Source organism: Stenotrophomonas sp. Steno-Z2 (genome assembly GCF_056393235.1).
The window spans coordinates 1-57,671 of sequence record NZ_JBWJOY010000007.1 but is presented as its reverse complement, the minus strand read 5'-3'; the positions used below and the strand labels follow the sequence as shown (position 1 = coordinate 57,671).

Below are 57,671 nucleotides of genomic sequence, written 5' to 3'. Positions count from 1 at the left end.
TCTGAACACCAGTGGCACCAGCCTGGCGACCAGCATCCAGCGCCTGTCCTCGGGCCTGCGCATCAACAGCGCCAAGGACGACGCCGCCGGCCTGGCGATTTCCGAGCGCTTCACCACCCAGATCCGCGGCCTGGACGTGGCCACCCGCAACGCCAACGACGGCATCTCGCTGGCGCAGACCGCCGAAGGCGCGATGGTCGAGATCAGCAGCAACCTGCAGCGCATCCGTGAGCTGGCGGTGCAGTCGGCCAACGCCACCAACTCCAGCAGCGACCGCGAAGCGCTGAACGCCGAAGTGCAGCAGCTGCTGAGCGAGATCGACCGCGTCGCCAACCAGACCAGCTTCAACGGCACCAAGCTGCTGGACGGCAGCTTCACCGGCGCCCTGTTCCAGGTCGGCGCCGACGCCGGCCAGACCATCGCCGTCAACAGCATCGTCGACGCCAACATCGACCAGCTCGGCCGGGCCGGTTTCGCCGACACCGTCAGTGGCGCCGGCGTCGGCGGCACCGCGGCCACCGCCTCGGGAACGATCAGCGGCATCTCCGTCTCGATCCGCGCGGCCGGCGCGCCGGCCGGTGCGGCAGGCATCACCCAGATCACCCTGGACAACGTGAAGATCGAGGTCGGCGACGATGCCGCGGCCGTGCAGAAGAAGATCGCCCAGGCCTTCAACAACAAGCTCGACCAGACCGGCCTGTATGCCGAAGTGAGCGGCGGCAACATCAAGCTCACCTCGCTCAAGGCCGGCCAGGACTTCGAGGGCGTGAGCAACGGCACCCTCAGCGGCGGCACCGGTGTCACGCTGTCGCTGGCGGCCGACCTGCCCGCGACCGCGGCCTCGGCGGGCACCGCCGCGGCCGGCGGCGGCATCAATCACCTGGAGAACCTGGACATCTCCAATTTCGCCGGCGCCCAGCGCGCTCTGGAGATCGTGGACAAGTCGCTGACCGCGGTGAGCGGCTCGCGCGCGGAAATGGGCGCCATCCAGAACCGCTTCACCTCCACCATCGCCAACCTGTCCACCACCTCGGAAAACCTGTCCGCCTCGCGCAGCCGCATCCGCGACGCCGACTACGCCAAGGAAACGGCCGAGCTGACCCGCACGCAGATCCTGCAGCAGGCCGGCACCGCCATGCTGGCCCAGGCCAACCAGGTCCCGCAGAACGTGCTCAACCTGCTCAAGTAAACACAACACCGCGCACGGCAAAGGCCCCGGTACGCACCGGGGCCTTTGCTTTTCGGGGAATGTCGTGGCCGCCACGGCGGTGGCAACAAAAAACACTGACCGATGACAGCAGGATCGTGTGCTGCCGGGCAGATCAGCCGATGGCGGCCATGTGCCCGATGTAGCCGGAACGCGTCTCGCCGGCTTCCTTCGCCTTGGCATCCAGCCGCATCAGGACGCGACGCGGGAGCGTGATGTTCACCCGCTCGATGGTGTCGTCCAGCAATGCCGGATCGACATTGACGTAACCCACCATCCATCCAGCGAAATCCCCATTCCCCAACGCTGCCTGGGCAGAAGAAGGCGGGGGAATCACGCGCCCGGCATCCAGGGCAGCATCGATCCATGCCGCCGCTGCCTCTTCCGCAGCGGCCATCGCCTCGTCCAGCGTATCGCCTGCCGAGAAACAGCCCGGAAGATCAGGAACGACGACGCTCCACGCAGTGTTCTCGTCACCGGCTTCGATCATGACGGGATAACGAAACATATGACCTCCTACTTCAGCCCCGCCAGCTTGCGCAGATTGCTCACCAGCCCCTTGCCGAGATCCTTTTTCGGGTGTGGGACGGTAATGATGCTGGGCTTGCCTGGGTGCACATAGACATGGTGGGAGCCGCGGACCCGGTCCAACGTCCATCCGTTGGCTTCCAGCTCCTTGATGAGGTCCGCGCTCTTCATGGCGCGAATGATACACACGACACACACTGGGTGCAAACACCTGCTTTTCTCGTACCAGGCGTTTGATCAGCCATCAGGTTCACTGCCACAGGCAGAGGATGTCCGCCAGCCGCTTGCGCCTCTTCTGTGCCTGCACAGCCGGAAGCGGGCCATCGACACCCTCCTGTGTAAAGCGAAGGCAATGCTGGAACACCCCGGAAGAACCGGGCTCGACAACACCACTACGGATCGCGCAAAAAACAACGGCGCTGGAACCACCGGTTCCAGCGCCGTTTCCTCATGGCGTACCGCTTCCGGAAAGCACCCGGGACTCTGCGATCGGTTTTGCAGGCCAGCCCTAAAGCTGCCGGGGATGCTGCCGTTATTGGTATCAGCAGCGGTACTGCGGCGCCCTACGCCACTCCACTGCACTCAGTACCGGTCAGGTTGAGCTGCCGGATCAAACGCCAAACAGGGAATCCGAATCATGGCACAAGTCATCAACACCAACATCATGTCGCTGAACGCCCAGCGCAACCTGAACACCAGCGGCACCAGCCTGGCGACCAGCATCCAGCGCCTGTCCTCGGGCATGCGCATCAACAGCGCCAAGGACGACGCGGCGGGCCTGGCGATCTCCGAGCGCTTCACCACCCAGATCCGCGGCCTGGACGTAGCCACCCGCAACGCCAACGACGGCATCTCGCTGGCGCAGACCGCCGAAGGCGCGATGGTCGAGATCGGCAACAACCTGCAGCGCATCCGTGAGCTGGCGGTGCAGTCGTCCAACGCCACCAACTCCGGCACCGACCGCGACGCGCTGAACGCCGAAGTCAACCAGTTGCTGAAGGAAATCGACCGCGTCGCCAACCAGACCAGCTTCAACGGCACCAAGCTGCTGGACGGCAGCTTCTCCGGCGCGCTGTTCCAGGTCGGCGCCGACGCCGGCCAGACCATTGGCATCAACAGCATCGTCGACGCCAACGTCGACACGCTGGGCAAGATGAACTTCGCGACCGACGTCGCCGCCGGCGCCATCGCCTCCGGTGCCGCGACCGCGGCCGGCTCGATCACCGGCATGACCATCAGCGTCACCGGTACCGCCGCCGGCGCCACCGCGAAGACCATCAACATCGACGAGGTCAAGTACAACAGCGGCGACGACGCGCTGGCCATCAACAAGAAGATCGCCGCGGCGGTCAACGACAAGATGGACCAGACCGGCGTCTACGCCAAGGTCGACGCTGCCAGCGGCGCGCTGACCTTCCAGTCGGTGAAGGGCGACCAGTTCGTCAGCGGCTTCACCGCCGGCACCCCGACCGCCGCCAGCGGCGTCACCACCAGCGCCGCGGGTTTCACCGCCCAGACCGCCGCCGCTGTCAGCGATTCGCAGGTGACCGGCAAGCTGAACATCTCCACGTTCAAGGGCGCGCAGCAGGCCCTGGAGATCGTCGACCGGGCCCTGACCGCGGTGAACAGCTCGCGCGCCGACATGGGTGCGATCCAGAACCGCTTCAGCTCCACCATCTCCAACCTGGCCACCACCTCGGAAAACCTGTCGGCTTCGCGCGGCCGCATCCGCGACACTGACTACGCCAAGGAAACGGCCGAACTGACCCGCACGCAGATCCTGCAGCAGGCCGGTACCGCCATGCTGGCCCAGGCCAACAGCGCGACCCAGAACGTGCTCAGCCTGCTGCGCTGATCCGTCGCGACTATCCAACCTGGTCGTAATCCGGAGCCCCCGCCAGCAATGGCGGGGGCTTCGTCCGTCTGGAGACGGGAACGCCTTCCTTGTCCAGCCCGCCCGCGGAATCCGGCCGCGGCCATCGGCACGGGACTTGCACACCTGGCCTGACCCATGCCGTCCCGGGGCTAAAGAAGCCCCGGCGCGTGCCGATATCCGGGATGCCTGCAAGGGTGTCCCTTTGCGCAAAAGGAATCCAAATGGCCACGTCTTCCCTCTCCGTTGTCGGCTCCGGCCTGGACATCCCCACCCTCGTCTCGCAGCTGGTCGCCAACGAGCGCAAGCCGGCCGCGGACCGCATCAACACCCAGGGATCGGCGGCTACCGCCAAACTTTCGGCGCTGGGCAGCATCAAGAGCTCGCTGAGCAGCCTGCAGTCGTCGCTGGATGCGCTGATCAAGGGCGCCAGCAACCAGGCCTACAAGACCACGGTTCCGGAAGGCGCCGGGTTCGGCGCGACCGTGGTGACCGATGCCTCGACCGGCGCTACCCAGGCGGTGGCGGGCACCTACAACGTCGAGGTGCTGAGCCTGGCGCAGCCGCAGAAGCTCAGTTCCGGCGCGTTCGCGGCCGATGCCGCGGTCGGCGACGGAAACCTGAAGATCGCCTGGGGCGACACCTCGATCGACGTCGAGATCAAGCCCGGCAGCACCCTGTCCGACGTCGCCGCGGCCATCAACAAGGCGGCCAACGGCAAGGGCGTCAACGCCACCGTCATCACCGCCAGCGACGGCCAGCACCTGGTGCTCAATGCGGTCGACGCCGGCACCAAAGGGGCGCTGACCGTCTCGGCCAGCGGCGGCAACGGCGGGCTTTCCGCCCTGACCTGGGATGGCAGCAGCGGTGGATTGAGCCAGACCGTGGCCGCCAGCAATGCCAGGGTGCGGGTGGACGGATTCGAGCGCGAATCCAGCAGCAACACCATCAGCGACCTGATCCCGGGCATCACCCTGAACCTGAGCAAGGCCGAGGAAGGCACCACCAAGACCCTGACGGTCAGCCAGGACAACGCACCGCTGAAGATCAACCTGCAGGCCTTCGTCAGCGCCTACAACGCCTCGATCAACCTGCTGAAGAATTCCAGCGCCTACGACGCGACCAACAAGAAGGCGTCCACCCTGACCGGCGATTCGCTGGTGCGCGGCCTGCAGCAGCAGCTGCGCGGCCAGCTCAGCGCCAACGTGGTGGACATGAAGGCGCTGGGGCTGACGATCAACACCGACGGCACGCTGGCGCTGAACGCCAGCACCTTCGACAAGACCCTGGCAGAGAACCCGAACGCGGCGGCCAGGCTGCTGGGCAAGGACGGCGCGCTGTCCGGCGGCCTGTCCACGCTGCTCAAGAGCAACCTGGACAGCGGCACCGGCACGCTGACCCTGCGTACCGACGCCCTCAACAAGCAGATCAAGAAGCTGGAGAAGGACCTGGACGACCTGGACGCGCGCATGGAAAAGGTGTCCGAGCGCTACACCCGGCAGTTCACCGCGATGGATTCACTGGTGGCGCAGATGCAGGGCACCAGCAACTACCTGGCCCAGCAGCTTGCCGCATTGCAGAAATAAGCTTCCGCCATTCAAGTAAACGGCCATGACGGCCGATACACGGATATCCCCCCATCATTCCCGACGCCGCCCGGACCGCGCGCCGGACAGGTCCCAGGAGACTCACCCCATGTACGGTTCCAGCCGCAACTACGCCGAGCAGTACCGCAAGGTCGGCGTGTCCACCAAGGTTGTGGATGCCGATCCGCACAAGCTGGTGGCCCTGCTGTTCGAAGGGGCCGGCGAACGCATCCGCCGTGCCGAGGCCTTCCTTGCCCAGGGCGACCAGGCGATGAAGGGCAAGGCCATCGGCGAGGCCTGCGCCATCATCGGCCACCTCAACGGCTCGCTCGACCACGAAGCCGGCGGCGAGATCGCCGGCAACCTCTCGGCGCTGTACGACTATGTCATCCAGCGCCTGACCGAGGCCAACCTCAACAACGACGTGGCCGCGCTGCAGGAATCGCTGTCGCTCATGGGCGAGATCGAATCGGCCTGGAACGCGATCCCGTCCGACCAGCGGCAACGCGCCGCCGCCGCCGGAGCCTGAGAACCATGATGGATGCCGATCACACCCTGCAGGCGCTGCACGACGACCTGGAGGCGCTGCGCGCCGCGGTGGAACAGGAAGACCACGCCGAGGCCGAGCGCATCGCCAACGGCCACGACCGCCGCCTGCGCGAATTCGTCGAGGCCTGCGGCGTCCAGGCCGCGGCCAACGGCCTGCGCAACCTGCTCGCCCTGCAGCAGTCGCTGATGGCCGACATGCTGGTGCGGCGCGACCTGGCCTCGGCGCGGCTGCGCGCCGGCCGCCAGTCGGTGCGCGCCGTGCACGCCTACCAGCAGGCCGAATCGCTGGCATGAACGAACCCGGCGCCAACGTCGTGCACCACCCGGCCGAGACCGAGCTGTTCGAGGACACGCTGACCTGCGACGTCTCGCTGCCGGCGGCGTTCGAGCCCGGCAGCAGCGCGATCCGCGCCGGCGCGGCGGAGATGCTGTTGCGCAGCGTGGCGCTGGTGGAAGACTCGCGCGGCGGCGACGATGCCGACGAGCGCGGCGAAGGCAGCCAGCAGCTGCAGCGGCTGGAAGCGCGCATGGACCTGGCCCTGGTGCTGCTGGGGCGCCTGCTGCGCCAGTCCAGCCAAGCCCTGCCGCTGCGCCCGGTGCGCTGGTCGCGGCGCGGCCTGCGGCTGGAGCTGGGCCAGCGCACCGGCGCGGTCCAGGGCAGCGCCGGCATCGTACGCCTGCAGCCGGCCGACTGGCTGCCCGACCACATCGAACTGCCGGTGCAGGTACTGGGCGAAGCCACCTCCGGCAACGGCAGCCTCTACCTGTGGCTGCGCCTGCAGAGCACCGGCGACGCGCTGGAAACCGCGCTGGAGCGGCATCTGTTCCGCCTGCACCGGCGCCAGATCGCCGACAGCCGGCGCCCGCGTTGAACCCGCGCGTCCCTGCCCCTGGCCGCTTGGCGCGCAGGCGCGCGCTCGGCTAAGGTGCGGCATTCCCAAGCGATGCCCGTTCCCGTGCGTGTCCTGATTGTCGATGACCATACGCTGGTCCGTGCCGGCCTGTGCCGCCTGCTGCAGACGTTCGGCGGCGTGCTGGTCACCGGCGAGGCCAGCACCGCCGAACAGGCGCTGGAACTGGCCCTGCAGCAGCAGCCCGACGTGGTGCTGATGGATCTCTCCCTGCCCGGCCGCAGCGGCCTGGAAGCCCTGTCCGACATCCGCCGCAGGCTGCCGCAGGCGCGCGTGGTGATGATGTCGATGCACGACGACACCGCGCACGTGCGCGACGCGCTGGACCGTGGCGCGGTGGGCTTCGTGGTCAAGGACGCCGCGCCGCAGGAGCTGGAAATCGCCCTGCGCGCGGCCCATTCCGGGCAGGTGTTCCTGAGCCCGCAGATTTCCGCGCGCATGCTCGCGCCCATGCTCGGGCGCGAGCGCCCCACCGGCATCGCCGCGCTGTCGCCGCGCCAGCGGCAGATCCTGCGCCAGCTCGGCAGCGGCCAGACCACCAAGGAGATCGCCGCGGAACTGGGAATCAGCGTCAAGACGGTGGAAACCCACCGCGCGCGCATGATGGAGGCCCTGGGCTGCCGCCGCGCCAACGACCTGCTGCTGCTTGCGGTACGCCACCAGCAGGAGCTCACCTGAGCGGTCGGGACGGGCCATCGGCCTGGAACCGCGTCACAGATTCGGAAATCCGTCGCATGCGGCGTCAGAATTCCGTAAGTCGTTGATGGGCAAATCCCGCGCCGGGCCTCCGCGACGGATTAATGACGCAAAGTAGGGAAAACCCCTACATGATGTCGGAACAAACCAGGGTGCCTGCAGGTTTTCTCCGATTCATTCCCTGACACCCCCTACGCAAGATGCGTTCCATTGACGGTCGCTTCACATGGCGCCCACGGGGATCAGACGAATGAAGACCACGCTCGCCACCCAGCTCGGCCAGCAGCTCCACCTCACGCCCGCGCTGCTGCAGTCCATCCGCCTGCTGCAGCTCAATGGCCTGCAGCTGGAGCAGGAAATCCGCCAGGCGCTTGAAAACAACCCGCTGCTCGAACTCGAGGAAGAGGCCGCTGCGCCGGCCGACACCGCCGCGGCCGACGCGCAGGTGGAAACCGCCGCGTTCGACGAACTGCCCGAAAGCTCGATGTGGGACGTGGCCGGCGCCAGCTGGAACGACGCCGACGAGGACCGCACCGCGCGGCTGGCCATGGGCGAATCCAGCGATCCGCACCTGCGCATCCTGCAGGCGCTGTCGCTGGACCTGGACGAAGGCGACCTGGCCATCGCCGCCTTCTGGCTGGAGCACTGCGACGACGCCGGCTACCTGCAGGCGCCGCTGCCGCAGTTGGCCCTGCTGGCCAGCGCACGCTTCGACCGCGACGGCGCGCACGTGGAGAACATCCGCCAGCGCCTGCTGCAGGGCGAGCCGGCCGGCATGGCCGCCCGCGACCTGCGCGAATGCCTGCAGGCGCAGCTGGCCGCTCTGCCCGGCGCCGTGCCCGCCCGCCACCTGGCGGCCCGGCTGCTGGCCGGGGACCTGCAGCTGCTCGCCAGCCACGACTACGCTGCGATCGCCCGCCAGCTGGATGCCGAGCAGGCCGACGTGCACGAGGCGGTCCGCCTGGTGCTGTCGCTGCAGCCGCGCCCCGGCGACACCCTGCAGGCGCAGGACGACAGCGCGGTCATCCCGGAGGTGGTGGCCTGGCGCGCCGATGGCCAGTGGCGGGTGGCGCTGAACCCGGCCACGGCGCCGCGCATCACCCTCAACCCGGCCTACGAGCGCGCCCTGGCCGCCAGCGAAGGCACCGCCGCGCAGCCGATGCGCGAGATGCTGCAGGAAGCGCGCTGGTTCACCCGCGGCCTGTCCATGCGCTACGACACCCTGCTGCGCACCGCGCGGGTCATCGTCGAGCGCCAGGCCGCGTTCCTGGCCGAGGGCGAGGAAGCCATGGCGCCGCTGACCCTGAAGGAGGTGGCCGACGCCATCGGCATGCACGAATCCACCGTCTCGCGCATCACCTCCGGCAAGTTCATGCAGACCCCGCGCGGCACCTTCGAGCTGAAGCATTTCTTCGCCGTGCGGCTGGAAGGCGCCAGCATCTCCGGGCAGGCGGTCAAGGCCATGGTGCGGCGCCTGATCGAATCCGAGCCGCCGGCGCGCCCGCTGGCCGACGAGGCCATCGCCCTGCTGCTCTCCCGCCAGGGCGTCAACATCGCCCGCCGCACCGTGGCCAAGTACCGCGAACAGCTGGACATCGCCCCGGCGCGCGAGCGGAAGCGGCACAATGCGCGTCCGTTGCTGGCCCGCGCAGGCTGATCCGAGGAATCCCATGAGCAAGCTCACCGTTCTGCTGGTCGACGACCACGAAGGCTTCATCAACGCGGCCATGCGCCATTTCCGCAAGGTGGACTGGCTGCAGATCGTCGGCAGCGCCGCCAACGGCCTGGAGGCCATCGAACGCTCCGAGGCGCTGCGCCCGCGGGTGGTGCTGATGGACCTGGCCATGCCGGAAATGGGCGGGCTGCAGGCCACGCGCCTGATCAAGACCCAGGACGAGCCGCCCTATATCGTGATCGCCAGCCATTTCGACGACGCCGAGCACCGCGAGCACGCCCAGCGCGCCGGTGCGGACAACTTCGTCAGCAAGCTGTCCTACATCCAGGAGGTGATGCCGATCCTGGAAAGCGTCAGGCAGGAACAGGGCCATGAGTGAGTCGCGGATCCTCGTGATCGACAGCGAGGGCGTGCGTGCCGAACGCACGGTGGCCCTGCTGGAGTTCATGGACCTCAACCCGCGCTGGGTCACCGACGTGGGCGACATCGACACCGCCCGCCACCGTTGCAACGACTGGATGGCGCTGGTGGTGGGCACCATCGAGGACCCGGCGCGCGCCGCGCCGTTCTTCAACTGGCTGGCCGGCACCGGCATGCCGCCGCCGGTGCTGCTGGCCGAGGGCGACCCGCTGGCCTTCGCGCGCCATTACGGCCTGCACGAAGCCAATGTCTGGCCGCTCGAACAGCCCATGCGCCATGCGCAGATGGAGGCGCTGCTGCGCCGCGCCAGCCTCAAGCGGCTGGACGCCGAGCACCATTCCGGCGGCGGCGAGGACAACGGCCCCACCGGCGCCAGCCCGGCGGTGACCGAACTGCGCCAGCTGATCGAGCAGGTGGCCGGCTTCGACACCACCGTGCTGGTGCTGGGCGAATCGGGTACCGGCAAGGAAGTGGTGTCGCGCGCCATCCACCAGCGCTCGCCGCGCCGCGACGGCCCGTTCGTGGCCATCAACTGCGGCGCGATCCCGCCGGACCTGCTGGAAAGCGAACTGTTCGGCCACGAGAAGGGCGCCTTCACCGGCGCGCTGACCGCGCGCAAGGGCCGCTTCGAGATGGCCGAGGGCGGCACCCTGCTGCTGGACGAGATCGGCGACATGAGCCTGCCGATGCAGGTCAAGCTGCTGCGCGTGCTGCAGGAGCGCAGCTTCGAGCGCGTCGGCGGCAACCAGACCATCCGCTGCAACGTGCGGGTGATCGCCGCCACCCACCGCAACCTGGAAACGCGCATCGCCGAAGGCAAGTTCCGCGAGGACCTGTTCTACCGCCTGAACGTGTTCCCGATCGACGTGCCGGCCCTGCGCGAGCGCATCGCCGACATCCCGGCGCTGGTGGAAACCATCGCCGCGCAGCTGGCGCGCACCGGCCGTGGCGAGGTGCGCTTCGCCGCCGAGGCGCTGCAGGCGCTGGCCGCCTACCGCTGGCCGGGCAACGTGCGCGAGCTGACCAACCTGGTCGAACGCCTGGCGGTGCTGCACCCGGGCGGACTGGTGCGGGTGCAGGACCTGCCCGCGCGCTACCGCAGCGAAGCCGCGCCGGCGCCGGCCGTGGCGCTGGACGACGAGCGGCCGCTGGCCGGCCTGTCTGCGGCCACGCCACCGCCCTCCCCGGCCCCCGTCGCCGCCGCGCCCGTGCCGGCGCACCTGCCCGACGACGGCCTGGACCTGCGCGACCACATGGCCGGCATCGAGCTGAAGCTGATCAACGAAGCCCTGGAGCGCACCCAGGGCGTGGTCGCCCATGCCGCGCAGCTGCTCGGCCTGCGCCGCACCACCCTGGTGGAGAAGCTGCGCAAGTACGGGATCGACCGCGAGCAGGGCGACACGCCCTGATGCGCGCGGCCGGCGGGCGTCCCACGCCTTCCGGTCGTCTCGGGCACGTCGCTTGCAGGACATCGAGCGGCGCGCGCGCGGGGTACCAGACAGGGTCCTGCGGCGTGCGCCTCCACGATCGCAGGAGACAGTGAACAATGGCCATTGCCATGGACCTCGATGCCGACGACGCGGCGCATGCCGACCTGGCGTCGGCCAGATTCGTGCACCTGCGGCATCCCGGGGACAGCAACTTGATCCAGCTGTCGCGGCGGGACGAGAAACTGCGCGGACTCCTGCTCCACCTGGTCGGCCAGGGCTTTCTCGTCTACAAGTTCTCCGGCGACGGCGGGGCGGTGACATCGTTCGTCCATGCGGCGGCCGCGCCCCGCTTCTGGGCAAAACACACCCATTTCGGCCTGCTCGAGCACGACGGCGCCTGCTACCGGCTGGAGCTGCCCGCGCACGGCCGCGCGCGGCGCCTGCTGGTGATCTTTTCCAGCATGTCGCAGGTCGACCAGATGTATGAGGCCGGTTTCTCGGCGCGCTATTTCGCCCGCAACCTGAGCCAGGCGCCGAAATACATGCCATGGGATACCGCGATCCTGCGCATCGCCGACCTGGGCGGGGTGGTGGGCGCCTTCTACACCGATACGCTGGCGCAGCCGGACAACGAGGCCCGCATCTCCGCGCTAATCGCCAAGGTGATCGCCGACCTGGGCATCGCCATGGACCACGTCGTCCTGTACGGCGCCTCCAAGGGCGCGTCCGGCGCCCTGCTGCATTCGCTGCGGACCGGGTTGAACGCGGTCTGCGTCGAGCCGATCCTGGCCGACGACTACTACGTGCGCCGCTACCGCGATTCGCACTTCACCCGCGGCGTGTTTCCGCGCGACAAGCGCGAGCTGTTCACCGGCCTGCTGGCCGCCGATTGCCCCGCGGCGAGGCGGGTGGTGATCCACTCCCGCCAGTCGCCGCAGCTGCCCTATATCCAGCAGATCGCCATGGCGTCGCGGCAGGGCCGGGACATCGCCTTCATCGACGTGCAGAACCCGGCGATCAAGGACCACCCCGACGTCGCGCCGGCATCGCTGGGCCTGCAGGTGACCCTGCTGAACCAGCTGCTGTGCGGCATGGACATCGCCGATGCCCAGATCGACGCGCTGCGCGCGTCGAACCGGTGCTGAGCGACGCCGCGATGCCCGCCGATCCGCGCCTGGCCGACCGCTTCCTGCACGTCCGCTCGCGCCTGCCCGGCGTGCCCGAGCTGCGCACCCGCCGCTTCGGTCCGGACGAGGACCGCTGGTACAGCTACAAGTTCACCGCGCTGGACGAGGCGGTGCGCGAGGTCCGTCTGCCGGGCGATTTTCTCGAACTGGGCGTGTTCAAGGGCCAATGCGCCCGCTTCCTGCACGCCCGCATGCCGGCCGACCGGACGCTGTACCTGCTCGACAGCTTCGAGGGGCTGCCCGAGGACTGGCTGGGGACGTGGAACAAGGGCGCGTTCGCGCTGGCGCCGGAGGACATCCCGGTGTTCGAGGCGGCCAACGTGGAGGTGGTGCGCGGCTGGTTCAGCGATACCGTCGAGGACGTGGCCGCGCGGCTGCAGGCGCCGCTGGCGCTGATCCATGCCGACGCCGACCTCTACAGTTCCACGCTGGAGGCGCTGGCCGGCCTGGACACGAGGATCGCGCCGGGCACGGTGATCCTGTTCGACGAGTACTTCATGCAGGCCGGGAACGAATTCCGCGACGACGAACACCGCGCCCTGCTCGACTGGTGCGAGCGCTGCGACCGCGACTTCGAGTACCTGTGGAAGTCCGAGTGGGTCCAGGTCGCGGTCCGCGTGACCCGCTGACGCTGCGCCCCGCCGGCGGGCCGCGGCACGCGCCTTGCATGGCTCCGGCATCCAACGTCCGCACGGAATCCGGCATGACCATCGTCCTGACCTATGGCACCTTCGACCTGCTCCATATCGGTCATGTGAACCTGCTGCGCCGCGCGCGGGAACTGGGGAGCACGCTGGTCGTCGGCCTGTCGTCGGACCGCTTCAATGCGGTCAAGCACAAGCGCGCGACGCAGAGCTACAGCGAGCGGGAAGCCGTGCTGCGGGCCATCCGCTATGTCGACGATGTCTTTCCCGAGGACAGCTGGGAGCAGAAGGCCGACGACATCCGCCGCCTCGGCGCCGACGTGCTGGTGATGGGCTCGGACTGGCGGGGCCATTTCGACGACCTGTCGCGCTACTGCCAGGTCCGCTACCTGCCGCGCACGGAGAACATCTCCAGTTCCTCGATCAAGGCCAGCATCCGCTCGATGCAGTGAGCGGCCGCCTCCCGATGAACGACGCCATCGCCCTCCCGCCCCCTGCCACGGCAACCGCCGACGCCGGTCAGGCGACCGTGCCGGAATGGTTCGACGCGGATTTCTACCGTGCCCGGAACCCGGACGTCGCCGCCACCGGCGATGCCGCGTGGCGCCACTTCCGCGACCAGGGCTGGCGCGAATACCGCAATCCCTCGGCCGGGTTCGACCTGTGGTGGTACCAGGCGATGCACCTGGACGGCGACCATCGGCGCGACCCGGCGGCGCACTATCGCGCCGTCGGACAGGCGCGGGGCCTGCAGACCCGGCTGGCGCCCGGCGAACGGCTCGAGGTGGCCTGCAAGACCCGCTTCAACCTGCGCACGCTCGCGCTCCTGCAGGCCCTGGACGCGCCGGGCGACGTGTTCGCCCGCATCGCCGGCAACCTTGCCGGGATGCAGTTGTGGGACGTGGCCGACATGTTCGCCGTGCGCGCCTGCGACCTGCAGCCCGATGTCGCCGCCCATCACGCCCTGCTCGGTTCGATCGTGGCCCGGCGCAACGGCTGGCGGCGTGTGGTCACCGCGATGCGGACCGCCACCGGGCTGCAGGACGACCGTGCCGACTGGTTCCATCACCTGGGCCTGGCCTGCGAGCGCCTGGGCTGGCTGGACGATGCCGCCCTCGCCTATGCCCGCGCACTGGCGCTGGACGCCGGCAACGCCGACACCCATTACCGGCTCGGGCGCATCGAGGAACGGCGCGGCCGCAACGATGCGGCCGATGCCTGCTATGCGCAGGCCATCGCCTCCGACCCGGAGGCGGCGGCGCTGGGCATCGGCGCATGGCACGAGCGCGAGAAGGACTGGTGCGGCGCCGAACGCGCCTACCACCAGCGGCTGGAGCAGCCGGCGCACGCCACGAATGCCCGCCTGCGCTTCGCCCATGGCCGCCTGCTGGAAATGCTGCACCGCTGGGAAGAGGCGGTGGATACCTATGCCGCCGCCCTGGCCCTGGACCCGGCGCATGCCGAGGGGCACTACCGCTGCGGCTGGATGCTGGAACGGCTGGAACGCCCGGCCGAAGCGGCGGCGGCGTACGCGCGCGCGCTCGCGCTGCGCGAGGACGGCGATTGGCGTTACCGGCTGGGCGTGTGCCTGCATGCCAGCGGGCAGACCGGCGCGGCCATCGCCGCATGGCTGCGCTGCCTGCCGGACGAGCCGCAGACGCTGCCCGCCGCGGACGTGGACACCGCCGGGCGGCGCCGCGCCTGCCTGGACCAGTTGCACCTGCGCCCGCACGAGGCGCAGCCGCATTTCGAACTGGGGCTGGCCTGCGAGCGCCTTGGACTGGACGCCGAGGCCGCCGCGGCCTACCGCAGGGCCGCCGACCGCCACGACGCGCACTGCCCGCACCTGCATTACCGCCTGGGCGTGGTCCTGCACCGCGCCGGGCGCGATGCGGACGCCTGCCAGGCCTTTCTCGATACGCGCCTGTTCCGGCGCGACTTCGACATCGTGCCCGAGGAGGCCGCCGCCGAGGGCCAGCCCGCGCGCGACATCAAGCTCGAGTACGCGGAGTTCCTGGAGACGCTGCCGGTCCGCGACGACGTGGTCCTCTACGAGAGCTTCCACGGCGATTCGGTGAGCTGCAATCCGCTGGCGGTGTTCCGCGCCGCGCGGGCGCATCTGGCCGGGCGCGGCATGCTGCATGTCTGGGCGGTCAAGCCGCATGCCACCGTGCCGGCGGAGCTGGCCGCGCTGCCGGACGTGGTCTTCGTCCGCCATGGCAGCCCGCTGTACGCCCGCTACCTGGCCACCGCCGGCTGGCTGGTGAACAACAACACCTTCATGCCGTACTTCGTGCGGCGCCCGCAACAGCGCTACCTCAACACCTGGCACGGCACGCCGCTGAAGAAACTCGGCGTCGACATTCCCGGCGCCCTTTTCGACCACAAGAACGCGGTGCGCAACCTGCTCCAGGCCACCCACCTGGCGATGCCCAATGCCTTCACCCGGCAGGCGCTGCTCGCCTCGATGCAGGTCCAGGAGGTGATCGGCTGCCGCATCGCCGATACCGGCCAGCCGCGGATCGACCTGATGCTCGGCGCGGACGCGCGCGCAAGGTCGCAGACCCGGCAACGCCTCGGGCTGGAGGCCGATGCGCGGATCGTCCTCTATGCGCCCACCTGGCGCGGCAGCCTCGATGGCGCGTCGCTGGACGCGGACCTGGTATCCAGCGCGATCGAACGCCTGACCGGGCACGGCGCCACCGTGCTGTTCAGCGGCCACCACATGGTGGCCCGCAAACTGGGCCGGCTGCCGGAAGGGGCGATGCCGGTACCGGCCGGCATGGACATCACCGAACTGATGTCGGTGGTGGACGTGCTGGTCACCGACTACTCCTCGATCCTGTTCGACTTCCTCCCGACGGGCCGCCCGGTCCTGCTGTACGTCCCGGACCTGCAGCAGTACCGCAGCGAACGCGGGCTCTATCTGGACCTCGACGCCCTGCCGGTCCAGGCCTGCGCCACCGCCGACACGCTGGGGCGGGCGCTGTCGCGCGCACTGGCCGGTGATCCGGTTGATGCCGCCGGCGGCGAGGCCCGGCGCGAAGCGGCGCGCCAGGCCTACTGGCCGCTGGAAGATGGCGGATCGGCGGCGCGGACGGTCCGGTTCTTCTTCGACGGCGACACCCGCCACGAGGTCGCCCGGCCGCCGCGGAGCAGGCGCACCCTGCTGTTCCAGGTGGGCAACTTCAGCCCCAACGGCGTGACCGCTTCGTTCAACCGCCTCGCCGGTTCGATCGACCCGGACAGGATGTCGATGACCGTGGTCGTCGACCCCTGGACCCTGGAGAGCTACCCGCAGCGCATGGAACGCCTGGCCGAACTGCCCGCGCACGTGGCGCGCTGGGGGCGCATCAGCTTCCCGGTGGCCAACCGCGAACAGCTGTGGCTCAGCACCCGCCAGGCCAGCCGCGAGGTGCTCAACGCGCGCCAGCTGCGCCTGCTCGACGTCTACTACCGGCGCGAGTACGCACGCCAGTTCGGCAGCGCCGACTTCGACGTGGTGGTGGATTTTTCCGGCTATGCCGCGTTCTGGACCGCGCTGTTCGCGCGCGGCCGGCCGCCCGGCACGCGCTGCGTGGCCTACCTGCACAACGACATGGAGCAGGAACACCGCAGCCGCCACCCGCAGCTGGCCAAGGTGTTCGAACAGTACCCGCTGTGCGACGCGCTGATCTCGGTCTCCGACAGCCTCGATGCGGTCAACCGGCGCCGCTTTGCCGGGGTGCCGGGCCAGCACGCCGACCGCTTCCACAGCGTCGACAACTGCATCGACCCCGGCTTCATCCGCCGCCGCGCGGAACACGCGCTCCCGCCGGGCCTCGCCCGCTGGCGCGAAGGCCACGTGCTGCTGGGCACGGTGGGCCGGCTGTCGCCGGAAAAGGGCCACCGCAGGCTGCTGGAGGCCTTCGCGCAGGTACGCAGCCGCCATCCACGGGCGCGCCTGGTGATCGTCGGCGAAGGCCCGGAACGGGCGGTGCTGCAGCAGCGCATCGCCGAACTCGGGCTGGAGGACGACGTGCTGCTCACCGGCGCGCTGGCCAACCCCTACCCGGTGATGCGCGAACTGGACCTGTTCGTGCTGTCCTCGCATTACGAAGGCCAGGGCATCGTGCTGCTCGAGGCGCTGACGCTCGGCCGGCCGGTGCTGTCCACCGACATTCCCGGCCCGCAGAGCGTACTGGCCGATGGCGCCGGACGGCTGGTGCCCGACTCGACCGAGGGGCTGGCCGCAGGCATGTGCGACTGGCTGGCGCATCCCTGCCCGGGCGCGGCCTGGGACGCGGAAGCGTATTCGCGGCGGGCGCTGGCCCAGTTCGAACGCGCCGTGGCGGGCGTGCGCTGACATGAGCGGGCGCGTCAACGTCCTGGTCTTTCCCTGCGGTTCGGAAATCGGGCTGGAGATCCATGCCGCCCTGCGCCATGCCAAGGACATCGGCCTGCATGGCGCCTCCTCGGTGGAGGACCACGGCGAGTTCGCCTACCGCCGCCATCGCCGGATCGACGCCGACACCGGCAACGGCGATCTGGTCGCCGAACTCAACGCCCTGATCGACGCGTGGGACATCGACCTGGTGGTGCCCGCGCACGACAGCGTGATTCCGCTGCTCGCCGCGCAGCGTGGCCGGCTGCATGCCGCCGCCGCGGTGCCGGACGCCGCCACGGCGATGCTGTGCCGGGACAAGCGCGCGACCTATGCGCGCCTGCGCCCGCTGGGCATCGTGCCCGATGACGCCGGTCCCGTCGGCGGCGCCTACCCGGTGTTCGCCAAGCCGGCCATCGGCCAGGGCAGCCAGGGCGCCGAGCGCGTCGACGAAGCCCGGCGCCACCGCCAGTTGCTGGACAGCGGCGAGCCCTACCTGTTCAGCGAATACCTGCCCGGCGAGGAATACACGGTGGACTGCCTGTCGGCCAGCGACGGCCAGCTGCTGCATGCCGCGCCGCGGCGGCGCACGCGGACCAGGAACGGCATCAGCGTGCGCACCGAGCCGGCCGATGTCCCGGCCCTGGTCGCCATGGCCGAAGCCATCGCCGGCGAACTGCGCCTGCGCGGCGCCTGGTTCTTCCAGGCCCGCCGCGACGCCGACGGCGTACCGAAACTGCTGGAGGTCGCACCGCGCATCGCCGGGTCCATGGCGCTGTCGCGGATGCGTGGCGTCAACTTTCCCCTGCTGCACGTCTATGCGCACCTGGACCGCCCGTTCTCGGTGCTGCCGCTGGGCCATGCGGTGCAGCTGGACCGCGCGCTCGGCAACCGCTACCGCACCGGGCTCGACTACCGCCGCGTCTACCTGGACCTGGACGACACCCTGATACTCGACGGCAAGGTCAACCCGGTCCTGGCCGCCCTGCTCTACCAGTGGACCGGCGCGGGCATCGAGGTGGTGCTGCTGACCCGCCACCGCCAGTGTCCCCGCCAGACCCTGGAGCGGCACCGGCTGTGCCCCGCGCTGTTCCAGCGGATCGTGCACCTGCGCGACGGCTCGCCCAAGAGCGCCGCGATCGCCACCGACCTGCCGGCGATCTTCATCGACGATGCTTTCCGCGAACGCCGCGATGTGCTGCAGAACACCGGCGTGCCGGTGTTCGACCTGGATGCCGTCGAGCAGCTGCTGGACCTGCGCGCCTGACCCGCCGGCGGCTGGAACGGCGCTTGCATCCGCACAGGGGCGCCCTACTCAGAGCCCTGGATGAAAACCAAGCCCGTCCACGTCACCAGCCCCCTTCTGCCGCCGCTGGAAGAGTTCATCCCCTACCTGGAACGGATCTGGGAGAGCCGCATCCTGACCAATGCCGGCAGCATGCACCAGGCGCTGGAGAAGGCGCTGTGCAGTTATCTGGGGGTCAAGCACATCGCCCTGTTCGCCAACGGCACGCTGGCGCTGGTCACCGCCCTGCAGGCGCTGCGCATCACCGGCGAGGTCATCACCACGCCCTACTCCTTCGTGGCCACCGCGCACTCGCTGCTGTGGAACGGAGTCAAGCCGGTGTTCGTGGACATCGACCCGGAAACGCTCAACCTCGACCCGGCGAAGATCGAGGCGGCCATCACCCCGCAGACGACGGCGATCATGCCGGTGCACTGCTACGGCACCCCGTGCGACGTGGCGGCCATCGCCCGCATCGCCGACACCTACAACCTGAAGGTGATCTACGACGCGGCCCACGCCTTCGCCGTCCGCGACGCGCGCGGCAGCGTGCTCCGGCATGGCGACCTGTCGATACTCAGCTTCCACGCCACCAAGGTGTTCAATACCTTCGAGGGCGGCGCCATCGTCTGCCCCGACGCGCGCACCAAGCAGCGCATCGACCACCTCAAGAACTTCGGCTTCGTCAACGAGACCACCGTGGTGGCCCCCGGCATCAACGGCAAGATGCACGAGGTCAGCGCCGCCTTCGGGCTGCTGCAGCTCAAGCACATCGACCGCGCCCTGGCGCGGCGCGCCGAGATCGACGCCCACTACCGCCAGCGGCTGGCGGGCATCCGCGGCCTGCACTGCCTGCCGAAGGCGAGCCGGGAGACGGGCAACCACGCTTATTTCCCGGTGATGATCGACGAGGATTTCCCCATCGGCCGCGACGCGCTCTACCAGGTGATGCGCGGGCAGGACATCCTGGTGAGGCGCTATTTCCACCCATTGATCAGCGAGTTCCCGATGTATCGCGGCCTGCCCTCGGCGGCCCCCGGCAACCTGCCCGTGGCCCACGCGGCCGCGCGCCGCGTGCTGTGCCTGCCGATCCATCCGGAGCTGCCCGCCGCCGAGGTCGACCGGGTCTGCGACCTGATCGTTTCGCAGCTGCGCGCCCATGCGGCATGACCTGGACGAGGATGCGCGCCCCGCTGCACCAGCGCAGGATCGTGGACGCCTGGCTGGGCGTGCCGTTGCTGGCGCTGTGGCGGGTGCTGGACCGGGTGCTGCCCAAGCGCGCTGACCGCTGGGCGTTCTTCGACCATCCGCTCAAACGCGGTCAGTTCATCGAGAACGCCCGCGCGGTGTTCGAGCAGGTGCGCCACGACCCGCGGGTGCAGGTCCGGATATTCGTGCGTGGCGGCCTTCGCCCGGGCGACATCGAGGAATCCGGGCGGATCCGGATCGTGCCGCTGGATACGCTGGCGGGGCTGCTGGAACTGGCCCGTTGCGGCGTGCTGCTGCTCACCAATTCGACCGCGCTGGACATGTCGCTGGCCTGGCGCAACGGCGGCTACGGCGCGCCGCGGCCCGCGCTCCGGCGCCGGGTCGTGGTCAACCTCTGGCACGGCATCCCGCTCAAGCGCCTGTTCGCCCTGGCCAACCCCGGCCAGCGGCGGCACGGCGACCGGGATGGCTTCCGTCGCCGCGAGCGCGGCTTCTACGCCGGCCTGGTCGCCTCCTCGGACGTGGATGCCCACGCCATGGCCGCCATCTTCCATCCGATACCGCCGGCCAATGTCTGGGTGACGGGCCTGCCCCGCACCGATTTCCTGCGCATGCCCGAGTCCGCGCTGCCCACCGCGCTGGGCGCGCAGCTGGCCAGGGTGCGCGACCTGCGCCGCGGGCGCCGCCTGGTGCTCTACGCGCCGACCTACCGCGATGCCAGCGCATCGGGCCAGCGCGACTATCCCTTCAGCACCGCCGAAGCGGCGCGCCTGAAGGAGCTGCTGCGGCGCCACGGCGCGGTGCTGGGCTTCCGCGGACACTACGTGACCGCGGCCAGGGCTCCGTCCGGCCTGGCCTGCCACATCGACGGCGAGACCATCCTCGACCTGGGGCATGCCGGTTTCCAGGAGATCGCGCCGCTGCTGCGCGAGAGCAGCGTGGTGCTGACCGACTACTCGTCCGTCTATATCGATGCGCTCTGCCTGGATCTTCCGGTCATCGGCTTCGCCCATGACCTGGACGACTACCGCCAGCGCCAGAACGGCCTGCTGTACGACATGGAGCTGGCCTTCCCCGGGCCGGTGACCACCACGTTCGACGCCCTGCTGGCCGCGCTGGACGCCCGCCTGGCCGCCCCCCGCTTCCAGCCCGACGAACGTTACCGCAACGCCCGCCGCCTGTTCTTCCGCCACGACGACGCGGACAACGCGCGCCGGGTGGTGCAGCGGATACACGACACCCTTGCCGGAAAAACCGCCCGATGAATGCTCCTCCCGCCAACGCCCTGGTCAGCGTGGTGATGCCCGCCTACAAGGCGGCGTGGCTGCCGCACGCGCTGGAGAGCGTGCGCCGGCAGACCTATCGGCCGCTGGAACTGGTGGTCTGCGACGACTCCAGCGGCGGGCGCGTCAGGGAGGTCGTCGAGGCCTTCGCCGCGCGCGCGGATTTCCCGGTGTATTACTCGCGCAATCCCGCGCACTTGGGCGAAACCGGCAGTACCGCACGCGGAATCGCCCTGGCGGGCGGCGAGTTCGTCAAGTTCCTGCACGACGACGACATGCTGTACGACGACTGCATCGCCACCCTGGTCGACGCCTTCGCGCGGGTGCCCGGGCTGGCGCTGGCCTGCGCCCGGCGGCACCTGATCGACGAACGTTCCGGCCTGATCCGGGACGAACTGGCCACCGCCTTCCCGGCAGCCGAGGACGTGCTGATCGAGGGCCAGGACCTGATCGACTTCCTGGCCGACCACACCCTCAATTTCCTCGGCGAGCCGAGCTCGGCGATGTGCCGCCGCGCGCAGCTGCTGGAATTCGGCGACAGGCTGCCGTTCCTGGGCGATACGCGCATCGCCTGGGTGGCCGACCTGGCGCTGTACGTGAAGCTGATGCGCCACGGCCCCGTCGCGCTGACCTGCCGCCCGCTGCTGGGCTTCCGCATCTCCCGGCACCAGTTCAGCCAGCATGGGCGCGACACGCCCGGCATCGGCGAGAAGAACCACGAAGCCTTCCGGCAGGCGATCCGCGAACTGGGCTGGTACCGCGGCGGAGACACCCGCCAGGTCGCGCTCGCGCCCCTGGACGGCTCCCGGCCGGCGACGCGGATCGATCTGCTCGAAGCGCTGCAACAGGCCCTGGACACCGCGCACAGGACGCACCCGCTGCGCGCATGGCACAGCCGCCGGCGTCCCAATGCCGCGCAACAGCAGGCCATCGGCGCCTGGATCGGTTCGCAGGACCCGCAGCCCCGCCTTGGGGTGCTGGTCCGCGGATGCGCCGATCCAGCGGCGGTGCGCCGCCTCCTTGCCAGCCTGGCGTCCCTGCCTGCGGAACTGGCCGGGCGGATACGGGTCAGGGCGATGAGCGCGCCGCTGCCCCGGCACGCGCCGCCTGCCAGCCTGGGCTCGCTGGAATGGCTGGGCGACGCCCCGGCCGGTTCGCTCGATGCCCTGGTCGCGGACTGGGACGTGGACTGGCTGCTGGCCGTCGGCGCGGAGGCCACCTTCACCCCCGGCGGAATGACCCGCCTGCTGCTGCGGCTTGCGGCCGCGGACGGCGGCATGCGCGCGCTCTTCGCCGACGAATGGCACCGCGCCGATCCCGCCCAACTGGCGCCGTCGCTGCGCCCGGACCTCAACCTCGACCTGCTGCTCGGCAACCCGGCGATGCTGGCCGGGCACTGGGTGTTCCGCCGCGACGCGGTGCGCGACGCCGGCGGTTTCGATCCGGAGGCGGGCGATGCGGCCGAACTGGACCTGATCCTGCGCCTGGTCCAGCACGGCGGCTTCGACGGCATCGTCCACCTGCCCGAGCCGCTGCTGACCTGCGCGCCGCCGCGCGTCGACGCGCAGGCGCAGCAGCGCGTCATCCTGCGCCACCTGCAGGCGCGCGGCTATGCCGCGGCGAGGGTGGAAAGCGCCGGCGCCGGCCTGTACCGGATCGGCTACGGCCACGACCGGCAGCCCGCGGTGTCGCTGGTCGTGGTCGTCGCACCGGACACGATGCTGGTCTCGCTGGAACGCTGCGTGGTCTCGCTGCTGGAAAAGACCGCCTATCCGAACTACGAACTGCTGTTGATCGACAACGGCGCCACGGACCAAACCCGCCAGTGGATGCAGCAGGTGGAGGCGCTGGCAGCCGGGCGCGTGCGCGCCTTCGCCTTCGATCCGCCGCTGGCGCATGCGGCCGCCTGCAACCTCGCCGCCACCCAGGCCGCGGGCGAATTCCTGCTGTTCCTGCGCCCGGAGGTGGCGGCGCTGCAGCCGCAGTGGCTGGACGAACTGCTCAACCATGGCCTGCGTCCCGAGGTCGGCATCGTCGGCGGCAAGACCATCTCCGCCGACGGCAAGGTCACCCACGCCGGACTGGTGCCCGGCCTGTTGTCCAGCGGCGGCCGCGCCTTCGCCGGCTCGCCGATGGACGCGCCCGGCTACATGAACCGCCTGCAGGTGGCGCAGAACTACTCGGCCGTGGCCGACAGCTGCCTGCTGATCGGCAAGGCGTTGTTCATGGAACTGGAGGGGTTCGACCACGCCGCCTTCGCCGACGAAGGTGCCGACGTGGACCTGTGCCTGCGCGCGCGCCAGCGCGGTTATCTGACGGTTTGGACGCCGCACGCGCTGCTGCTGCATTCGGTGGAGGCGGCGCCGCTGCCGCCGGCCGCCGGCGATGCGCTGCTGGAACGCTGGCTGCCCGCCCTCGCCCACGATCCGGCCTACAACCCCAGCCTGCGCCTGGACCTGCCCGGCGGTTTCCGCCTGGGCGAATCGGACTTCTCCTGGCAGCCGCTGCCGTGGCGGCCGATCCCGCGCGTGCTCGCGCACCCGGCCGATCCCTGGGGCAGCGGCCAGTACCGGGTGATCCAGCCGTTCGAGGCGCTCCGGGCCGCCGGCCACGCCGAAGGCGCGCTCTACGCCACCGTGCTGGACACCGTCGAACAGGCGCGCATCGATCCGGACGTGGTGGTGCTGCAGCGCCGGGTTTCCGACGAGGACCTGGAGCGCATGCGGCGCATGCCGCGCTTCTCGCGGGCGCTGAAGATCTACGAGCTGGACGACTACCTGCCCAACCTGCCGGCCAAGAGCGCGCACCGCGAACACATGCCGCGCGACATCCTGCGCACCCTGCGGCAGGCGTTCGCGCGGGTGGACCGGGTGGTGGTCTCCACCCCCGACCTGGCCGAAGCCTTCGCCGGCCTGCACCCGGACATCCGCGTCGCCCGCAACCGCCTGCCGCCGCGCTGGTGGAAGGGCCTGCCGGCACCGCGCCGCACCGCCGGCCGCCGGCCGCGCGTGGGCTGGGCCGGCGGCGTCGGCCATACCGGCGATCTGGAAATGGTGGCCGACGTGGTGGCCGAACTGGCCAGTGAAGTGGACTGGGTGTTCCTGGGCATGTGCCCGGAACGGCTGCGCCCGCACGTGGCCGAGTTCCATCCCGGCGTCGACATCGAGGCCTACCCGCGCTTCCTGGCCCGCCTGGACCTGGACCTGGCCATCGCGCCGCTGGAGCAGAACCGCTTCAACGAATGCAAAAGCAATCTGCGCCTGCTGGAATACGGCGCCTGCGCGGTGCCGGTGGTATGCAGCGACGTCGGTCCCTACCGCGACGACGGGCTGCCGGTGACGCGGGTGCGCAACCGCCACCGCGACTGGGTCGGCGCGATCCGCGCGCACCTGGCCGACGCGGCCGCGCGCGCCGCCGCCGGCGACGCGCTGCGCGCGGTGGTGCACCGCGACTGGATGCTGGCCGACGCCGGCCTGGCGGAGTGGCAGGCGGCCTGGCTGCCCTGAGCCGTCACCGTGGCGCCCCGGCGGCTGCGCCGGCCCAGCGGCCGGCGCCAGCCGCCATCACTTGACGAACGCCGGCATCCCGCCGGCGGATGACGTCGTTCCGGCACCTGTTCCCGCTTCCGGCGGCGGGCGCCACGGTTCCCCGGCGTCGCCGACGGAAAACCGGCGCCGGCATGCCGGCTGTGCCACGCCGCCGCTGCACCCCCGCGGTTTTCCCGCCGCTCCGCTTCCGGCACGCGACTTGCACATGAACGGGCAGTACTCCCCTGTCCCGGAACCTTGTCGATGTCCCACTCCGTCAATTCCATCCTGTCCCAGATCCGCAGCTTCCAGACCCAGGTGAGCCAGCCGTTGCCGGCCGCCGACGTCGCGCGCAGCAACGCCATCGACGGATTGGCCGGAATCCGGCCCGCCACCGCGCCGGTGGCCAGCTTCACCGACACGCTGCAGGGCGCCCTGGCCGACGTCAACCGCGCCCAGCAGGTCTCCGGCGCGCTGGCCGCGGCCTTCGAGCGCGGCGAATCCGGCGCCGACCTGGCCAAGGTCATGGTCGCCTCCCAGCAGTCCCAGTTGGCGTTCCGCGCCACCGTGGAAGTCCGCAACCGTCTCGTCCAGGCCTACCAGGACGTGATGAACATGCCGCTGTAAGGAACCGCTCGCCATGGCACTCGCGCTGTCCAAGGATTCATTCAATTCGGAAAAGGCCGGCGCCTGGTTCGACCGGCTGCAGAGCCTGCAGATCACCCGGCGGCTGGGGCTGATGGCGATGATCACGATCGCCGTCGCGGCCGGCCTGTTCGTGTTCTTCTGGGCGCAGAAGGCGCCGATGGCGCCGCTGTACACCGGCCTGGACCAGAAGGCGACCGCCGAGGCCGCCGACCTGCTGCGCGCCGCGCAGATTCCCTTCGAACTGGATGCGGCCACCGGCGCGATCAGCGTGCCGGAGAAGAACATCCACGACGCCCGCCTCAAGCTGGCCGGTTCCGGCCTGACCGACAGCGGCCGGCTCGGTTTCGAGCTGATGGAGCGCGACCCCGGCTTCGGCGTCAGCCAGTTCATGGAAAACGCGCGCTACCAGCACGCGCTGGAAACCGAGCTGGTGCGCACCATCACCACCCTGCGCCCGGTGCGCGACGCGCGCGTGCACCTGGCCATTCCCAAGCCCAGCGCCTTCACCCGCCAGCGCGACGTCGCCAGCGCCTCGGTGGTGCTGGAACTGCGCTCGGGCCAGCAGCTGGAACGCAACCAGGTCGACGCGATCGTGCACATGGTCGCCTCCAGCATCCCGGACCTGGCGCCGGAGCGGGTCACCGTGGTCGACCAGAGCGGGCGCATGCTGACCATCTCCGACCCGGACAGCGAGGCGGCGATGAACGCCGCGCAGTTCGACCAGGTGCGCCGCCTGGAGACCTCCTACAACCAACGCATCCGCGAGCTCCTCGAGCCGATGACCGGCCCCGGCCGGGTCAACCCGGAAGTCAGCGTGGACATGGATTTCTCCATCACCGAGGAAGCGCGCGAGCTGTACAACGGCGAGCCGCAGAAGGTGCGCAGCGAGCAGATCAGCGAGAACACCACCACCACGCAGGGCCCGCAGGGCGTGCCCGGCGCGGCCAGCAACACCCCGCCCGGCCCGGCGGCCGCGCCGGCCACCGCCGCCGCCCCGACCGAGAGCAGCAAGAACGCCACCCGCAACTACGAGCTGGACCGCACCCTGCAGCACACCCGGCAGCCGGCCGGGCGCGTCAAGCGGGTGTCGGTGGCGGTGCTGGTCGACCACGTCCCGCGCCCCGGCAGCAACGGCAAGGTCAGCGACCAGGCGCTCAGCGCCGCCGAACTGACCCGGGTCGAGGCGCTGGTCAAGCAGGCGGTCGGCTTCGACGCCGCGCGCGGCGACACCGTGTCGGTGATGAACGCGCCGTTCGTGCGCGACACCACGCCGGTCGAACCGCCCCGGTGGTGGGAAATCCCGCAGGTCCGCGACGGCCTGCGGCTGGTGCTCGGCGCCATCGTGGTGCTGGCCCTGCTGTTCGGCGTGCTGCGCCCGGCGCTGCGCCAGATCGCCAGCCCGCCGAAGGCATTGGCCGGCCCGGGCGAGGACCCGCTGCGCGCCGACGTGCACCTGGTCGAGGATGGCGATGGCCTGCCCGGCCTGGCCAACGACCAGCTGCAGCTGGGCGGCGCCGCGCCGCTGGCGCTGCCGCTGGATGCCTACGAGGAACGCCTGCGCATGGCGCGCGAGGCGGTCCGCGCCGATTCCAAGCGCGTGGCCCAGGTGGTGAAGGGATGGGTGGCCAATGACTGATTCCGTGGTCCAGATGACCGGCGTGCAGCGCGCCGCCGTGCTGCTGCTCTCGCTGGGCGAAGCCGACGCGGCCGAGGTGCTGCGCCACATGGAGCCCAAGGAGGTGCAGAAGATCGGCATCGCCATGGCCACCCTGACCGACGTCAGCCGCGAACAGGTGCAGCAGGTCATGGACGAGTTCGGCAGCGAGCTCGGCAACAAGACCTCGCTCAGCGTCGGCTCGGACGACTACATCCGCAACATGCTGGTGCAGGCGCTGGGCAACGAGAAGGCCAACAACCTGATCGACCGCATCCTGCTGGGCCGCAATACCACCGGCCTGGACACGCTGAAGTGGATGGACCCGCGCGCGGTCGCCGACCTGGTGCGCAACGAGCACCCGCAGATCATCGCCATCGTCATGTCGCACCTGGAGAACGACCAGGCCGCCGACGCGCTGAAGCTGCTGCCCGAACGCACCCGCGTGGACGTGCTGCTGCGCATCGCCACGCTCGACGGCATCCCGCCCAACGCGCTGAACGAACTCAACGAGATCATGGAGCGCCAGTTCGCCGGCAACCAGAACCTGAAGTCGTCCAACATCGGCGGCGTGCAGTGCGCGGCCAACATCCTCAACTTCATGGACGGCGGCCAGGACCAGGCCATCCTCAGCGCGATCGCGCAGGTCGACGCGCCGCTGGGCAGCCGCATCCAGGACCTGATGTTCGTGTTCGACGACCTGGTGGACCTGGACGACCGCGAAATGCAGCTGGTGCTGCGCGAAGTCAGCGGCGAGCGCCTGGGCCTGGCCCTGCGCGGCGCCGACATCAAGGTGCGCGACAAGATCACCCGCAACATGTCCCAGCGCGCCGCCGAGATCCTGCTCGAGGACATGGAAGCCCGCGGCCCGGTCAAGCTGTCCGACGTGGAGGCCGCGCAGCGCGAGATCCTGGCCATCGTCAAGCGCATGGCCGATGAGGGCACGGTCACCATCGGCGGCAACGCGGAGACCATGCTGTGAGCCCGGTGGTGCGCTGGATGGCCCCCGACCTCACCGCGCTGCGCGAGCCGGCGCCGGATGCGCTGGACGGCAATGCGGCTGATGCCGCCGAGCTGTCGACCGAGCCGCTGCCGCAGCCGCCGACGCTGGAGGAAATCCAGGCCATCCAGGACGCCGCCCGCCAGGAAGGGCGGGAACAGGGGCATGCCGAAGGCTATGCCGACGGCCAGGCGCAGGGCCAGGCCGAGGTGCGCCGGCTGGTCGCGCAGATCGAGGGCATCCTGGACAACTTCAGCCGCCCGCTGCTGCGCCTGGAGGACGAAGTGGTGGCCGCGCTGGGCGAACTGGCGGTGCGCGTGGCCGGGCAGCTGCTCGGCCGCGCCTATGAAGCCGAGCCGGTGCTGCTGCAGGAGCTGGTCAACGAGGCGCTGGAAGCGGTCGGCGGCAGCAGCCGCGAGGTCGAGGTGCGCCTGCACCCGGACGACATCGCCGCGCTGGCGCCGCTGCTGAAGCTGGCGCCCGGCCAGCGCCTGAGCCCGGACCCGGGCCTGAGCCGCGGCGACCTGCGCGTGCACGCCGAGAGCGTGCGCATCGACGCCACGCTCGAGGCGCGCCTGCGCGCGGCCCTGTCCACGGTGATGCGCAGGGCCGGAGCCACGCAATGAGCCCGCCGGTCGCCGACATGCCGCTGCCCGACACTCCGCCGCCGGCACCGGCCGGCTGGTCGGCCGCGCGCAACCTGCGCCTGGCCGCGCGGCTGGACGCCATCCACATCGAACCGGGCCACGGCCGCGGCCTGATCCGCGAAGGCGTGCTGCGCCGCGCGGTCGGGCTGACCCTGGAAGCGGTCGGCTGCGAGGCGCCGATGGGCGCCACCTGCAAGGTCGAGGTCGACGGCGGCTGGGTCGATGCCGAAGTGGTCGGCTTCGCCGGCGAGCGCACCTACCTGATGCCCAGCGCCGAACTGCACGGCCTGCTGCCGAACGCGCGCGTGGTGCCGTCGTACCGGCGCGGCGGCGTCGAGGTCGGCGAAGGCCTGCTCGGCCGGGTCATCGACAGCGACGGCGTGCCGCTGGACGGCAAGGGCCCGATCCGCGCCGAGGGCAGCGCCGGCATGGCCGGCGTGTCGATCAACCCGCTGGCGCGCGAACCCATCACCCAGCCGCTGGACGTGGGCGTGCGCGCGATCAACGCGCTGCTGCCGATCGGCCGCGGCCAGCGCGTGGGCCTGTTCGCCGGCTCCGGCGTCGGCAAATCGACGCTGCTGGGCATGATGACCCGCTTCACCTCGGCCGACGTCATTGTCGTCGGCCTGATCGGCGAGCGCGGCCGCGAAGTGCGCGACTTCGTCGAGACCACCCTCGGCGAGGAAGGCCTGCGCCGCGCGGTGGTGGTCGCCGCCCCGGCCGACCGGCCGCCGCTGGCGCGCCTGCACGGCGCCTACCGCGCCACCGCCATCGCCGAGTGGTTCCGCGACCAGGGCCTGAACGTGCTGCTGCTGATGGATTCGCTGACCCGCTTCGCCCAGGCCCAGCGCGAGATCGGCCTGTCCGTCGGCGAACCGCCGACCACCCGCGGCTACCCGCCCAGCGTGTTCGCCAAGCTGCCGGCGCTGGTCGAGCGCGCCGGCAACGGCGCCAAGGGCCGCGGCTCGATCACCGCCTTCTACACCGTGCTCACCGAGGGCGACGACCCGCAGGACCCGATCGCCGACGCCGCCCGCGCCATCCTCGACGGCCACATCCTGCTCTCGCGCCGGGTCGCCGATTCGGGCCTGTACCCGGCCATCGACGTGGAATCCTCGGTCAGCCGCGTGGTGCAGGACATCGCCGACGACGCCTGGCGCCTGCGCATCCGCAAGCTCAAGCGGCTGGTGGCGGCGTACTCGGCCAACCGCGACCTGATCGCCATCGGCGCCTACCAGCGCGGCAACGACCCGGCAACCGACGAAGCGCTGGAGCGCTGGCCGGAGATCCTCGAATTCCTCGGCCAGGACGTCAGCCTGGCCGCCGACCTTCCCCACAGCCTTGCCGCGTTGAAACGCCTGGTCGAAAGCGAGAACGTCCCATGAAGCAATCCCGTCGCCTGGACCCCCTGCTGCGCCGTGCGCAGGATCACGAGGACGAGGTCGCCCGCGCCCTGGCCGAACGCCAGCAGGCGCTGGACATGCACCTCTCGCGCCTGGAGGAACTGCGCCGCTACGCCGAGGAATACGCCAGCCAGCAGATGGCCGGCGCGCAGCTGGCCGCCACCAGCCCGTCGCAGCTGATGAACCGGCGCGCCTTCCTCGACCGTCTGGACAGCGCCGTGCAGCAGCAGCGCCAGACCGTGGACCGCAACCGCGAGCGCGTCGACGCCGAGCGCGCGCGGCTGCTGCTGGCCAGCCGCGACAAGCAGGTGCTGGAACAGCTGGCCGCCAGCTACCGCGCCCAGGAAAAGCAGGTCGAGGAACGCCGCGACCAGCGCGAGATGGACGATCTCGGCGCCCGTCGCGTGCGCCAGGCGCGGCTGTCGGGCGAGGACGAAAGCCCATGACGCCGCTCGCCCTCGGCGCCTCCGCCGCCGCCAGCCAGGCAACGGCCGCCGGCAGCAGCGCCCCCGCCGGCAACGCCGCCGGCAAGGAACCGGGCGGCTTCGACACACTGCTGCACGCCGCCCCGCAGCCGCCGCCGCGCGCCAAGCCCGCCGAAAAACCGGCACCGCAGCCCCAGGGCCAGGCCAGCGACGATCCCGTCGCCGCACCGGCGAAATCCGCAGAAGCGGCCGAGGCCACGGAAGAGTCCATGGCCAGTGACGCCGGGAAAGCGCCGGCGCCGGCCGCCGCCGACAGCTCCCGGGACGACACGGATACCGACGAGCTGCCATGGCCGCCGCCGGGTCTTTCCGGGCTGCTGCCGGTCGCCGCACCCGTGCCTGCGCCGCTGGCCGCTGCCCCCGTTGCCACTGCCGGCGGCGATCCGCCGGCGCCCGCCGGCGCGCCGATCCCCGCCGCTGCCCTGCCCGGCACGGCCCCGCAGACCGCCCTCCAGCAGACACCGACGGCTGCGCAACCCGCCGCCGGAACCGACGGCGACGCCCTGGCGCAGCTGGCCAGCCTGGAAACCGCGGCGCTGCCGCGCGCCGGCGGCGACAGCCCCGTGCCGGCCACCGACCCGGCGGCGGGCGCCGCGCTGTTCGGCCCGCTGCTGCACAACCTGGCCGCCATGGCCGACGCCCGCCCGGCAGCGACGCTGCCGCCGGCGCTGGCCGCGCCGGTCGACCCGCAGGCCGCCGATTTCGACGACGCCCTCGGCGCGCGCGTCGGCTGGCTGGCCGAGCAGAAGATCGGCCACGCGCATATCCGCGTCACCCCGAACGAGCTGGGGCCGGTGGAGGTGAAGCTGCAGCTGGACGGCGACCGCGTCCATGCCAGCTTCTCCAGCGCGCACGCCGAGGTCCGCCAGGCGCTGGAAAACGGCCTGCCGCGCCTGCGCGAGATGCTCGGCGAGCAGGGCCTGCAGCTGGCGCACGCCGACGTCGGCCAGCAGTCGGCGCATCCGCAGGCGTCCGGCGACGACGGCCAGCCTGCCGGCAGCGGCCCCGGCACCGGGACCGATGCGGACGGCACCGGCGCGCCCGCCACGCCGGGCATGCACGCGATCCGGCTGCGCGGCCTGCTCGATGCGTACGCCTGACGGCGGAAACAGGGCGGCATGAGCCGGCAGGCGCCGGTGGGCGCGGCCCGCCGGTAGCCGTCCTCCGAAGCCGCGGGCCCTCGTCCGCGCTTCCACTGGCTCCGGGTTCCCGTCCGTCGCGTTCCTGCTCCACGCCCCGTCAACTTCCCGTCACCGCCTTCGACCGCGCTGCGGCACGCGTATTGCATATCCAGGGGCAGCAACCCTGAGGAGCACAACGTGGCAGCCGCCGCCGACAAATCCCGCAAGCCGGACACTTCCAAGGACAAGGACAAGGACATCCCCAGCAAGCCGCGGCGCTCGCTGCTGGCGACGGCCCTGGTCGCCGTCATCGCCGCCGCCGGTGCCGGCGGCGCGGTCTGGTACTTCACCCAGGGCCGCGCCGACGCGGCACCGGCCAAGGCCAAGGTCGCCACCGCGGCGACGCCGGCTCCGGCCCAGTATTTCGCGCTGGATCCGGCCTTCGTGGTCAATCTCAACGGCCGCATCGACGGCCCGCGCTACCTGCAGGTCGAAGTGCAGCTGATGACCCGCGATCCGGAAGCGCTGCCGGCGCTGCAGACCCATGCACCGGCGATCCGCGCCAAGCTGCTGATGCTGTTCTCCCAGGTCGAGCCGGAGCAGATCGCCGACCGCGCCGGCAAGGAGCGCCTGCAGGCCTCGGCGCTGGCCGAAGTGCAAAAGCTGATGACCGCCGAGACCGGCAAGAAGACCGCCGACGACCTGCTGTTCACCAGCTTCGTCACCCAGTAAGGCGACGCCGATGAGCATCAACGACCTGCTGTCCCAGGATGAAATCGACGCCCTGCTGCACGGCGTCGACTCCGGTGCGGTGGAGACCGTGGAGCCCGAGCCGCCGCCGGGCGAGGCGCGGCCCTACGATTTCGCCAGCCAGGACCGGATCATCCGCGGGCGCATGCCCACCCTGGAGATGGTCAACGAGCGCTTCGTGCGCCTGTGGCGCATCGGCCTGTTCAACCTGATCCGGCGTTCGGCCGAGATCTCGGTGCGCGGCATCGAGCTGATCAAGTTCGGCGACTACCTGCACTCGCTGTACGTGCCCACCAACCTCAACCTGGTGCGCTTCAAGCCGCTGCGCGGCACCGGCCTGATCGTGTTCGAGCCGACCCTGGTGTTCGCGGTGGTGGACAACTTCTTCGGCGGCGACGGCCGTTACCACACCCGCATCGAGGGCCGCGAGTTCACCGCCACCGAGATGCGCGTGATCCAGCTGATGCTCAAGCAGGCCTTCATCGACCTGCGCGAGGCCTGGAGCCCGGTGATGAACGTCGATTTCGACTACATCAACTCCGAGATCAACCCGCACTTCGCCAACATCGTCAGCCCGCGCGAGTACGTGGTGGTGTGCCGCTTCCACGTAGAACTGGAAAGCGGCGGCGGCGACATCCACATCACCCTGCCGTACTCGATGCTGGAGCCGATCCGCGAACTGCTCGACGCCGGCATCCAGAGCGACCGCAACGACCGCGACGAGAGCTGGGCGATCATGCTGCGCGAGCAGCTGGACACCGCCGAGGTGGAACTGTCCAGCGTGATCGCGCGCCGCCGCATGAGCCTGCGCGAGCTCGGCCGGCTGAAGGTCGGCGACATCCTGCCCATCGAGATGCTGAAGGAAGTGCCGTTGTGCGTCGAAGGCATCCCGGTGTTCACCGGCGAGTTCGGCATCGCCCACGACCGCAACGCCATCAAGATCACCGCTACCCATCCGCCGGGCAGGCCGCCGCGCCCGTCCGCGTCCCAGGAAGACTCCCATGACTGAGCACGACCCCAACGAGACCCCTGCCGCCATGCCCTCCGCCGCGCCGGCGCAGTTCGCCAACCTGCAGGCCGAGGGCGACGGCACCACCGACCTCAACCTGGACGTGATCCTGGACGTGCCGGTGACGCTGTCGCTGGAGGTCGGCCGCGCGCGCGTGCCGATCCGCAACCTGCTGCAGCTCAACCAGGGTTCGGTGGTGGAACTGGAACGCGGCGCCGGCGAATCGCTGGACGTGTTCGTCAACGGCACGCTGATCGCGCATGGCGAGGTGGTGGTCATCAACGACCGCTTCGGCGTGCGCCTGACCGACGTGGTCAGCCCCAGCGAGCGCATCCGGAGACTGCGTTGAGCCTGCTGCCGGCCACCGTCCTGGCCGTCGCGGCCAAGGCCGCGCCGGTCGGCCAGCACGCCGCGCCGGCGCCGGGCCTGTTCGGCGCGGTGATGGCGCTGCTGGCGGTGCTGGCGCTGATCGTCGGCCTGGGCTGGCTGCTCAAGCGGCTGCCCGGCAGCGGCTTCCGCCAGGCCGAGGGGCTGAAGCTGGTGGCCAGCCTCAACGTCGGCGCCAAGGAACGCGTGGTGGTGGTGGACGTCAACGGCCAGCAGCTGCTGCTGGGCGTCACCGCCGGCGGCATCAGCGCCCTGCACACCCTGCCCGCGCCGCTGCCGCAGGCGCCGGCGCCATCGCTTCCCGACCTCAAACACCTCCCGAATTTCGCGCAGCTGCTGCAACAGAAACTGCGCAAGGACGCCTGAGCATGCCGGTCCAACGCTTCGATTCCCGCCGCTGCTGGCAGCTGGCGACCTTCCTCGCCCTGCTGGCCCTGCCGCTGTTCGCCTGGGCCGCGCCCGCCGCGCCGCAGATGCCGGCCCTGCCCGACGTGAACGTCGGCAGGATCGGCGGCGCCCCGGTCAGCCTGCCGCTGCAGACCCTGCTGCTGATGACGGCCATCACCCTGCTGCCGTCGCTGCTGCTGGTGCTGACCGCCTTCACCCGCATCATCATCGTGCTCGGCCTGCTGCGCCAGGCGATGGGCACCGGGCAGACGCCCTCCAACCAGGTACTGCTCGGCCTGTCCCTGTTCCTGACCGCGATGATCATGATGCCGGTCTGGGACAAGGCATGGTCCACCGGCATGGCGCCCTACCTGGACGGTCAGATCGACTTCCAGACCGCCTGGACGCTGACCACCCAGCCGCTGCGCGCCTTCATGCTGGCGCAGGTGCGCGAGACCGACCTGATGACCTTCGCCGGCCTGGCCGGCCAGGGCCCCTACGCCGGCCCGGACGCGATCCCGTTCCCGGTGCTGGTGGCCTCCTTCGTCACCAGCGAGCTGAAGACCGCGTTCGAGATCGGTTTCCTGATCTTCATCCCGTTCGTGATCATCGACCTGGTGGTGTCCAGCGTGCTGATGTCGATGGGCATGATGATGCTCTCGCCGATGCTGATCTCCGCGCCGTTCAAGATCCTGCTGTTCGTGCTGGTGGACGGCTGGGTGCTGGTGGTGGGCACGCTGGCGGCGAGTTTCAATGCGGTTTGAAGCGGGGAACGGGGAAAGGGGAAAGGGGAACAGGGAATGTGGATTCCCCGTTACCCGCCCCTCCCCGCTAGCCAGCCTCCTCTCTCCCTGTTCCCCATTCCCCGTTCCCGGCCTTTCCCCATGTCCCCCGAACTCGCCCTTACCGAACTGCGCGGCGGCCTGGTCGCCACGCTCTGGGTCGCCGGCCCGCTGCTGATCGTCGTGCTGGTGGTCGGCGTGGTGATCGGCATCATCCAGGCCGCCACCCAGCTCAACGAGCCGACCATCGCCTTCATCGCCAAGGCCGCGGCGCTGACCGCGGCGCTGTTCGCGCTGGGCAGCCTGCTGCTCGGCCACCTGGTGGAATTCACCACCCTGCTGTTCCAGCGCATCCCGCACCTGATCGGCTAGGCGGCGCCATGGATTCCGTCACCCGGATGGTGATCGACGGCCAGCAGGCCTTCGCCATCATCGGCACCACGCTGTGGGTCATGCTGCGCATCGGCGCGATGCTGATGGCCATGCCGATGGTCGGCTCGCGCGCGGTGCCGGCGCGGGTGCGGGCGCTGCTGGCCATCGCCCTGTCGGTGGCGCTGGCGCCGGTGCTGCCGCCGGTGCCGGTGTGGAACGGCTTCGACGCGGCCACCGTATTGAGCATCGCCCGCGAACTGGCGGTGGGGGTGAGCATCGGCTTCCTGCTGCGGCTGATCTTCGAGGCCGGCGCCATGGCCGGCGAACTGATCGCGCAGGGCACCGGCCTGGCCTTCGCGCAGATGAGCGATCCGCTGCGCGGCGGCAGCTCCGGCGTGGTCGGGCAATGGTTCTACCTGCTGTTCGGACTGCTGTTCTTCACCAGCAACGGCCACCTGGCGCTGATCTCGCTGCTGGTGGACAGCTACAAGGCCCTGCCGATCGGCACCGCGCTGCCCGACCCGCACGCGATGGCGGCGCTGGCCCCGACCCTGTTCCTGCAGGTGTTCCGCGGCGCGCTCACCCTGGCGCTGCCGCTGACCGTGGCGATGCTGGCGGTGAACCTGGCCTTCGGCGCGCTGGCGCGGGCCGCGCCGGCGCTGCACCCGATGCAGCTGGGCCTGCCGGTGTCGCTGCTGCTGGGGCTGTTCCTGCTGACCCTGCTGGCCGGGGAAATGGCCACCCCGGTGCAGCGCCTGTTCGACAGCGCATTCGAGGCCGCGCGGCAGGTGACTTCGTGATGCCGGGCACATCCGCCGCGTTCACCCCGCCCTCGGCCGGGCGATGCTATTGCTTGCCGCCGACGGGCCCGGGATAGTCACCGATACGCGCGCCGGCCGGGGGAATCGCCGGGCGCGCCTGGCAGCGTGCCGCGCCGGACGCGTGGCGCATGGAATGGAAGGGAGGGGGCCGTGCTTGCAGGAAGCTACAACCCGTTGTTCGTCGTGCTGTCGGTCCTGGTCGCGATCCTGGCCTCGTTCACCGCGCTGGACATGGCCTCGCGCGTCTCGGCCTCGCGCCGCGCCGGCGCGGCGGTCGGCTGGCTGGTGGCCGGCGGCGTCGCCATGGGCGCCGGCATCTGGTCGATGCATTTCATCGGCATGCTCGCCTTCCGCCTGCCGATCCCGCTCGGCTACGACCTGTGGCTGACCGTCGAATCGCTGCTGGTCGCCATCGCCGCCTCGCTGTTCGCGCTGTGGCTGGTCTCGCGCCCCACCCTGCCGCACCTGCGGCTGGCGCTGGGCGCGCTGCTGATGGGCCTGGGCATCGCCTGGATGCACTACGTGGGCATGGCCGCGCTGCGCATGCAGCCGGCCATCGACTACGACCCGCTGCGCTTCGTGCTGTCCATCGTGATCGCGGTGGTCGCCTCGTGGAGCGCGCTGTACATCGCCTTCCGCATGCGCGCGATGGAGAAGGCGCTGCCGCAGCGCCTGGCCGCCGCCGCGGTGATGGGCCTGGCCATCGTCGGCATGCACTACACCGGCATGGCCGCGGCGCGCTTCCCGGCCGGTTCGGTCTGCGCCGCGGCGGGCAGCGGCGGGATCAGCGTCGAATGGCTGGCCGCCTGCGTGGTGATGCTGACCGTGGCGGTGATGACGGTGGTGCTGGTGATCTCGCTGTTCGAGCAGCGCATGCAGGCGCGCCTGCTGCACCTGCGCAATTCGACGCTGTCGGCCTCGCTGGACGACGCGCGCAAGGAGCTGTTCCACGCCAGCCGCCACGATTCGCTGACCGGCCTGCCCAACCGCCAGCTTTCGCACGACCGCATCGAGCAGCTGCTGCAGCGCTGCGAGAAGGACGGCCAGGCCTGCGCGGTGATGACCCTGGACCTGGACGAGTTCCGCCACATCAACAGCGCCTTCGGCCCGCAGGCCGGCGACGCGGTCATGGTCGACGTGGCCGAACAGCTGCGCCGCCTGCTGCCCGACGGCGGCCTGGTCGGCCGCCTGGGCGGCGACCAGTACGTGATCGCGCTGCCGCTGGCCGGCGGCGCCACCGCCGCGCCGCTGGCCGAGCGCATCCTCATCGCGCTCAACGCGGTGCGCGTGGGCGGGCGCGACATGCGCGTCACCGGCAGCCTGGGCCTGGCCCTGTACCCGGCCCACGGCCGTTCGGCGCCGCAGCTGGTGGTGCATGCCGAAACCGCCACCCGCCACGCCAAGCTGGCCGGCCGCAACACCCATGCGCAGTTCGCCGAATGGATGAACGCCGATGCCGAACAGGACCAGCGCCTGCTGGAGGACCTGCTGCGGGCCATCGGCAGCGCCCAGCTGTCGCTGCACTACCAGCCGCGGGTGCATGCCGACAGCGGCCGCGTCACCGGCGCCGAAGCCCTGCTGCGCTGGCGCCACCCCGTGCACGGGCCGGTGCCCAGCGAGCGCGTCATCCGCCTGGCCGAACAGAACGGGCTGATGGATACGATCGGCCTGTGGGTGCTGGACGAGGCCTGCCGGCAGATCCGCCGCTGGCACGACGCCGGCCACCCCGACTGGCAGATGTCGGTCAACCTGTCCGGCCTGCAGCTGGACTCCCCGCGCCTGGTCGAGGACGTGCGCCAGGCCCTGCAGCGCCACGCGCTGGAGCCCTCGCGCCTGGTGCTGGAAGTCAGCGAGAACGCGGTCACCCGCGATGCCGACGCCGCGGTCGGCGTGCTGCGCGCCATCGCCGCGCTGGGCGTGGGCATCTCGATCGACGATTTCGGCACCGGCTTCTCCAGCCTGCTGCAGCTGCGGCGGCTGCCGGCCACCGAGATCAAGATCGACCGCGCCTTCGTGGTCGCGCTGGAGGACAGCGACGAGGACGTGGTGGTGGTCTCGGCCATCGTGGCGCTGGGCCATGCGCTGAACATGGAAGTCGTCGCCAAGGGCATCGAGACCTCGGGCCAGCGTACCTATGCCGAGCGCCTGGGCTGCGACCACCTGCAGGGCTACCAGCTCGGGCGCCCGGTCGCCGCGGACAGCTTCCTGCGCCTGTACGGCAGCGGCGGCTTCTGACCGCCGCGGCCGGCCGGTGAGCCGCCCGCTGCGGCGTCGCCGCGCCGCTGGCCTGGTTCTTGCACGGGCCGATGCCGAACCCAGCATCCGCGCCAGGCCATGGCCGAGAACGAAGACGGCACCGAAAAAACCGAACAACCTACCGGCAAGCGCCTGCGCGACGCCCGCGAGAAGGGCGACATCCCGCGCTCGCGCGAACTGGCCACCGCCGCGGTGTTCGGCGCCGGCGTGATCGCCGTGGCCACCCTGTCCGGCGTCATTGGCGGCAACGCGCGCGCCTGGATGCGCGCCGCGCTGGCGCCCGATCCCGGCCTGCTCCAGACCCCCGACGCGCTGTTCGGCCACGCCGGCATGCTGCTGCTGCGGCTGCTGCTGGCGACCTGGCCGCTGCTGCTGGCATGCCTGCTGGCCAGCTTCGTCGCGCCGCTGCTGATGGGCGGGCTGCAGGTCTCGTCCAAGGCCCTGATGCCCGACCTGAACCGCATGAACCCGATGAGCGGGCTCAAGCGCATCTACGGCCCGCAGTCGCTGGCCGAGCTGGCCAAGTCGCTGCTGCGCGTGCTGTTCGTCGGCACCGCCGCCGGCCTGTGCATCTGGCACGGCTTCGGCGCGCTGCGCGTGCTGCCGCAGATGCCGCTGGAACGGGCGGTCCTGGACGGGCTCGGCTTCACCCTGCGCCTGCTGCTGGCCACGGCCGCGGCGATGGCGCTGCTGGCGGCGATCGACGCGCCCTACCAGCACTGGAACTGGCTGCGCAAACTGAAGATGACCCGCGACGAGGTCAAGCGCGAGATGAAGGAAAGCGAGGGCAGCCCCGAGGTCAAGGGCCGCATCCGGCAGATGCAGATGCAGCTGTCGCAGCGGCGGATGATGGAGGCCGTGCCCGGCGCCGACGTGGTGGTGGTCAACCCCACCCACTACGCGGTGGCGCTCAAATACGAGGCCGGGCGCATGAACGCGCCCACCGTGGTGGCCCGCGGCGTGGACGAACTGGCCCTGCGCATCCGCCAGGTGGCCGACGGCAACCGCGTGGCCATCGTCTCGGCGCCGCCGCTGGCACGCGCCTTGTATAGGGAGAGCCAACTCGGCAAGGAAATCCCCGTGAGACTGTATTCGGCCGTCGCCCAGATCCTGTCCTACGTCTACCAGCTGCGCGCCTGGCGCGGCGGGCCGATGCCGCAGCAGCCGGCCATCGACATCGACGAATTCGGCAAGGGGGCCCGCCCATGAGCGCCCAGCCCATGCCGGCCACCGCGCGCCGCCTGCTGGACATGATCCGCCAGGGATTCGGCGCGCCGCTGATCGTGCTGGCGCTGCTGGCGATGGTGGTGGTGCCGCTGGCCGCGCCGGTGCTCGACGCGCTGTTCACCTTCAACATCGCCATCTCGCTGATGGTGCTGCTGGCGGTGGTGTACGTGAAGCGGCCGCTGGACTTCACCATCTTCCCGATCGTGCTGCTGGTCACCACCATGCTGCGGCTGGCGCTGAACGTGGCCTCCACCCGCGTCATCCTGCTCAACGGCCAGAACGGCCACGAAGCGGCCGGCAAGGTCATCGCCTCGTTCGGCGAGTTCGTCATCGGCGGCAACTACGCGGTCGGCATCGTGGTGTTCGCGATCCTGACCATCATCAACTTCGTGGTCATCACCAAGGGCGCCGGGCGCGTGTCGGAAGTGACCGCGCGCTTCATCCTCGACGCCATGCCCGGCAAGCAGATGGCGATCGACGCCGACCTCAACGCCGGCCTGCTGACCCGCGAGGAGGCCAAGGCCCGGCGCGAGGAAGTGCGTGAGGAAGCCGACTTCTACGGCGCGATGGACGGCGCCAGCAAGTTCATCCGCGGCGACGCCATCGCCGGCATCCTGATCCTGTTCATCAACCTGCTCGGCGGCCTGGCGGTGGGCGTGCTCCAGCACGGCATGCCGTTCGCCGACGCGGCCTCCACCTACACCCTGCTGTCCATCGGCGACGGCCTGGTGGCGCAGCTGCCGGCGCTGCTGGTGTCCAGCGCGGTGGCGATGCTGGTGACCCGCGCCTCGCGCGCCCAGGACATGAGCCAGGCGATGATGGGCCAGGTGTTCGGCCAGTACCGCGCGCTGGCGATCGCCGCGGCCATCATCGGCCTGGTCGGCCTGGTGCCGGGCATGCCCAACCTGGCCTTCCTGGTCCTGGCGGCGATCCTCGGCTTCCTGGCCTGGAAGCTGTGGAAACGCGACGCGGCCAACGCCGCGCAGGCCGGCGCCGAGGGCGCCGCCGCGCCGGGCGAGATTCCCGGCCTGCTGTCCGCGCAGCCGGCGCCGACCGCCGAACTGAGCTGGGACGAACTGCGTCCGGTCGATCCGCTGGGCCTGGAGGTCGGCTACCGGCTGATCCCGCTGGTGGACAAGGCCCAGGGCGGCGAACTGATGGCGCGCATCAAGGGCGTGCGCCGCAAGCTCACCCAGGACGTCGGTTTCCTGATTCCCTCGGTGCACATCCGCGACAACCTGGAACTGCCGGCCACCACCTACCGGGTGCTGATCCACGGCGTGCCGGTGGCCAGCGCCGAGATCCACCCCGACCGCGAACTGGCGCTGGACCCGGGCAGCGCCATGGGCCAGTTGGACGGCATCCCCGGCAAGGACCCGGCCTTCGGCCTGGACGCCACCTGGATCCAGCCGCACCAGCGCGCCCATGCCGAGTCGCTGGGCTATACCGTGGTCGATCCGGCCACGGTGGTGGCCACCCACCTCTCGCACCTGATCCGCGAACACGCGCCGGAACTGCTCGGCCACGAGGAAGTGCAGCAGCTGCTGGCGACCCTGGCCAAGAGCGCGCCCAAGCTGGTCGAGGACCTCACCCCCAAGGCGCTGCCGATCTCGGTGGTGGCTCGCGTGCTGCAGAACCTGCTGATCGAGCGCATCCCGGTGCGCCAGCTGCGCAAGATCGCCGAAGCGCTGGTGGAGAACGCCCCGCTCACCCAGGACCCGACCGCGCTGACCGCCGCGGTACGCAACGCGCTGGGCCGCTTCATCGTGCAGGAAATCGCCGGCATGTCGCCGGAGCTGCCGGTGTTCACCCTGAACCCGCAACTGGAACGGGTCTTGCAGGAATCCACGCAGGGCAACGGTGCCGCACTGGAACCCGGTCTCGCCGAGCGCCTCCACCAGAGTCTTGCCGAATGCGTCGGCAAGCAGGAGGCGCGCAACGAGCCGGCCGTGGTGCTGGTACCGGGCCCGGTCCGCGCCGCCCTCGCCCGGATGGTCCGCCACAGCGTTCCCTCGCTGTCGGTGCTGGCCTACAGCGAGGTCCCGGAAGACAAGCGCCTGAAGCTGGTCGGCACGATCAGCTGAGGACAGCCTGGAAACCGGCGGCGGCGCAGGACGGCGTCAAAGAACGGACACCTGGCCGGCCACCGCCACACACGAAGGACGAGGAGCACGCACCGCCATGCAACCCACCGCCAACGCCCCTGCTCCCGCGTCGCACCCGCACACGAATTCCCGGTACTCCAGCATGAAGATCAAACGTTTCGTCGCCGCCGACATGCGCACCGCCATGAACCTGGTGCGCAAGGAACATGGCCCCGATGCCGTCATCCTGTCCAACCGCAGGATCGAGGAAGGCGTCGAGATCGTGGCGGCCGCCCACTACGACGAGACCGCCGTGCAGCGCGCCCTGGAGGCCGCCCGCCCGGCGCCGCCGCCGGCGCCCAAACCGCGCAGCGCCGCCGAGGCGATCATCGCCGCGGTGACCCGCCGCAGGACCCCGGAGCCGGAACCGGTGGTGGCCACCGCCTCGGCCGTGGCCGCCCTGGCCCGCTCGGCGGTCGGCGCCACCGGCCGCTCCATCGACAGCAGCATCGAACTGGCCCCGGGCAGCCGCTTCTCGTCGCTGCTCAAGCCGCAGCCCGCACCGGCACGCGCACCGGAGCCGCCGGAACAGCGCTTTGCTACCTTCCCGGCCGCGCTGGACGACGCCCCGGTGGTGCCGGCGTTCCGCCCCGAGGGCTTCGCCGTCGCCGCGCCGGCCAGCGCCGCTGCCGCGCCGGCGCCCGTCAACCGCGCCCGCTTCGCGATCGACCCGCCGCTGGAAGAGCCGGTCGCGGTGGCGCCCGCCGCGCCGGCGCCACGGATCGAGCCGGTCATGGCCGCGCCCGCCCTGTCTGAGATGGCCCCGCCGCGCCAGCCGCCGGTCGAACCGGTCGAACCGGTCGTGCCCGTCGCCGCGGCCGCTGCCACCGCCGCCAATGTTCCGGCGCCCGCCGCGGAAGCCGCCGTCGCCGCGCCCGCGCTGAGCGTGGTCGCCAGCGCGCCGCGCGACGACCGCCAGCTGGCCGAACTGCGCCAGGAAGTGGCCGGCATGCGCCAGCTGATCGAGCGCGAAATGAACCGCTTCACCGACGAGCGCCTGCGTGGCAGCCCGGTGCGCGCCAACGCCCTGGACCTGATGGACGAATACGGCTTCGACGCCGGCCTGGCCCGCGACGTGGCGGTGCAGATGCCGGCCGATACCGACCCGGCACGCGCCCGCGGCCTGATGCTGGGCCTGATCTCCAAAAAGCTGCCGATCGCCCCGGTCGACCCGATCGAGACCGGCGGCGTGATCGCCCTGGTCGGCCCGACCGGCGCCGGCAAGACCACCACCATCGCCAAGCTGGCCTCGCGCTTCGCCGAGGCCCACGCCGCCCGCGACGTGGCCCTGGTCACCACCGACACCCAGCGCATCGGCGCACGCGAACAGCTGTACGGCTTCGGCCGCCAGCTCGGCATCGCCGTGCACGAGGCCAGCAGCGGCACCAATCTCAACCAGCTGCTCGAGCGCCTGGCCGACTACAAGCTGGTGCTGATCGACACCGCCGGGCTGGGCCAGCGCGACCGCGCCCTGACCGCCCAGCTGCAGTGGCTGCGCGCCGCCGGCCAGATCCGCACCCTGCTGGTGCTGCCGGCCAACACCAGCTTCCAGGACATGGACGAGGTGGTGCGCCGCTTCGGCGCCGCCAACCCGCAGGGCCTGGTGCTGACCAAGCTGGACGAGACCGGCCGCTTCGGTTCGGCCCTGTCGGTGGCCGTGGACCACCGCCTGCCGATCACCTGGGTGACCGACGGACAGGACGTGCCGGAAGACCTGCACCGGGCCTCGGCGGCCAATCTGGTGCTGCGCCTTGAAGATTTGCGCCGCGCGGCCGATATGCCCTGCAACCCGGAGTTGAACCATGCCGTCGCGTGAGTACGCCAAGCTGACCAATGCCTTCCCGCTGTCGGCCACCCGCCGCCAGCCCGCCGGCCCCGTGCGCACCATCGCGGTGACCGGCGGCAAGGGCGGCGTGGGCAAGACCAACGTCTCGGCCAACCTGGCCGTGGCGCTGGCCGGCATGGGCAAGCGCACGCTGCTGCTGGACGCCGACCTGGGCCTGGCCAACATCGACGTCATCCTCGGCCTGCAGCCCAAACACACCCTGGCCGACCTGGTCGCCGGGCGCTGCAGCCTGGAGGACGTCATCATCGAAGGCCCCGACGGCCTGCTGGTGGTGCCGGCCGCGTCCGGCCGCCGGCACATGGCCGAGCTGCAGCCGGCCGAGCACGTCGGCCTGGTCAACGTGTTCTCCGAGCTGGAACGCGACCTGGACGTGATGATCATCGACACCGCCGCCGGCATCACCGACAGCGTGCTGACCTTCTGCCAGGCCGCGCAGGACACCGTGGTGGTGGTCTGCGACGAGCCGGCCTCGATCACCGACGCCTACGCGCTGATCAAGGTGCTTTCGCGCGAGCGCGGGGTGGACCGCATCCAGGTCGTGGCCAACATGGTGCGCGACCCCAACGAAGGCCGCGTGCTGTACGAAAAGCTGGTGCGGGTGTGCGAGAAGTTCCTGGCCGACGTCTCGCTCAACTACCTGGGCTGCGTGCCGCAGGACGACTGGCTGCGGCTGTCGGTGCAGCGCCAGCAGCCGGTGGTGAAGCTGTACCCGTCGGCGCCGGCGGCGCTGGCGCTGCAGGAAATCGCCCGCCGCACCGCCCGCTGGCAGGCGCCGACCGAGCCGCGCGGCGGCGTCGAGTTCTTCCTGGAGCGCATCATCCGGCGCGGGGTGGCGACATGAACCCCGCCGCCCATTACCGCGAGGTGCAGCGCGCCAGCGCCAACGACTGCATCGCCCGCCACTCCGACCTGGTGCGGCGCATCGCCCACCACCTGGCCGCGCGCCTGCCGGCCAGCGTCGAGATCGACGACCTGATCCAGGCCGGCATGATGGGCCTGATCGAGGCCTCGCGCAGCTACGACGCCGAACAGGGCGCCTCGTTCGAGACCTACGCCTCGATCCGCATCCGCGGCTCGATGATCGACGAGATCCGCCGCGGCGACTGGGTGCCGCGCTCGGTGCACCGCCGCGCCCGCGACGCCGCCGCCACCATCCGCCGCATCGAGCAGGCCACCGGCCGCGCCGCCAGCGCCACCGAGGTGGCCGAGGCGATGGAGATGCCGCTGCCGGAGTACCTGCGGCTGATCGAGGACGCCGCGCGCGGCCAGGTGCTGAGCCTGGAATCGCGCATCGAGGACCAGGGCGAGCTCGACACCCCGGCCACCGGCGGCCCGACCCCGCAGCAGGTGCTCGAGCGCAGCCAGTTCGGCGAGGAGCTGGGCAAGGCCATCGGCCAGCTGCCCGAGCGCGAACAACTGGTGCTGTCGCTGTACTACGAGCAGGAACTGAACCTGAAGGAGATCGGCGCGGTGCTCGGGGTGAGCGAGTCGCGCGTCTGCCAGATCCACGGCCAGGCCATGCTGCGGCTGCGCGGCCGGTTGAAGATTTTCGAGGCGGCCGACGCCGGCCTCGTCGAACCATGAAGAGGAACACCTTTTGAACAAGAACATGCGGATCCTGATCGTCGACGACTTCTCGACCATGCGGCGCATCGTCAAGAACCTGCTGGGCGACCTGGGCTTCACCAACACCGCCGAGGCCGAGGACGGGCACGCCGCGCTGGCGCTGTTGAACAGCCAGCCGTTCGACTTCGTGGTCACCGACTGGAACATGCCGGTGATGACCGGCATCGAACTGCTCAAGGCGATCCGCGCCGATGCCAGGCTCAAGACCCTGCCGGTGCTGATGGTCACCGCCGAGGCCAAGCGCGAGCAGATCATCGAGGCCGCGCAGAACGGCGTGAACGGCTACATCATCAAGCCGTTCACCGCGCAGACCCTGGAAGAGAAGCTGGGCAAGATCTTCGAGCGGCTGGCGGCGAGCGCCTGATGACCATGTCCAGCGGAACCCCGAGCGAGAAATCGGCCCTGGTGCAGCGCCTGCAGGACGCGCTGGCGGCGCTGGAGAGCGGCGACGAGAGCGGCTGGCGCCGGGAAATCGACGCCCTGGCCGCGCTGCGCACGCAACCGATGATGGCCGGCCTGGGCCGGCTGGCGCGCGAACTGGGCCAGGCGCTGGGCGAACTGCCGACGGTACCGTCCGAGGCCGGCGAGCTGGACGACGCCTGCGCGCGCCTGGACCACGTGGTGGAGATGACCGAGAAGGCCACCCACCGCACCCTGGACCTGGCCGAACAGTGCCGCGAACTGGTCGGCGGCCTGCGCGAAGGCGCGCTGCCGGCGGTGGAGCAGGAACAGGCGCTGGAACGCATCCGCCACAACCTCACCGAGATCGCCCTGACCCAGAGCTACCAGGACCTGACCGGGCAGATCATCCGCCGCGTGGTCGGCATCGTGCGCCGCGTGCACGAGGGCTTCGGCGCGCTCGGCCTGCCGCCGCCGGAGGACGAGGCGCGCAACGGCGGCCTCGCCGGCCCGGCGCTGGACGGCATCGACCGCCACGCGGTCAGCCAGAACGACGCCGACGACCTGCTCTCCGACCTGGGGCTGTGACGCCATGAGCGCCTTCGCCGACGACATCGCCGCCGATTTCATCCTCGAGGCCCAGGAAATCCTGGACCGCCTCGGCGAACAGCTGGTCGCGCTGGAGCAGGCGCCCGAGGACAACGACCAGCTCAACGCGGTGTTCCGCGGCTTCCACACGCTCAAGGGCGGCGCCGGCTTCCTCGGCATCAACGCCATGGTCGAGCTGTGCCATGCCGCCGAGGAAACCCTGGGCATGGCGCGCTCGGGCAAGGCCGAGCTGCAGGCGCACCACTTCGACGCCGCGCAGCAGTCGCTGGACTGGCTGCAGGCCATGCTCGACGCGGTCGCTGCCGGCACCGAGCCGCAGCATGCGCCGCCGGCGCTGATCGCGCTGTTCGACGTCGATGCGGCACCGGCCAGGCCGGCGCCGGTGGTAGCGGCGCCGGTACCGGCCACGGCCGCCGGCGGCGACCTGATCACCGAGGACGAATTCGAGGACCTGCTCGACCAGCTGCATGGCGGCGCCGCGCCCGGCGCGAAGCCGGCAGCCGTCGCCACCGCTCCCAGACCGGCGGACGACCTCATCAGCGAGGACGAGTTCGAAGCCCTGCTCGACCAGCTGCACGGCGACGCCGCCCCCGGCGCCAGGCCGGTCGCGGCCGCTGCCACACCCGCCGCGGCCGCCAGCGGCGGCGACGGGCTGATCACCGAGGACGAGTTCGAGGCCTTGCTCGACCAGCTGCATGGCGGCGCCGCGCCCGGCGCGCGCGCCCTGCCGACCCCGGCCCCGCCGCCTCCCGCCCCGCCCCCGCCGGTCCCCGCGCCGCGCGCGGCCGCGCCGGCCAAGGCCGCGGTCGAACCCGAACAGACCGTGCGCGTGGACACCCGGCGCCTGGACGCCATCGTCAACCTGATCGGCGAGCTGGTGCTCTCGCGCAACCGCCTCAAGACCCTGCGCACGCGGCTGAAGGACGAGGAACTGGACCGCGCCGTCTCCACCCTGGACATCGCCACCGCGCGCCTGCAGTCGGCGGTGATGCGCACCCGCATGCAGCCGGTGGGCAAGGTGTTCTCGCGCTTCCCCAAGGTCGCGCGCGACGTCGCCCGCAGCCTGGAGAAGGAAGTGGACCTGGAGCTGGTCGGCGCCGAGACCGAGCTGGACCGCAACCTGGTCGAGGCGCTGGCCGACCCGCTGGTGCACCTGGTGCGCAACGCCATCGACCACGGCATCGAGATGCCCGACCTGCGCGAGGCGCAGGGCAAGCCGCGCACCGGCCGGGTGCGGCTGTCGGCGCAGCAGGAAGGCGACTACGTCAGCATCGAGGTGCAGGACGACGGCGCCGGCATCGACCCCGAGCGCCTGCGCGCCAAGGCCCGCGAGAAGGGCCTGCTGGACCCGGAGGCGGCCGCGCGCCTGAGCAGCGAGGAATGCCTGCACCTGGTGTTCCTTCCCGGCTTCTCGACCAAGCAGCAGGTCACCGACATCTCCGGCCGCGGCGTCGGCATGGACGTGGTGCAGTCGCGCATCCGCGAACTGAGCGGGCAGATCCAGATCCAGTCGGAACTGGGCCGCGGCAGCCGCTTCCTGATCCGCGTGCCGCTGACCCTGGCGATCCTGCCGACCCTGCTGGTGCAGGCCGGCGAGGACATCTACGCGCTGCCGCTGGCGCGGGTGATGGAAGTGCTGCACGCGCCGCGCACCTCGCTGGGCTGGTTCGACGGCCGCGCCGTGCTCGACCGCAAGTCGCACACCCTGGCGCTGGTGGACCTGCGCCAGTGGCTGGACGTGGAACCGGCGCAGTCCACCCTGCTCACCATCGTCGTGCTGCAGGTCGGCGAAGCCCGCTTCGGCCTGGTCGTGGACCAGGTGCGCGGCCGCGAGGAAGTGGTGATCAAGCCGCTGCCCCGGGCGCTGCGCGGGCTGAAGGGCTATGCCGGCGCCACCCTGATCGGCGACGGCCGCATGGCGCTGATCCTGGACGTGGACGGGCTGCGCGGCCAGGACTGATCCCACCACCCGCAGCGCCGCCCCGCGGCTCCGGCCGCCGGACGCGGCCGGGGCGCGCGGCAGGACATCCGCGGCCCATGCCGTTCCCGACCCGCCCGTTCAAGTACCTCCCGCAAAAGCCGATACCCGTTAAATGGACAGACTCAGCATCATCGGACTCTTCCTCGCCCTGGCCTCGCTGGTGGGCGGAAGCATTCTCAAGGGCGCCGGCCTGGCTTCGCTGTGGTCGCCCGCTGCGTTCGTCATCGTCATCGTCGGCACCGTGGCCGCGATCCTGCTGCACACCTCGCCGGTGATCTTCCGCCATGCCTTCAGGATCGCCCGCTGGGTGGTGCAGCCGCCGGCCAGCGACCGCCAGGCGCTGATCCGGCAGATCGTGGAGTGGAGCAACATCGCCCGCCGCCAGGGCCTGCTGGGCCTGGAGCCGCAGGTGGACATGCAGGACGACCCGTTCCTGCGCAAGGGCCTGCAGCTGGTGGTGGACGGCGTCGAACCCGATGCCATCCGCCACATGCTGGAAATCGAACTCAGCGGCCAGGAGCACCGCGACCTGGCCGCGGCCAAGGTGTTCGAGGGCATGGGCATCTACGCGCCGACCCTGGGCATCATCGGCGCGGTGCTGGGCCTGATCGCGGTGATGAAGAACCTGGCCGACCCGAGCAAGCTCGGCCACGGCATCGCCGCCGCGTTCACCGCCACCATCTACGGCATCGCCTCGGCCAACCTGCTGTTCCTGCCGGTCGCGGCCAAGCTCAAGAGCGTGATCGCGCACAACAGCCGCGAGCGCGAAATGATCATCGAGGGGCTGATCGCCATCGCCCAGGGCGAGAACCCGCGCAACATCGAAACCAGCCTGGCCGGCTTCGTGGGCTGAACCATGGCACGCCGCAGGTCCCACGAAGAACACGCCAACCACGAGGCATGGGCCATCCCCTATGCCGACCTGATGACGCTGCTGCTGGCGTTCTTCGTGGTGATGTACGCCATTTCCTCGATCAACGAAGGCAAGTACCGGGTCATGGCCGACGCCCTGACCACCGCCTTCGGCGGCGCGCCGCGCACCATCGCCCAGGTGCAGGTCGGCCACCAGCAGCTGCAGGGCGGCGGCCACGACAGCCCGGCGGTGATCCGCGCCCCGAGCATGACCGGCGGCGCGGTCGCCGACCCGACCCGGCTGCCGTCGATGGCCTCGCAGATGACCCGGCCGGTGTCGCTGCGCGACCGCGAGCAGCTGCAGCGCGCCGAGCGCCAGCTCGGACAGATCGCCGACAGGCTGACCCAGGCGCTGGCGCCGCTGGTCAGCCAGGGCGTGATCACCGTGCGCCGCACCGAGCTGTGGATCGAGGTGGAAATCAACAGCGACATCCTGTTCCCGACCGGTTCGGCGGCGCTGGACGCGCGCGCGCGGGAAACCCTGGGCAGGCTGGCCGACGTACTGCAGGACGCGCCCAATGGCGTGCGCGTGGAAGGCCACACCGACAACATGCCGATCGCTACCGCGCAGTACCCGTCCAACTGGGAACTGTCGGCCGCGCGCGCCGCCAGCGTGGTGCACCTGTTCGCCGACCACGGCGTGCAGCCGCAGCGGCTGGCGATGATGGGCTATGGCGAATTCCGCCCGCGCGAAAGCAACGCGCAGAGCGAAGGCCGCAACCGCAACCGGCGGGTGATGGTCATCATCCTGGCCGATTCGGCCGCCAGCGCCGACGCGCTGGCCGACGGCGCGGCCACGGTCGCCGCCGCAGACCCCACCAGCGATGCCGCCGGCGCCGATGCGCCCGCGCGCGCATCCGGGCCGGCCGTGCCGGCAGCCATTGAAGGAGTGCACTGATGCGTATCTGGGCCATTGCCAACCAGAAGGGCGGCGTCGGCAAAACCACCACCACGCTGGCGCTGGGACGCGGCCTGGCCGCGCTCGGCCAGCGCGTGCTGCTGATCGACCTCGACCCGCACGCCTCGCTGACCCGCGCCTTCGGCGTGCCGCTGGACCCGCCGCCGCAGGGCGTGCTGGAACTGTTCGCCACCCCGCCCGGCGAGATCGCCGCCCTCGCCCGCGGCGGCGCCATTCCCGGCCTGGACTACCTGTGCGCGCAGGCCGCGCTGGCCACCCTGGAACGGCGCAGCGCCAACCAGCCCGGCCTGGGCCTGGCGCTGCAGCACGCGCTGACCCGGCACGGCCAGCGCCACGACTACATCCTGCTCGACTGCGCACCGACCCTGGGCCTGCTGATGATCAACGCGCTGGCCGCCGCCGACCGCCTGATCATCCCCACCCAGGCCGAACCGCTGGCGCTGCACGGCCTGGAAGGCATGGTGCGGACCGGGCAGATGGTCGAGCGCTCGCGCGGCCGCCCGCTGCCGGTGTCGATCCTGCCGACCCTGTTCGACCGCCGCACCCGCACCGGCAACGAAACCCTGCGGCAGATGCAGGACCGCCATGGCGAACGCGTCTGGGAAGACGCGATCCCGGTCGATACCCGCATCAGCACGCCGGCCACCCTCACCGCCCCGGCCCACGACGACGCCTACCCCGGCCGCGGCCTGGCCGCCTACCGCCGTGCGCTGGAATGGCTGCGCGCCGAGGACGCCGCGCAGCTGGAGCGCGCGGCATGAGCGGCACCGACGTACTGGACGACTACCTGGGCGAACTGCTGCTCGACGCGATCCCGGCGCCAGCGGCACCGGCGCCCGTGCCCGCAGCGCCACCGGCGCCGGTGATCGCCGCGGCGGTCCAGGTGGACGCCGCGCCCGCTCCGCCGTCGCCGCCGCCATCGCCATCGCCATCGCCATCGCCGTCGCCAGCAGCCGAACGCGCCGCCGCGGCCGTTCCAGCGCCGGCACCCGCACCTGTCCCTGCCACCGCAGCGCCGCGCCCCGTCGCCGCGGCCGCGCCCGCGGTCGCCGCAGCGGAGCCGCCGCGCCCGGCCGCGCCCGTGCCGGCGGTGGCGGCCGGCAACAATGTCTGGGCCGCGCTGCAGGCGCAGGCCCGCGAGCCGCAGCAGCCCCAGCGCCGCGCCAGCGAACGCACCTCGCGCTGGCTGCGCCTGCGCTGTGGCGTGCAGGCCTACGCGCTGGAACTGCTCAAGGTGCAGGAAGTGGTGCTGCCGGTGCCGCTGCTGGGCCTGCGCGGCACCCCGGCGGCGATGCTGGGCATCATGAACCTGCGCGGCCAGGTAGTGCCGGTGATCGACCTCGGCCTGCACCTGGGCTTCGCCCCGGTGCAAGAGGACGCCCTGACCCGCATCGTCGTGCTCGAGGAAAAGGGCGAAGTCCTGGGCCTGCGCGTGTCCGCGGTGGAAGACGTGGCCAACCTGACCGAGTCGCAGATCGAACCGCCCGACACCGCCCGCATCTGTCAGATCTCCAACACCCTGTTCCGCGGCGTGGCCCGCATCGGCCAGCAGCCGATGATCCTGCTCGACGCCTCCGAACTGCTGCAGTGCGAGCGGTAACAGCGCGCCCCGCCGCGCGACGGGACATGCCCGGTCATGTCCCACCGGCAGCCGACGCCGTGGATGCGCGGCCTGCCGCGCATGAAACCTTGCCGGCGTCCAGGTTGGACAGGCCGGCCGCGGCGCCGTCCCATTGCGTGTGCCCGTTCACGGAATCGCATCCCGGTCTTCACGCCGCTAAAGATCCCCGCGCGGCTGCCGCTAACTGGTCCAGTACCGTCTCTCCGGAGCAACGATGAGCACTGTGGCACTGGCGCAGGACCTGGGCATCGAGTCCACCAGCGAGCTGAAGCAACACCTGGCCCCGCACCTGGACCGGGACGGCGCGCTGCGCGTGGACGCCAGCCAGGTGGGCCGGGTGCATACCGCCGCCATCCAGGTGCTGTGCGCCTTCGTCCTGGCCCGCCGCCAGGCCGGCCACGCCACCGTCTTCGACGACGCTACCGAACCCTTCCGCGACGCCGCGCGCCTGCTCGGCGTCCTCCAGACCCTGGGTCTGGACGCAACCCCCGACAAATCGAATTCTGTGGAGAACCTTGCATGAGCGCTCGAATCCTGGTGGTGGACGACTCGGCGTCGATGCGCCAGATGGTGGCCTTCGCCCTCACCTCGGCCGGCTATTCGGTGGAGGAAGCCGAGGACGGCGCCGTCGCCCTCGGCCGCGCCAAGGGCGCCAGGTTCAACGCGGTGGTCACCGACGTGAACATGCCGAACATGGACGGCATCTCGCTGATCCGCGAGCTGCGCCAGCTGCCGGACTACAAGTTCACGCCGATGCTGATGCTGACCACCGAGTCGGCCGCCGACAAGAAATCCGAAGGCAAGGCCGCCGGCGCCACCGGCTGGCTGGTCAAGCCGTTCAACCCGGAACAGCTGGTCGCCACCGTCCAGAAAGTCCTGGGCTGATCGCCCACCCCCACCGCCCAGCCCCCTGACCGGATAGCGCGCCGATGAGCATGGACCTGCAACGTTTCCACGCCACCTTCTTCGAGGAAAGCCGCGAAGGGCTGGACGCCATGGAAGCCGGGCTGCTGGCCCTGGAGGACGGGCAGCAGGACCCGGAGATCATCAACTCGGTGTTCCGCGCCGCGCACTCGATCAAGGGCGGCGCCGGCACGTTCGGCTTCGAGGCCATCGCCGGCCTGACCCACGTGCTGGAGACGCTGCTGGACGAGCTGCGCGCCGGCAAGCGGGCGCTGGAGAGCGCCGCGGTCGACGCCATGCTGTCCTCGGTGGACGTGCTGCGCGCCCTGCTGCGCGAGGCCGAGCACGGCCAGGCCGCCGACCCGGCGGCGGTCGCCGCGGTCAAGGCGCGCCTGGAAACGGTGCTGTCCGGCCAGGCCGTCGCGCCGGTCGCGGAGAAACAGCAGGAAGCCGCGGCCGAACCGGAAGGCTGGCAGATCGGCTTCGTGCCGTCGCCGTCGCTGTTCATGAGCGGCAACGACCCGCTGCGCATCCTCCGCGAGCTGGAAACCCTGGGCCCGCTGCAGGTCGACGCGCGCCTGGAGCGCCTGCCCGGCTTCGAGCAGATGGACCCGCTGGAAGCCTACATCGCCTGGGACCTGGGCCTGACCGGCCGCATCCCGCGCAGCAAGATCGAAGACACCTTCGCCTGGGTGGTGGACGACTGCGAGCTGGACATCCAGCCCATCATCGCCCCGCCCAGCCTGGCCACGAGCGCGCCGACGCCGGCGCAGGAAGTGGCGGCCGACGTCGCCGCCGCCGTGCGCCCCGCCGCCGCGGCCAGCGGGACGGGGACCGGCCAGGAGGCCGAAAGCTCGATCCGCGTCAGCGTCGACAAGGTCGATGCGCTGATCAACCTGGTCGGCGAACTGGTCATCACCCAGGCCATGCTCAAGCAGGTCTCCGGCGGCCTGGACCCGTCCCACGCCGAGCGCCTGCTAGCCGGCCTGGACCTGCTCGAACGCAATACCCGCGACCTGCAGGAAGCGGTGATTGGCGTGCGCATGCTGCCGGTGGACGCGGTGTTCCGCCGCTTCCCGCGGCTGGTGCGCGACCTGTCCACGCGGCTGGGCAAGCAGGTGCGGCTGCGCACCATCGGCGAAGGCACCGAACTGGACAAGGGCCTGATCGAGAAGATCGCCGACCCGCTGGTGCACCTGGTGCGCAACTCGATCGACCACGGCCTGGAAATGCCCGAGGTGCGCCGGCAGGCCGGCAAGGACGACACGGGCACCATCACCCTGGCCGCCTCGCACCAGGGCGGGCACATCGTCATCGAGGTCAGCGACGACGGCCGCGGCCTGAACCGCGACAAGATCCTGGCCAAGGCCCACGAGCGCGGCCTGGCGGTTCCCGACAACCCCACCGACGGCCAGGTCTGGGACCTGATCTTCCAGCCCGGCTTCTCCACCGCCGACGCGGTCACCGACCTGTCCGGGCGCGGCGTCGGCATGGACGTGGTCCGCCGCAACATCCAGGCCCTGGGCGGCGAAGTGCAGCTGGAAAGCCAGCCCGGCGCCGGCACCCGCGTGCTGATCCGGCTGCCGCTGACCCTGGCCATCCTCGACGGCATGACCGTGTCGGTGGCCGGCGAAACCCTGATCCTGCCGCTGGCCTACGTGCTCGAGGCGCTGCAGCCCAGGGCCGAGGACATCCGCACCATGGCCGGCGAAGGCCGCGTGCTGCGCGTGCGCGGCGAGTACCTGCCGATCCTGGCGCTGGGCGGCTACTACGGCTACCGCCAGGAAAGCCATGCCGACCCACTGGTAGTGGTGGTCGAGGGCGACGGCCAGAAGATCGCGCTGGAAGTGGACGAACTGCTCGGCCAGCAGCAGGTGGTGGTCAAGAACATCGAGAACAACTACCGGCGCATTGCCGGCGTCTCCGGCGCCACGATCCTGGGCGACGGCCGCGTCGCGCTGATCGTCGACGTCGGCGGCCTGGTCCGCTCGCTGCGCCTGCCGCAGGCGGCCTGATCCCTTCTCTCCCTTCGGGAGAAGGGACGACTGCACTGGAAAGACGACCCGGCCACACCTGCCGTCATTCCCGCGCAGGCGGGAATCGCTCTGGCTCCAGTCTTTGCCGGGTTGGCATGAAGGGAAGCGGGAGCCGAGGCAAAAGCAAAAAGCAGGAGCGATTCCCGCCTGCGCGGGAATGACGGTATTGGCACTGGTATTGGCATCGGCACTGGTATTGGCACCGACCCGGACACCCGCATGAAACGCATCGCCCCGCTCGCCCTGCTTGCCTTCGCCACTCCTGCCTTCGCCGCCACATCGGCCAGCGCCTGGCCGCCGAAGCTGGGCTTCGCCGACGGCACCGAGGCCACGTTCACCGGCAACTTCGCCTGGGACGTCAACCGCTTCGCCGCCGACGCCGGCGCTTTCGACGACGACCAGGACTGGCGCCGCAAGGAGTTCGGCATCGCTATCAAGCGCAAGGGCCTGTACGACGTCACCGCCTCCTACGACTTCCAGTCCGACACCTGGATGGACGTGGCCCTGCGCCTGGAAAGCAAGGGCCTGACCGGCCACGACTTCGGCAGATGGCGCGTCGGCCAGATGAAGCTGCCGCTGGGCTTCGAGGGCAATACCGCCACCCGCAACGGCGCCTTCATGGAGAACGCACTGCCGACGCAGGCGTTCTACCAGGGCCGCCGCATCGGCGTGGACTGGGCGCTGGAACGGCCGCGCTGGCTGTTCAACGCCGGCGCCTATGCGCACGACCTGCAGGGCAACAACCGCGGCGACAGCCTGGCCGCGCGGCTGGCCTGGACGCCATGGAAGGACGCCACCGGCGTGCTGCACCTGGGCGTGTCCGCCACCAGCGAGCATCCCGACGCCGAGACCAACGGCCTGGGTGTGGAGAGCGCGCCGAGCGTGCGCTGGCGTGCCAGGCCGGAAGCCTCGTTGACCCAGGTGCGCCTGGTCGATTCCGGCACCCTGCGCGATGTCCGCCGCATCGACCGCCGCGGCCTGGAAGCGCTGTGGATCGAAGGCCCCTGGTCGCTGCAGGGCGAGTACCTGCAGCAGACCACCCGGCGCCACGCGCTGCCGGGCTACCGCGGCGACGGCTGGTACCTGGCCGGCAGCTGGCTGCTCACCGGCGAATCCCGCGCCTACGGCGGCGGCAACGTCGCCAATCCGCGGCCGGCGGGCCGGCGCGGCGCCGTCGAACTGCTGGCGCGCTACAGCCGCATCGACCTGGACGATGGCGCGGTCCGCGGCGGCCGCGAGCGCAACTGGACCCTGGGCGCCAACTGGTACCTGGGCAGCCACCTCAAGTTCCAGGCCAACTACGTCCACGCCGATGCCCGGCGCGGCGCGCAGCACCGCCGGCCCGAGGTCCTGCAGCTGCGCGCGCAGCTGCATTTCTGACGGTTCCGGCGGCCACGCCCCGGCCCCGACGGCCGGCGTCCACCGCCGGCGCCGCCACGGGCGTCAAGAAGCGGACGCCGGCGCCGATACCGCAGTTGTGCACCCCATGGTGCGGGCCTCCCGTCGCGGCCATTCCATATCGATGACCTCACGCAGGTGCGCCGGGCCTGCTCCTGGAGAAGTGTGCGATGAAGTGGTTCCAGAACCTCTCGATCACGCGGAAGCTGGCCCTGGCCTTCTGCATCACCTGCATGATCACCCTGCTGATGGGCGGTTTTTCGCTGTGGCGGATGATGCTCGCCCACACCCAGATCGAGCAGATCAACAGCAACTGGATGCCCGCCGTGCAGCAGCTTGGCGAGATGCGCGCGCAGCTGGGCGAGTTCCGCACCTACGAGCAGGCCCAGCTGGGTTACCAGGGCAACGCCGAACAGCTGGCCGATTACGACCGGCGCCTGGCCGACACGCGTGGCCTGATCGAGGCGGCCGAAAAGGCCTACGACGGCATCGAGGCCGGCTACACCGCCGAGGAACAGGCGATGTACGACAAGCTCAAGGAACAGCGGGCGGCCTACTTCGCCGCGCACGAGCGCATCGCCGCAGCCATCGCCGCCGACGACTTCGACGCCGCCCGGCGCATCTCCTCGGACGAATCGCGCAAGCTGCGCCGGGTGCTGTTCGACCAGCTCAAGCTGATGTCGCAGTACAACCAGGAACAGCTGGCCAAGGACGTGGCCGCGTCCCGGCTCGCCTACCAGCGCTCGCTGGTCGCGGTGGTCGCCGGCATGGCGCTGTCGCTGGTGCTGGCCGCGCTGCTGGGCTGGGCCATCATCCGTTCGATCATGCAGCCGCTGGGCGAGGCCGTGCGCGTGGCCGACGACGTGTCCGCCGGCAAGCTCGACCGCCGCATCGACGCCTCGCGCCGCGACGAGGTCGGCCAGCTGCTGTCCTCCATGCAGCGCATGCAGACCCAGCTGCGCGCGGTGATCGCCGCGCAGCAGGAAATGGAGCGCCAGCACGGCGCCGGCATCATCAGCTACCGCATGGACCAGGCCGCCTTCCCCGGCGACTACGGGGTGATGGTCGCCGGCACCAACGCGCTGGTGGCCGGCCACATCAACGTGAAGATGCAGGTGATCGAGCTCGCGCAGCGCTACGCCGTGGGCGACCTGGCCCGCGACATGCCGCAGCTGCCGGGCGAGAAGGCCGAGATCACCGAAACCATGGCGATGATCAAGCGCAACCTCACCGCGATCAGCAGCGAAATCCGCCGCCTGAGCGGCGCGGCGGCCGCCGGCGACTTCAGCCAGCGCGGCGACGAAGATCGCTTCCAGCACGACTTCCGGCAGATGGTGCACAACCTCAACGCGATGATGGAGGCCACCGACCACAGCCTGGCCGAGACCTCCAGCCTGCTGCAGGCCATCGCCCGCGGCGACCTCACCGCACGCATGCACGGCGACTTCCAGGGCGTGTTCGCGCGGATGCGCGACGACGCCAACGCCACCGTGGCGCAGCTGACCTCGATCGTCGGCCGCATCCAGCAGGCCGCTTCCAGCATCAACCTGGCCGCCTCGGAGATCGCCACCGGCAACAACGACCTGTCGCGCCGCACCGAGCAGCAGGCCGCCAACCTGGAAGAAACCGCCGCCTCGATGGAGGAACTGACCTCCACCGTGCGCCAGAACGCCGAGCATGCGCGCCAGGCCAACCAGCTGGCCCAGGGCGCGGCCGGCGTCGCCTCGCAGGGCGGCCAGGTCGTCGGCCAGGTGGTCACCACCATGGCCGACATCGAAGCGGCCTCGCGCAAGATCGCCGACATCATCAGTGTCATCGACGGCATCGCCTTCCAGACCAACATCCTGGCGCTCAATGCCGCGGTGGAAGCGGCGCGTGCCGGCGAACAGGGCCGCGGCTTCGCCGTGGTCGCCAGCGAGGTGCGCACGCTGGCGCAGCGTTCGGCCGGCGCCGCC

General features: G+C 70.8%; 51 protein-coding genes and 1 pseudogene (1 of these 52 running past the window's edge). 50 read left to right on the top strand and 2 right to left on the bottom strand.

Translation table 11 applies throughout. The features are described from left to right. A protein-coding gene (locus tag AC06FP_RS13695; RefSeq protein WP_456116179.1) for a flagellin crosses the window boundary here: on the top strand, nt 1-1,189 show its 3' portion. Its footprint begins 50 nt before the window's first position; 1,189 of the gene's 1,239 nt are visible here — the last part of the coding sequence; the start codon falls outside the window, past its left edge; it ends in the stop codon at nt 1,187-1,189. Between the two features lie 133 nt (nt 1,190-1,322). Here AC06FP_RS13695 and AC06FP_RS13690 read toward each other — a convergent pair whose 3' ends face one another. Both AC06FP_RS13690 and AC06FP_RS13685 read right to left on the bottom strand, forming a co-directional pair. Continuing rightward, a complete protein-coding gene (locus AC06FP_RS13690; protein WP_478075868.1) occupies nt 1,323-1,715 on the bottom strand; it encodes a type II toxin-antitoxin system HicB family antitoxin in 393 nt (130 codons plus the stop codon). An 8-nt stretch (nt 1,716-1,723) separates the two neighbouring features. Then, nucleotides 1,724-1,906, bottom strand: coding sequence for a type II toxin-antitoxin system HicA family toxin (locus tag AC06FP_RS13685; protein ID WP_478075867.1), 183 nt, complete (start codon nt 1,904-1,906; stop codon nt 1,724-1,726). A 466-nt stretch (nt 1,907-2,372) separates the two neighbouring features. Between AC06FP_RS13685 and AC06FP_RS13680 the strand changes: the two genes are divergently transcribed. The 49 genes and pseudogenes from AC06FP_RS13680 to AC06FP_RS13440 all read left to right on the top strand — a co-directional run. After that, complete coding sequence (locus AC06FP_RS13680; RefSeq protein WP_478075866.1) at nt 2,373-3,590, top strand: flagellin; 1,218 nt, start codon at nt 2,373-2,375, stop codon at nt 3,588-3,590. Nucleotides 3,591-3,832: 242 nt separating this feature from the next. Continuing rightward, complete coding sequence (gene fliD, locus AC06FP_RS13675; RefSeq protein ID WP_478075865.1) at nt 3,833-5,194, top strand: flagellar filament capping protein FliD; 1,362 nt, start codon at nt 3,833-3,835, stop codon at nt 5,192-5,194. Between the two features lie 109 nt (nt 5,195-5,303). After that, complete coding sequence (fliS, locus tag AC06FP_RS13670) at nt 5,304-5,723, top strand: flagellar export chaperone FliS (protein ID WP_456116182.1); 420 nt, start codon at nt 5,304-5,306, stop codon at nt 5,721-5,723. Nucleotides 5,724-5,728: 5 nt separating this feature from the next. Further along, entirely contained in the window at nt 5,729-6,037 is a 309-nt protein-coding gene (locus tag AC06FP_RS13665; protein WP_456116183.1) for a hypothetical protein, read from the top strand. Further along, nucleotides 6,034-6,615 carry a PilZ domain-containing protein gene (locus AC06FP_RS13660; RefSeq protein WP_478075864.1) on the top strand — a complete coding sequence of 194 codons (582 nt, stop codon included), beginning with the start codon at nt 6,034-6,036 and terminating at the stop codon, nt 6,613-6,615. The genes AC06FP_RS13665 and AC06FP_RS13660 overlap by 4 nt, the downstream gene beginning before the upstream one ends. A gap of 84 nt (nt 6,616-6,699) precedes the next feature. After that, entirely contained in the window at nt 6,700-7,332 is a 633-nt protein-coding gene (locus tag AC06FP_RS13655; RefSeq protein ID WP_456116185.1) for a response regulator, read from the top strand. Nucleotides 7,333-7,600: 268 nt separating this feature from the next. Next, nucleotides 7,601-9,007, top strand: a complete 1,407-nt coding sequence (rpoN, locus tag AC06FP_RS13650) for an RNA polymerase factor sigma-54 (protein WP_478075863.1) — start codon at nt 7,601-7,603, stop codon at nt 9,005-9,007. A gap of 13 nt (nt 9,008-9,020) precedes the next feature. Further along, a complete protein-coding gene (locus AC06FP_RS13645; RefSeq protein ID WP_478075862.1) occupies nt 9,021-9,404 on the top strand; it encodes a response regulator in 384 nt (127 codons plus the stop codon). Further along, nucleotides 9,397-10,854 carry a sigma-54 dependent transcriptional regulator gene (locus tag AC06FP_RS13640; RefSeq protein ID WP_478075861.1) on the top strand — a complete coding sequence of 486 codons (1,458 nt, stop codon included), beginning with the start codon at nt 9,397-9,399 and terminating at the stop codon, nt 10,852-10,854. The genes AC06FP_RS13645 and AC06FP_RS13640 overlap by 8 nt, the downstream gene beginning before the upstream one ends. Nucleotides 10,855-10,991: 137 nt before the next feature. Next, entirely contained in the window at nt 10,992-12,020 is a 1,029-nt protein-coding gene (locus AC06FP_RS13635) for an XcbB/CpsF family capsular polysaccharide biosynthesis protein (RefSeq protein WP_478075860.1), read from the top strand. A gap of 11 nt (nt 12,021-12,031) precedes the next feature. Next, nucleotides 12,032-12,691 carry a TylF/MycF/NovP-related O-methyltransferase gene (locus tag AC06FP_RS13630; RefSeq protein ID WP_478075859.1) on the top strand — a complete coding sequence of 220 codons (660 nt, stop codon included), beginning with the start codon at nt 12,032-12,034 and terminating at the stop codon, nt 12,689-12,691. Between the two features lie 74 nt (nt 12,692-12,765). After that, nucleotides 12,766-13,158, top strand: a complete 393-nt coding sequence (locus AC06FP_RS13625) for an adenylyltransferase/cytidyltransferase family protein (protein ID WP_456116191.1) — start codon at nt 12,766-12,768, stop codon at nt 13,156-13,158. Next, entirely contained in the window at nt 13,155-17,051 is a 3,897-nt protein-coding gene (locus AC06FP_RS13620) for a CDP-glycerol glycerophosphotransferase family protein (protein WP_478075858.1), read from the top strand. Before AC06FP_RS13625 ends, AC06FP_RS13620 begins: the two co-directional genes overlap by 4 nt. A 1-nt stretch (nt 17,052) precedes the next feature. Then, nucleotides 17,053-18,336 (top strand): ATP-grasp domain-containing protein, encoded by a 1,284-nt coding sequence (locus AC06FP_RS13615; RefSeq protein WP_478075857.1) that lies wholly within the window; start codon nt 17,053-17,055, stop codon nt 18,334-18,336. 60 nt (nt 18,337-18,396) lie between these two features. Next, nucleotides 18,397-19,524 (top strand): DegT/DnrJ/EryC1/StrS family aminotransferase, encoded by a 1,128-nt coding sequence (locus AC06FP_RS13610; RefSeq protein ID WP_456116194.1) that lies wholly within the window; start codon nt 18,397-18,399, stop codon nt 19,522-19,524. 11 nt (nt 19,525-19,535) lie between these two features. Further along, nucleotides 19,536-20,828 carry a CDP-glycerol glycerophosphotransferase family protein gene (locus AC06FP_RS13605; protein ID WP_478075856.1) on the top strand — a complete coding sequence of 431 codons (1,293 nt, stop codon included), beginning with the start codon at nt 19,536-19,538 and terminating at the stop codon, nt 20,826-20,828. After that, nucleotides 20,825-24,352: a glycosyltransferase gene (locus tag AC06FP_RS13600; protein ID WP_478075855.1), complete on the top strand. Its 3,528-nt coding sequence runs from the start codon at nt 20,825-20,827 to the stop codon at nt 24,350-24,352. The genes AC06FP_RS13605 and AC06FP_RS13600 overlap by 4 nt, the downstream gene beginning before the upstream one ends. A gap of 285 nt (nt 24,353-24,637) precedes the next feature. Then, the gene (gene fliE / locus AC06FP_RS13595) at nt 24,638-25,000 is read left to right on the top strand and encodes a flagellar hook-basal body complex protein FliE (RefSeq protein ID WP_456116197.1); all 363 of its coding nucleotides are present in this window, start codon (nt 24,638-24,640) and stop codon (nt 24,998-25,000) included. A 13-nt stretch (nt 25,001-25,013) separates the two neighbouring features. After that, entirely contained in the window at nt 25,014-26,657 is a 1,644-nt protein-coding gene (gene fliF / locus AC06FP_RS13590) for a flagellar basal-body MS-ring/collar protein FliF (RefSeq protein WP_456116198.1), read from the top strand. A gap of 13 nt (nt 26,658-26,670) precedes the next feature. Then, entirely contained in the window at nt 26,671-27,657 is a 987-nt protein-coding gene (fliG, locus tag AC06FP_RS13585) for a flagellar motor switch protein FliG (protein WP_456119432.1), read from the top strand. After that, nucleotides 27,654-28,301, top strand: coding sequence for a FliH/SctL family protein (locus AC06FP_RS13580; RefSeq protein ID WP_478075854.1), 648 nt, complete (start codon nt 27,654-27,656; stop codon nt 28,299-28,301). The genes fliG and AC06FP_RS13580 overlap by 4 nt, the downstream gene beginning before the upstream one ends. A gap of 17 nt (nt 28,302-28,318) precedes the next feature. After that, complete coding sequence (locus AC06FP_RS13575; RefSeq protein WP_456119433.1) at nt 28,319-29,707, top strand: FliI/YscN family ATPase; 1,389 nt, start codon at nt 28,319-28,321, stop codon at nt 29,705-29,707. Beyond that, complete coding sequence (gene fliJ, locus AC06FP_RS13570) at nt 29,704-30,171, top strand: flagellar export protein FliJ (RefSeq protein ID WP_456116200.1); 468 nt, start codon at nt 29,704-29,706, stop codon at nt 30,169-30,171. Before AC06FP_RS13575 ends, fliJ begins: the two co-directional genes overlap by 4 nt. Then, a complete protein-coding gene (locus AC06FP_RS13565; RefSeq protein WP_478075853.1) occupies nt 30,168-31,310 on the top strand; it encodes a flagellar hook-length control protein FliK in 1,143 nt (380 codons plus the stop codon). Before fliJ ends, AC06FP_RS13565 begins: the two co-directional genes overlap by 4 nt. Nucleotides 31,311-31,529: 219 nt before the next feature. After that, a complete protein-coding gene (locus AC06FP_RS13560) occupies nt 31,530-32,063 on the top strand; it encodes a flagellar basal body-associated FliL family protein (RefSeq protein ID WP_478075852.1) in 534 nt (177 codons plus the stop codon). Nucleotides 32,064-32,073: 10 nt separating this feature from the next. Then, a complete protein-coding gene (gene fliM / locus AC06FP_RS13555) occupies nt 32,074-33,090 on the top strand; it encodes a flagellar motor switch protein FliM (RefSeq protein ID WP_456116203.1) in 1,017 nt (338 codons plus the stop codon). A gap of 28 nt (nt 33,091-33,118) precedes the next feature. Then, nucleotides 33,119-33,439: a flagellar motor switch protein FliN gene (gene fliN / locus AC06FP_RS13550; protein WP_478075935.1), complete on the top strand. Its 321-nt coding sequence runs from the start codon at nt 33,119-33,121 to the stop codon at nt 33,437-33,439. After that, complete coding sequence (fliO, locus tag AC06FP_RS13545) at nt 33,436-33,843, top strand: flagellar biosynthetic protein FliO (protein WP_456116205.1); 408 nt, start codon at nt 33,436-33,438, stop codon at nt 33,841-33,843. The genes fliN and fliO overlap by 4 nt, the downstream gene beginning before the upstream one ends. Before the next feature lie 2 nt (nt 33,844-33,845). After that, nucleotides 33,846-34,628 carry a flagellar type III secretion system pore protein FliP gene (fliP, locus tag AC06FP_RS13540; RefSeq protein WP_456116206.1) on the top strand — a complete coding sequence of 261 codons (783 nt, stop codon included), beginning with the start codon at nt 33,846-33,848 and terminating at the stop codon, nt 34,626-34,628. Nucleotides 34,629-34,748: 120 nt separating this feature from the next. Further along, nucleotides 34,749-35,018, top strand: coding sequence for a flagellar biosynthetic protein FliQ (locus AC06FP_RS13535; protein WP_433851612.1), 270 nt, complete (start codon nt 34,749-34,751; stop codon nt 35,016-35,018). Nucleotides 35,019-35,026: 8 nt separating this feature from the next. Next, nucleotides 35,027-35,818, top strand: a complete 792-nt coding sequence (gene fliR / locus AC06FP_RS13530; RefSeq protein WP_478075851.1) for a flagellar biosynthetic protein FliR — start codon at nt 35,027-35,029, stop codon at nt 35,816-35,818. 171 nt (nt 35,819-35,989) lie between these two features. Further along, complete coding sequence (locus tag AC06FP_RS13525; RefSeq protein ID WP_478075850.1) at nt 35,990-38,074, top strand: putative bifunctional diguanylate cyclase/phosphodiesterase; 2,085 nt, start codon at nt 35,990-35,992, stop codon at nt 38,072-38,074. A 99-nt stretch (nt 38,075-38,173) separates the two neighbouring features. Continuing rightward, the gene (flhB, locus tag AC06FP_RS13520; protein ID WP_478075849.1) at nt 38,174-39,304 is read left to right on the top strand and encodes a flagellar biosynthesis protein FlhB; all 1,131 of its coding nucleotides are present in this window, start codon (nt 38,174-38,176) and stop codon (nt 39,302-39,304) included. Next, entirely contained in the window at nt 39,301-41,406 is a 2,106-nt protein-coding gene (gene flhA, locus AC06FP_RS13515; protein ID WP_478075848.1) for a flagellar biosynthesis protein FlhA, read from the top strand. Before flhB ends, flhA begins: the two co-directional genes overlap by 4 nt. Nucleotides 41,407-41,569: 163 nt before the next feature. Next, nucleotides 41,570-43,282: a flagellar biosynthesis protein FlhF gene (flhF, locus tag AC06FP_RS13510; RefSeq protein WP_478075847.1), complete on the top strand. Its 1,713-nt coding sequence runs from the start codon at nt 41,570-41,572 to the stop codon at nt 43,280-43,282. Continuing rightward, nucleotides 43,269-44,153, top strand: coding sequence for a MinD/ParA family protein (locus AC06FP_RS13505; protein WP_456116212.1), 885 nt, complete (start codon nt 43,269-43,271; stop codon nt 44,151-44,153). The genes flhF and AC06FP_RS13505 overlap by 14 nt, the downstream gene beginning before the upstream one ends. Further along, nucleotides 44,150-44,896: an RNA polymerase sigma factor FliA gene (locus AC06FP_RS13500; RefSeq protein ID WP_456116213.1), complete on the top strand. Its 747-nt coding sequence runs from the start codon at nt 44,150-44,152 to the stop codon at nt 44,894-44,896. The genes AC06FP_RS13505 and AC06FP_RS13500 overlap by 4 nt, the downstream gene beginning before the upstream one ends. 13 nt (nt 44,897-44,909) lie before the next feature. Beyond that, entirely contained in the window at nt 44,910-45,302 is a 393-nt protein-coding gene (cheY, locus tag AC06FP_RS13495) for a chemotaxis response regulator CheY (RefSeq protein ID WP_456116214.1), read from the top strand. Beyond that, nucleotides 45,302-45,925, top strand: a complete 624-nt coding sequence (locus AC06FP_RS13490; RefSeq protein WP_478075846.1) for a protein phosphatase CheZ — start codon at nt 45,302-45,304, stop codon at nt 45,923-45,925. Before cheY ends, AC06FP_RS13490 begins: the two co-directional genes overlap by 1 nt. A 4-nt stretch (nt 45,926-45,929) precedes the next feature. Beyond that, on the top strand, nt 45,930-47,906 hold the full coding sequence (locus AC06FP_RS13485; RefSeq protein WP_478075845.1) for a chemotaxis protein CheA: 1,977 nt from the start codon (nt 45,930-45,932) through the stop codon (nt 47,904-47,906). Between the two features lie 133 nt (nt 47,907-48,039). Next, on the top strand, nt 48,040-48,780 hold the full coding sequence (locus AC06FP_RS13480) for a flagellar motor protein (protein ID WP_456116217.1): 741 nt from the start codon (nt 48,040-48,042) through the stop codon (nt 48,778-48,780). A 3-nt stretch (nt 48,781-48,783) separates the two neighbouring features. Continuing rightward, nucleotides 48,784-49,737, top strand: a complete 954-nt coding sequence (gene motD / locus AC06FP_RS13475) for a flagellar motor protein MotD (RefSeq protein ID WP_456116218.1) — start codon at nt 48,784-48,786, stop codon at nt 49,735-49,737. After that, a complete protein-coding gene (locus tag AC06FP_RS13470) occupies nt 49,737-50,519 on the top strand; it encodes a ParA family protein (protein WP_456116219.1) in 783 nt (260 codons plus the stop codon). Before motD ends, AC06FP_RS13470 begins: the two co-directional genes overlap by 1 nt. A gap of 17 nt (nt 50,520-50,536) precedes the next feature. Beyond that, nucleotides 50,537-51,358 (top strand): annotated as a pseudogene (locus AC06FP_RS13465) (chemotaxis protein CheW); the annotation flags it as partial. Between the two features lie 235 nt (nt 51,359-51,593). Then, the gene (locus AC06FP_RS13460; RefSeq protein WP_456116220.1) at nt 51,594-51,902 is read left to right on the top strand and encodes an STAS domain-containing protein; all 309 of its coding nucleotides are present in this window, start codon (nt 51,594-51,596) and stop codon (nt 51,900-51,902) included. Beyond that, entirely contained in the window at nt 51,899-52,264 is a 366-nt protein-coding gene (locus tag AC06FP_RS13455; RefSeq protein ID WP_433851623.1) for a response regulator, read from the top strand. The genes AC06FP_RS13460 and AC06FP_RS13455 overlap by 4 nt, the downstream gene beginning before the upstream one ends. A 44-nt stretch (nt 52,265-52,308) precedes the next feature. After that, nucleotides 52,309-54,297, top strand: coding sequence for a chemotaxis protein CheA (locus AC06FP_RS13450; protein ID WP_478075844.1), 1,989 nt, complete (start codon nt 52,309-52,311; stop codon nt 54,295-54,297). Between the two features lie 240 nt (nt 54,298-54,537). After that, nucleotides 54,538-55,698 (top strand): OprO/OprP family phosphate-selective porin, encoded by a 1,161-nt coding sequence (locus tag AC06FP_RS13445; protein WP_478075843.1) that lies wholly within the window; start codon nt 54,538-54,540, stop codon nt 55,696-55,698. Between the two features lie 188 nt (nt 55,699-55,886). Continuing rightward, the coding region (locus AC06FP_RS13440; protein WP_478075842.1) for a HAMP domain-containing methyl-accepting chemotaxis protein at nt 55,887-57,671 on the top strand (1,785 nt) is incomplete at its 3' end.

What these genes read in the sequence shown, in the direction of transcription:
- AC06FP_RS13490 (WP_478075846.1), top strand. Translation starts at nt 45,302, where the DNA reads ATGACCATGTCCAGCGGAACCCCGAGCGAGAAATCGGCCCTGGTGCAG.
- AC06FP_RS13615 (WP_478075857.1), top strand. Translation starts at nt 17,053, where the DNA reads ATGAGCGGGCGCGTCAACGTCCTGGTCTTTCCCTGCGGTTCGGAAATC.
- fliE (WP_456116197.1), top strand. Translation starts at nt 24,638, where the DNA reads ATGTCCCACTCCGTCAATTCCATCCTGTCCCAGATCCGCAGCTTCCAG.
- AC06FP_RS13480 (WP_456116217.1), top strand. Translation starts at nt 48,040, where the DNA reads ATGGACAGACTCAGCATCATCGGACTCTTCCTCGCCCTGGCCTCGCTG.
- fliM (WP_456116203.1), top strand. Translation starts at nt 32,074, where the DNA reads ATGAGCATCAACGACCTGCTGTCCCAGGATGAAATCGACGCCCTGCTG.
- AC06FP_RS13535 (WP_433851612.1), top strand. Translation starts at nt 34,749, where the DNA reads ATGTCCCCCGAACTCGCCCTTACCGAACTGCGCGGCGGCCTGGTCGCC.
- fliG (WP_456119432.1), top strand. Translation starts at nt 26,671, where the DNA reads ATGACCGGCGTGCAGCGCGCCGCCGTGCTGCTGCTCTCGCTGGGCGAA.
- AC06FP_RS13455 (WP_433851623.1), top strand. Translation starts at nt 51,899, where the DNA reads ATGAGCGCTCGAATCCTGGTGGTGGACGACTCGGCGTCGATGCGCCAG.
- AC06FP_RS13600 (WP_478075855.1), top strand. Translation starts at nt 20,825, where the DNA reads ATGAATGCTCCTCCCGCCAACGCCCTGGTCAGCGTGGTGATGCCCGCC.
- flhA (WP_478075848.1), top strand. Translation starts at nt 39,301, where the DNA reads ATGAGCGCCCAGCCCATGCCGGCCACCGCGCGCCGCCTGCTGGACATG.
- motD (WP_456116218.1), top strand. Translation starts at nt 48,784, where the DNA reads ATGGCACGCCGCAGGTCCCACGAAGAACACGCCAACCACGAGGCATGG.
- AC06FP_RS13660 (WP_478075864.1), top strand. Translation starts at nt 6,034, where the DNA reads ATGAACGAACCCGGCGCCAACGTCGTGCACCACCCGGCCGAGACCGAG.
- AC06FP_RS13605 (WP_478075856.1), top strand. Translation starts at nt 19,536, where the DNA reads ATGCGCGCCCCGCTGCACCAGCGCAGGATCGTGGACGCCTGGCTGGGC.
- fliP (WP_456116206.1), top strand. Translation starts at nt 33,846, where the DNA reads ATGCCGGTCCAACGCTTCGATTCCCGCCGCTGCTGGCAGCTGGCGACC.
- AC06FP_RS13610 (WP_456116194.1), top strand. Translation starts at nt 18,397, where the DNA reads ATGAAAACCAAGCCCGTCCACGTCACCAGCCCCCTTCTGCCGCCGCTG.
- AC06FP_RS13500 (WP_456116213.1), top strand. Translation starts at nt 44,150, where the DNA reads ATGAACCCCGCCGCCCATTACCGCGAGGTGCAGCGCGCCAGCGCCAAC.
- AC06FP_RS13565 (WP_478075853.1), top strand. Translation starts at nt 30,168, where the DNA reads ATGACGCCGCTCGCCCTCGGCGCCTCCGCCGCCGCCAGCCAGGCAACG.
- fliR (WP_478075851.1), top strand. Translation starts at nt 35,027, where the DNA reads ATGGATTCCGTCACCCGGATGGTGATCGACGGCCAGCAGGCCTTCGCC.
- AC06FP_RS13690 (WP_478075868.1), bottom strand. Translation starts at nt 1,715, where the DNA reads ATGTTTCGTTATCCCGTCATGATCGAAGCCGGTGACGAGAACACTGCG.
- AC06FP_RS13450 (WP_478075844.1), top strand. Translation starts at nt 52,309, where the DNA reads ATGAGCATGGACCTGCAACGTTTCCACGCCACCTTCTTCGAGGAAAGC.
- fliJ (WP_456116200.1), top strand. Translation starts at nt 29,704, where the DNA reads ATGAAGCAATCCCGTCGCCTGGACCCCCTGCTGCGCCGTGCGCAGGAT.
- AC06FP_RS13685 (WP_478075867.1), bottom strand. Translation starts at nt 1,906, where the DNA reads ATGAAGAGCGCGGACCTCATCAAGGAGCTGGAAGCCAACGGATGGACG.
- flhB (WP_478075849.1), top strand. Translation starts at nt 38,174, where the DNA reads ATGGCCGAGAACGAAGACGGCACCGAAAAAACCGAACAACCTACCGGC.
- AC06FP_RS13665 (WP_456116183.1), top strand. Translation starts at nt 5,729, where the DNA reads ATGATGGATGCCGATCACACCCTGCAGGCGCTGCACGACGACCTGGAG.
- AC06FP_RS13635 (WP_478075860.1), top strand. Translation starts at nt 10,992, where the DNA reads ATGGCCATTGCCATGGACCTCGATGCCGACGACGCGGCGCATGCCGAC.
- AC06FP_RS13645 (WP_478075862.1), top strand. Translation starts at nt 9,021, where the DNA reads ATGAGCAAGCTCACCGTTCTGCTGGTCGACGACCACGAAGGCTTCATC.
- AC06FP_RS13445 (WP_478075843.1), top strand. Translation starts at nt 54,538, where the DNA reads ATGAAACGCATCGCCCCGCTCGCCCTGCTTGCCTTCGCCACTCCTGCC.
- fliS (WP_456116182.1), top strand. Translation starts at nt 5,304, where the DNA reads ATGTACGGTTCCAGCCGCAACTACGCCGAGCAGTACCGCAAGGTCGGC.
- AC06FP_RS13470 (WP_456116219.1), top strand. Translation starts at nt 49,737, where the DNA reads ATGCGTATCTGGGCCATTGCCAACCAGAAGGGCGGCGTCGGCAAAACC.
- AC06FP_RS13630 (WP_478075859.1), top strand. Translation starts at nt 12,032, where the DNA reads ATGCCCGCCGATCCGCGCCTGGCCGACCGCTTCCTGCACGTCCGCTCG.
- fliN (WP_478075935.1), top strand. Translation starts at nt 33,119, where the DNA reads ATGCCCTCCGCCGCGCCGGCGCAGTTCGCCAACCTGCAGGCCGAGGGC.
- rpoN (WP_478075863.1), top strand. Translation starts at nt 7,601, where the DNA reads ATGAAGACCACGCTCGCCACCCAGCTCGGCCAGCAGCTCCACCTCACG.
- fliD (WP_478075865.1), top strand. Translation starts at nt 3,833, where the DNA reads ATGGCCACGTCTTCCCTCTCCGTTGTCGGCTCCGGCCTGGACATCCCC.
- AC06FP_RS13485 (WP_478075845.1), top strand. Translation starts at nt 45,930, where the DNA reads ATGAGCGCCTTCGCCGACGACATCGCCGCCGATTTCATCCTCGAGGCC.
- AC06FP_RS13640 (WP_478075861.1), top strand. Translation starts at nt 9,397, where the DNA reads ATGAGTGAGTCGCGGATCCTCGTGATCGACAGCGAGGGCGTGCGTGCC.
- AC06FP_RS13460 (WP_456116220.1), top strand. Translation starts at nt 51,594, where the DNA reads ATGAGCACTGTGGCACTGGCGCAGGACCTGGGCATCGAGTCCACCAGC.
- flhF (WP_478075847.1), top strand. Translation starts at nt 41,570, where the DNA reads ATGAAGATCAAACGTTTCGTCGCCGCCGACATGCGCACCGCCATGAAC.
- fliF (WP_456116198.1), top strand. Translation starts at nt 25,014, where the DNA reads ATGGCACTCGCGCTGTCCAAGGATTCATTCAATTCGGAAAAGGCCGGC.
- AC06FP_RS13575 (WP_456119433.1), top strand. Translation starts at nt 28,319, where the DNA reads ATGCCGCTGCCCGACACTCCGCCGCCGGCACCGGCCGGCTGGTCGGCC.
- AC06FP_RS13505 (WP_456116212.1), top strand. Translation starts at nt 43,269, where the DNA reads ATGCCGTCGCGTGAGTACGCCAAGCTGACCAATGCCTTCCCGCTGTCG.
- AC06FP_RS13680 (WP_478075866.1), top strand. Translation starts at nt 2,373, where the DNA reads ATGGCACAAGTCATCAACACCAACATCATGTCGCTGAACGCCCAGCGC.
- AC06FP_RS13625 (WP_456116191.1), top strand. Translation starts at nt 12,766, where the DNA reads ATGACCATCGTCCTGACCTATGGCACCTTCGACCTGCTCCATATCGGT.